The organism is Streptomyces sp. NPDC002463, from assembly GCF_042889835.1.
GTDB classification, from domain to species: Bacteria; Actinomycetota; Actinomycetes; order Streptomycetales; family Streptomycetaceae; genus Streptomyces; species Streptomyces nymphaeiformis.
Genome location: NZ_JBIARL010000029.1, coordinates 1 through 56,719 on the forward strand (window position 1 = coordinate 1; position 56,719 = coordinate 56,719).

At 69.8% G+C, this 56,719-nt stretch carries 44 protein-coding genes and 12 pseudogenes (1 of these 56 cut by a window edge); 19 read left to right on the forward strand and 37 right to left on the reverse strand.

What is annotated here, in order from left to right:
• The first annotated feature begins 134 nt into the window (after window positions 1–134).
• Together ACFYX3_RS37440 and ACFYX3_RS37445 are read left to right on the forward strand one after the other, a co-directional pair.
• Window positions 135–926, forward strand: a complete 792-nt coding sequence (locus ACFYX3_RS37440; protein ID WP_389023714.1) for an ATP-binding protein — start codon at window positions 135–137, stop codon at window positions 924–926.
• A gap of 21 nt (window positions 927–947) precedes the next feature.
• Window positions 948–1,301, forward strand: a pseudogene (locus tag ACFYX3_RS37445) (DNA gyrase subunit B); the annotation flags it as partial.
• Between the two features lie 113 nt (window positions 1,302–1,414).
• Here the strand turns inward: ACFYX3_RS37445 and ACFYX3_RS37450 are convergent.
• Both ACFYX3_RS37450 and ACFYX3_RS37455 read right to left on the reverse strand, forming a co-directional pair.
• Entirely contained in the window at window positions 1,415–2,332 is a 918-nt protein-coding gene (locus ACFYX3_RS37450) for a hypothetical protein (protein ID WP_389023717.1), read from the reverse strand.
• Window positions 2,333–2,388: 56 nt separating this feature from the next.
• Window positions 2,389–2,811 (reverse strand): hypothetical protein, encoded by a 423-nt coding sequence (locus ACFYX3_RS37455; protein ID WP_389023720.1) that lies wholly within the window; start codon window positions 2,809–2,811, stop codon window positions 2,389–2,391.
• Between the two features lie 102 nt (window positions 2,812–2,913).
• On the opposite strand from ACFYX3_RS37455, the gene ACFYX3_RS37460 reads away from it, so the two are divergent.
• Window positions 2,914–7,056, forward strand: coding sequence for a CHAT domain-containing protein (locus ACFYX3_RS37460; RefSeq protein ID WP_389023723.1), 4,143 nt, complete (start codon window positions 2,914–2,916; stop codon window positions 7,054–7,056).
• A gap of 489 nt (window positions 7,057–7,545) precedes the next feature.
• Here ACFYX3_RS37460 and ACFYX3_RS37465 read toward each other — a convergent pair.
• Window positions 7,546–8,297, reverse strand: a pseudogene (locus ACFYX3_RS37465) (transposase family protein).
• Window positions 8,298–8,372: 75 nt separating this feature from the next.
• Here ACFYX3_RS37465 and ACFYX3_RS37470 point away from each other — a divergent pair.
• Window positions 8,373–9,430 (forward strand): annotated as a pseudogene (locus tag ACFYX3_RS37470) (IS630 family transposase); the annotation flags it as partial.
• Here the strand turns inward: ACFYX3_RS37470 and ACFYX3_RS37475 are convergent.
• From ACFYX3_RS37475 to ACFYX3_RS37485, 3 genes are all read right to left on the reverse strand, one after another.
• Window positions 9,400–9,816, reverse strand: coding sequence for a hypothetical protein (locus ACFYX3_RS37475; protein ID WP_389023726.1), 417 nt, complete (start codon window positions 9,814–9,816; stop codon window positions 9,400–9,402). The pseudogene ACFYX3_RS37470 and the gene ACFYX3_RS37475 sit on opposite strands and share 31 nt — an antisense overlap.
• A 466-nt stretch (window positions 9,817–10,282) precedes the next feature.
• On the reverse strand, window positions 10,283–11,617 hold the full coding sequence (locus ACFYX3_RS37480) for a geranylgeranyl reductase family protein (protein WP_389023729.1): 1,335 nt from the start codon (window positions 11,615–11,617) through the stop codon (window positions 10,283–10,285).
• A gap of 279 nt (window positions 11,618–11,896) precedes the next feature.
• A complete protein-coding gene (locus ACFYX3_RS37485; protein ID WP_389023731.1) occupies window positions 11,897–12,286 on the reverse strand; it encodes a hypothetical protein in 390 nt (129 codons plus the stop codon).
• Window positions 12,287–12,406: 120 nt separating this feature from the next.
• Here ACFYX3_RS37485 and ACFYX3_RS37490 point away from each other — a divergent pair, with 120 nt between their 5' ends.
• Window positions 12,407–14,746, forward strand: coding sequence for an ATP-binding protein (locus tag ACFYX3_RS37490; RefSeq protein WP_389023732.1), 2,340 nt, complete (start codon window positions 12,407–12,409; stop codon window positions 14,744–14,746).
• A gap of 83 nt (window positions 14,747–14,829) precedes the next feature.
• Here ACFYX3_RS37490 and ACFYX3_RS37495 read toward each other — a convergent pair whose 3' ends face one another.
• On the reverse strand, window positions 14,830–15,789 hold the full coding sequence (locus ACFYX3_RS37495; RefSeq protein WP_389023734.1) for a peptidoglycan-binding protein: 960 nt from the start codon (window positions 15,787–15,789) through the stop codon (window positions 14,830–14,832).
• Between the two features lie 270 nt (window positions 15,790–16,059).
• Here ACFYX3_RS37495 and ACFYX3_RS37500 point away from each other — a divergent pair, with 270 nt between their 5' ends.
• Both ACFYX3_RS37500 and ACFYX3_RS37505 read left to right on the forward strand, forming a co-directional pair.
• Window positions 16,060–16,557: a hypothetical protein gene (locus ACFYX3_RS37500; protein ID WP_389023736.1), complete on the forward strand. Its 498-nt coding sequence runs from the start codon at window positions 16,060–16,062 to the stop codon at window positions 16,555–16,557.
• Window positions 16,558–17,869: 1,312 nt separating this feature from the next.
• A complete protein-coding gene (locus ACFYX3_RS37505) occupies window positions 17,870–18,298 on the forward strand; it encodes a hypothetical protein (RefSeq protein ID WP_389023738.1) in 429 nt (142 codons plus the stop codon).
• Window positions 18,299–18,495: 197 nt separating this feature from the next.
• Here ACFYX3_RS37505 and ACFYX3_RS37510 read toward each other — a convergent pair.
• Window positions 18,496–19,003: pseudogene (locus ACFYX3_RS37510) on the reverse strand (response regulator transcription factor).
• A complete protein-coding gene (locus ACFYX3_RS37515) occupies window positions 18,991–20,238 on the reverse strand; it encodes a histidine kinase (RefSeq protein ID WP_389023741.1) in 1,248 nt (415 codons plus the stop codon). The pseudogene ACFYX3_RS37510 and the gene ACFYX3_RS37515 overlap by 13 nt, the downstream one beginning before the upstream one ends.
• A 186-nt stretch (window positions 20,239–20,424) precedes the next feature.
• Between ACFYX3_RS37515 and ACFYX3_RS37520 the strand changes: the two genes are divergently transcribed.
• From ACFYX3_RS37520 to ACFYX3_RS37535, 4 genes and pseudogenes are all read left to right on the forward strand, one after another.
• A complete protein-coding gene (locus ACFYX3_RS37520; RefSeq protein ID WP_389023743.1) occupies window positions 20,425–20,865 on the forward strand; it encodes a hypothetical protein in 441 nt (146 codons plus the stop codon).
• Between the two features lie 57 nt (window positions 20,866–20,922).
• Window positions 20,923–22,224, forward strand: a pseudogene (locus ACFYX3_RS37525) (IS701 family transposase).
• 109 nt (window positions 22,225–22,333) lie between these two features.
• Window positions 22,334–22,474, forward strand: a pseudogene (locus ACFYX3_RS37530) (IS110 family transposase); the annotation flags it as partial.
• A gap of 69 nt (window positions 22,475–22,543) precedes the next feature.
• Window positions 22,544–23,818, forward strand: a pseudogene (locus ACFYX3_RS37535) (IS630 family transposase).
• Window positions 23,819–23,888: 70 nt separating this feature from the next.
• Here the strand turns inward: ACFYX3_RS37535 and ACFYX3_RS37540 are convergent.
• The 3 genes from ACFYX3_RS37540 to ACFYX3_RS37550 all read right to left on the reverse strand — a co-directional run bounded on the left by ACFYX3_RS37540 (window position 23,889) and on the right by ACFYX3_RS37550 (window position 26,019).
• Window positions 23,889–24,320 carry a hypothetical protein gene (locus ACFYX3_RS37540; RefSeq protein WP_389023747.1) on the reverse strand — a complete coding sequence of 144 codons (432 nt, stop codon included), beginning with the start codon at window positions 24,318–24,320 and terminating at the stop codon, window positions 23,889–23,891.
• 407 nt (window positions 24,321–24,727) lie between these two features.
• Complete coding sequence (locus tag ACFYX3_RS37545; protein ID WP_389023750.1) at window positions 24,728–25,339, reverse strand: hypothetical protein; 612 nt, start codon at window positions 25,337–25,339, stop codon at window positions 24,728–24,730.
• Window positions 25,340–25,722: 383 nt separating this feature from the next.
• Window positions 25,723–26,019 carry a hypothetical protein gene (locus tag ACFYX3_RS37550; protein WP_376593310.1) on the reverse strand — a complete coding sequence of 99 codons (297 nt, stop codon included), beginning with the start codon at window positions 26,017–26,019 and terminating at the stop codon, window positions 25,723–25,725.
• 184 nt (window positions 26,020–26,203) lie between these two features.
• On the opposite strand from ACFYX3_RS37550, the pseudogene ACFYX3_RS37555 reads away from it, so the two are divergent.
• Window positions 26,204–26,389 (forward strand): annotated as a pseudogene (locus ACFYX3_RS37555) (diadenosine tetraphosphate hydrolase); the annotation flags it as partial.
• Here the strand turns inward: ACFYX3_RS37555 and ACFYX3_RS37560 are convergent.
• From ACFYX3_RS37560 to ACFYX3_RS37630, 15 genes and pseudogenes are all read right to left on the reverse strand, one after another.
• Window positions 26,384–27,367, reverse strand: a complete 984-nt coding sequence (locus tag ACFYX3_RS37560) for an ROK family protein (protein WP_389023753.1) — start codon at window positions 27,365–27,367, stop codon at window positions 26,384–26,386. The pseudogene ACFYX3_RS37555 and the gene ACFYX3_RS37560 sit on opposite strands and share 6 nt — an antisense overlap.
• Window positions 27,368–27,469: 102 nt before the next feature.
• Window positions 27,470–28,321 (reverse strand): heparin lyase I family protein, encoded by an 852-nt coding sequence (locus ACFYX3_RS37565; RefSeq protein ID WP_389023756.1) that lies wholly within the window; start codon window positions 28,319–28,321, stop codon window positions 27,470–27,472.
• Between the two features lie 2 nt (window positions 28,322–28,323).
• Window positions 28,324–30,345 (reverse strand): PQQ-binding-like beta-propeller repeat protein, encoded by a 2,022-nt coding sequence (locus ACFYX3_RS37570; protein ID WP_389023759.1) that lies wholly within the window; start codon window positions 30,343–30,345, stop codon window positions 28,324–28,326.
• A gap of 128 nt (window positions 30,346–30,473) precedes the next feature.
• Window positions 30,474–31,487 (reverse strand): hydroxyacid dehydrogenase, encoded by a 1,014-nt coding sequence (locus tag ACFYX3_RS37575; RefSeq protein ID WP_389023762.1) that lies wholly within the window; start codon window positions 31,485–31,487, stop codon window positions 30,474–30,476.
• A 24-nt stretch (window positions 31,488–31,511) separates the two neighbouring features.
• Complete coding sequence (locus ACFYX3_RS37580) at window positions 31,512–32,366, reverse strand: carbohydrate ABC transporter permease (RefSeq protein ID WP_382663362.1); 855 nt, start codon at window positions 32,364–32,366, stop codon at window positions 31,512–31,514.
• A gap of 92 nt (window positions 32,367–32,458) precedes the next feature.
• Window positions 32,459–33,355 carry a carbohydrate ABC transporter permease gene (locus tag ACFYX3_RS37585; RefSeq protein WP_389023766.1) on the reverse strand — a complete coding sequence of 299 codons (897 nt, stop codon included), beginning with the start codon at window positions 33,353–33,355 and terminating at the stop codon, window positions 32,459–32,461.
• 100 nt (window positions 33,356–33,455) lie between these two features.
• The gene (locus ACFYX3_RS37590) at window positions 33,456–34,763 is read right to left on the reverse strand and encodes an ABC transporter substrate-binding protein (protein WP_389023769.1); all 1,308 of its coding nucleotides are present in this window, start codon (window positions 34,761–34,763) and stop codon (window positions 33,456–33,458) included.
• 131 nt (window positions 34,764–34,894) lie between these two features.
• Complete coding sequence (locus ACFYX3_RS37595; protein ID WP_389023772.1) at window positions 34,895–35,986, reverse strand: LacI family DNA-binding transcriptional regulator; 1,092 nt, start codon at window positions 35,984–35,986, stop codon at window positions 34,895–34,897.
• Between the two features lie 245 nt (window positions 35,987–36,231).
• The gene (locus tag ACFYX3_RS37600; protein ID WP_389023775.1) at window positions 36,232–36,936 is read right to left on the reverse strand and encodes a maleylpyruvate isomerase N-terminal domain-containing protein; all 705 of its coding nucleotides are present in this window, start codon (window positions 36,934–36,936) and stop codon (window positions 36,232–36,234) included.
• A gap of 147 nt (window positions 36,937–37,083) precedes the next feature.
• Window positions 37,084–37,518 (reverse strand): GNAT family N-acetyltransferase, encoded by a 435-nt coding sequence (locus tag ACFYX3_RS37605; RefSeq protein ID WP_389023778.1) that lies wholly within the window; start codon window positions 37,516–37,518, stop codon window positions 37,084–37,086.
• Window positions 37,519–37,672: 154 nt separating this feature from the next.
• A pseudogene (locus ACFYX3_RS37610) lies at window positions 37,673–37,866 on the reverse strand (dipeptidase); the annotation flags it as partial.
• 123 nt (window positions 37,867–37,989) lie between these two features.
• A complete protein-coding gene (locus ACFYX3_RS37615; protein WP_389023781.1) occupies window positions 37,990–38,520 on the reverse strand; it encodes a hypothetical protein in 531 nt (176 codons plus the stop codon).
• A gap of 506 nt (window positions 38,521–39,026) precedes the next feature.
• A complete protein-coding gene (locus ACFYX3_RS37620) occupies window positions 39,027–40,277 on the reverse strand; it encodes a cytochrome P450 (RefSeq protein WP_389023784.1) in 1,251 nt (416 codons plus the stop codon).
• A 497-nt stretch (window positions 40,278–40,774) separates the two neighbouring features.
• Window positions 40,775–41,416 carry a hypothetical protein gene (locus ACFYX3_RS37625; protein ID WP_389023787.1) on the reverse strand — a complete coding sequence of 214 codons (642 nt, stop codon included), beginning with the start codon at window positions 41,414–41,416 and terminating at the stop codon, window positions 40,775–40,777.
• Window positions 41,413–43,898 (reverse strand): annotated as a pseudogene (locus ACFYX3_RS37630) (molybdopterin oxidoreductase family protein). The gene ACFYX3_RS37625 and the pseudogene ACFYX3_RS37630 overlap by 4 nt, the downstream one beginning before the upstream one ends.
• Window positions 43,899–44,456: 558 nt before the next feature.
• On the opposite strand from ACFYX3_RS37630, the pseudogene ACFYX3_RS37635 reads away from it, so the two are divergent.
• The 3 genes and pseudogenes from ACFYX3_RS37635 (at window position 44,457) to ACFYX3_RS37645 (ending at window position 45,785) form a co-directional block, all read left to right on the forward strand.
• Window positions 44,457–44,917, forward strand: a pseudogene (locus ACFYX3_RS37635) (hypothetical protein).
• A gap of 360 nt (window positions 44,918–45,277) precedes the next feature.
• On the forward strand, window positions 45,278–45,448 hold the full coding sequence (locus ACFYX3_RS37640; RefSeq protein ID WP_382663375.1) for a hypothetical protein: 171 nt from the start codon (window positions 45,278–45,280) through the stop codon (window positions 45,446–45,448).
• Between the two features lie 76 nt (window positions 45,449–45,524).
• Entirely contained in the window at window positions 45,525–45,785 is a 261-nt protein-coding gene (locus tag ACFYX3_RS37645; RefSeq protein ID WP_389023791.1) for a GlsB/YeaQ/YmgE family stress response membrane protein, read from the forward strand.
• Between the two features lie 158 nt (window positions 45,786–45,943).
• Here the strand turns inward: ACFYX3_RS37645 and ACFYX3_RS37650 are convergent, their stop codons facing one another.
• The 8 genes from ACFYX3_RS37650 to ACFYX3_RS37685 all read right to left on the reverse strand — a co-directional run bounded on the left by ACFYX3_RS37650 (window position 45,944) and on the right by ACFYX3_RS37685 (window position 49,858).
• Window positions 45,944–46,342: a gas vesicle protein K gene (locus ACFYX3_RS37650; RefSeq protein ID WP_389023794.1), complete on the reverse strand. Its 399-nt coding sequence runs from the start codon at window positions 46,340–46,342 to the stop codon at window positions 45,944–45,946.
• Window positions 46,339–46,548: a gas vesicle protein gene (locus ACFYX3_RS37655; protein WP_389023797.1), complete on the reverse strand. Its 210-nt coding sequence runs from the start codon at window positions 46,546–46,548 to the stop codon at window positions 46,339–46,341. Before ACFYX3_RS37655 ends, ACFYX3_RS37650 begins: the two co-directional genes overlap by 4 nt.
• Entirely contained in the window at window positions 46,545–47,501 is a 957-nt protein-coding gene (locus tag ACFYX3_RS37660; protein ID WP_389023800.1) for a GvpL/GvpF family gas vesicle protein, read from the reverse strand. Before ACFYX3_RS37660 ends, ACFYX3_RS37655 begins: the two co-directional genes overlap by 4 nt.
• The gene (locus ACFYX3_RS37665; protein ID WP_389023804.1) at window positions 47,498–47,929 is read right to left on the reverse strand and encodes a gas vesicle protein; all 432 of its coding nucleotides are present in this window, start codon (window positions 47,927–47,929) and stop codon (window positions 47,498–47,500) included. Before ACFYX3_RS37665 ends, ACFYX3_RS37660 begins: the two co-directional genes overlap by 4 nt.
• Before the next feature lie 18 nt (window positions 47,930–47,947).
• Entirely contained in the window at window positions 47,948–48,196 is a 249-nt protein-coding gene (locus ACFYX3_RS37670; RefSeq protein WP_389023807.1) for a gas vesicle protein GvpG, read from the reverse strand.
• A 61-nt stretch (window positions 48,197–48,257) separates the two neighbouring features.
• Complete coding sequence (locus ACFYX3_RS37675) at window positions 48,258–48,968, reverse strand: GvpL/GvpF family gas vesicle protein (protein WP_389023810.1); 711 nt, start codon at window positions 48,966–48,968, stop codon at window positions 48,258–48,260.
• Window positions 48,969–48,971: 3 nt separating this feature from the next.
• Entirely contained in the window at window positions 48,972–49,442 is a 471-nt protein-coding gene (locus ACFYX3_RS37680; protein ID WP_389023813.1) for a gas vesicle structural protein GvpA, read from the reverse strand.
• Between the two features lie 29 nt (window positions 49,443–49,471).
• Window positions 49,472–49,858 carry a gas vesicle protein gene (locus ACFYX3_RS37685; protein WP_389023817.1) on the reverse strand — a complete coding sequence of 129 codons (387 nt, stop codon included), beginning with the start codon at window positions 49,856–49,858 and terminating at the stop codon, window positions 49,472–49,474.
• Window positions 49,859–50,097: 239 nt separating this feature from the next.
• Here ACFYX3_RS37685 and ACFYX3_RS37690 point away from each other — a divergent pair, with 239 nt between their 5' ends.
• Together ACFYX3_RS37690 and ACFYX3_RS37695 are read left to right on the forward strand one after the other, a co-directional pair.
• Window positions 50,098–51,090, forward strand: coding sequence for a histone protein (locus ACFYX3_RS37690; RefSeq protein WP_389023820.1), 993 nt, complete (start codon window positions 50,098–50,100; stop codon window positions 51,088–51,090).
• 3 nt (window positions 51,091–51,093) lie between these two features.
• Window positions 51,094–52,101: an SRPBCC family protein gene (locus ACFYX3_RS37695; RefSeq protein ID WP_389023823.1), complete on the forward strand. Its 1,008-nt coding sequence runs from the start codon at window positions 51,094–51,096 to the stop codon at window positions 52,099–52,101.
• Window positions 52,102–52,239: 138 nt separating this feature from the next.
• Here the strand turns inward: ACFYX3_RS37695 and ACFYX3_RS37700 are convergent, their stop codons facing one another.
• Complete coding sequence (locus tag ACFYX3_RS37700) at window positions 52,240–52,413, reverse strand: CsbD family protein (RefSeq protein ID WP_389023826.1); 174 nt, start codon at window positions 52,411–52,413, stop codon at window positions 52,240–52,242.
• 338 nt (window positions 52,414–52,751) lie between these two features.
• Here ACFYX3_RS37700 and ACFYX3_RS37705 point away from each other — a divergent pair, with 338 nt between their 5' ends.
• Both ACFYX3_RS37705 and ACFYX3_RS37710 read left to right on the forward strand, forming a co-directional pair.
• Window positions 52,752–53,894 (forward strand): hypothetical protein, encoded by a 1,143-nt coding sequence (locus tag ACFYX3_RS37705; RefSeq protein ID WP_389023829.1) that lies wholly within the window; start codon window positions 52,752–52,754, stop codon window positions 53,892–53,894.
• A 127-nt stretch (window positions 53,895–54,021) separates the two neighbouring features.
• Window positions 54,022–54,159, forward strand: a pseudogene (locus tag ACFYX3_RS37710) (VOC family protein); the annotation flags it as partial.
• A gap of 446 nt (window positions 54,160–54,605) precedes the next feature.
• On the opposite strand, the gene ACFYX3_RS37715 reads toward ACFYX3_RS37710, so the two are convergent.
• On the reverse strand, window positions 54,606–56,719 hold the 3' portion of the coding sequence (locus ACFYX3_RS37715; protein WP_389023832.1) for a SpoIIE family protein phosphatase. It continues 298 nt past the right edge of the window; 2,114 of the gene's 2,412 nt are visible here — the last part of the coding sequence; its start codon lies off the right edge, out of view; its stop codon occupies window positions 54,606–54,608.

The following is a 56,719-nucleotide window of genomic DNA, read 5'->3' on the forward strand; positions in this document are numbered from 1 at the left end:
AGCGTGTGCAGCAACAACCTGATCCAGCGGGTTAACAGGCTAGCCCGATTGGCCGGGTAGTCGCGGACCACGGCAACTGCGGCTGCAGTACTAGGCTGGGGGCTCCGCTGGAGAGACATCATCGGGGAAACCTTATGAGTGACGCCGCCAACCCGTACGACACCGGCCACTCCCAGGTGCTGGAGGGGTGGGAAGCCGTTCGGAAGCGGCCCGGGATGTACATCGGCTCGACCAGCCAGCGCGGACTGCACCAGATGGTGTTCGACATCGTCGGCCGGGCGGTCAACGAAGTCCTGGCCGGCCGTGCCAGTACCGTCGATGTCACCCTCACACCCGACGGCGGCGTACGCGTCGCCGACGACGGACCGGGAGTACCCCTCGAGGCCACCAAAGACACCGGCGGTCCCACCCTCGAAACCCTACTGACCCACATGCACCCGGGAGCAGAACCAGGCGGCCGCCATGCTGTGGCCACGAGCCTCTTCGGCGTCGGGCCCCGCGTCACCAACGCCCTGTCGAGCCGCCTGACAGCCGAGGTGCGGCGCAAGGGGGTCCACCGGGTTCAGAAGTACGCCCGCGGCATCACGCTCACCCCACCCACCAGCGCAGGACCGGCGACCAGAAGCGGCACCACCATCACCTTCTGGCCCGACACCGACATCTTCGAGACAGCGGAGTTCTCCTTCGCGGTGCTGGCAGAACGCCTCCAGGAACTGGCCTTCCTCAACCGGCGCCTGGACATCTCACTCACCGACGAACGCCCCCGACCGGGTCCCGGTCGGCACGGTACCGGTTCCCGGACGGGGGCCCGTGACTTCGTCGCCTTCCTCGACACGCAAGCAGGAGCGCCCGTCCACCCTGACATCATCGGCTTCCAGCAGGAGGACCCGCGGATCGCAGGGACGTTGGAGGTTGCCCTGCGGTGACGCCGCTCCCACGAGGAGAGGCTCCACAGTTACGCCAACAGCGAGCCCACACCCCACGGCGGCACGCACGTGACAGGGTTCCGCGACGGGGTGGCGGCCGCGGTCAACGCGTACCTGCGGGAGTGCCGGCTCCTCGCGGAGGCAGCGCCCGATCTCAGCGCCGCCCAGATCGGCGACGGTCTGACGGCGGTCGTGCCGGTGAAACCGGACCGGCCCGAGTTCTCCGGCTCCACGCGCGGCATGCTGGCCGGCACCGCAGTACGCGTCAGCGTCGCCGAGGCCGTACAGGACCGCCTCCGCACATGGCTGGACAAACACCCAGAACACGCCACGGCCATCACCGACCGCATCATCCACGGCACCCGTCAGGACTGAACAACACGAACCGCCTTGCCGAAGCCATCCCCGCAGGAGCGGGGAGCAGGAGGCAGCGCTGTCGGGCGCGTACGAGATGACGCCGTAGCCCCCTGACGGACCATGGTGCTCCTTCAGGGGCCACCCGGCCCGGGGGCCGGGGTTCCGGAGGGAGCACCGTTGTCCGGCTCCTCGTATGCGACGTGCGGGTGCAGGCCTCCCTGCCGCCAGTGCCGGGAGAGCTCGCTGTTGAACGTCCGCTCGGTGGCGGGGTTCTCGGGGAGCGGGAGCCTCAACGTCCTGTACAGCTCGAACCGGTGGGTGTCGATGGCCGCGTTCAGTGCGATCCCGTAGGCGATCGCCGAGGACACCGCGCCCCGGTAGGCGAGGCGGGAGAGCAGCAGCAGGGCTCCGGGCAGGAGCATCCACGCGTCGTGCGCTTTCCACACCAGGACGGTGGTGGCCACGGCCGTCGCGGCGACGGTGACGGAGAGCCGGCATCCCATGTCCATGATGTTGCGGTGATCGTCCACCACGCTCTTGGTCCCGGCGGCGAGTCGGGGGTAGATCCTGGGCCACACCGCGACGGCGTCGAGACCGTGGGCCGTTCCAGCGGACTCCCGCAGGGCGACGAGGACGTTGCCCAGCGCCGTGGGCATTGGGGGGAGTTCCAGGGGCGGGAAGCGCAGCTCCAGTTCGGTCCTCGCCGCGCCGATCTGGTTGCCCTCGTGCCGGGTGGGTCGGTCACCGGTGTGCACGGCGCGACGGCTCACCTGCTTGCGTTTCCGTTCCTGTCGTCGCACACACGCGTCGGTGACGGGCCCGAGCCATCGGGGCCACTGTCCTTCCAACAGTCGCACCAGCCACAGTTGCAGAGGGTGGAGGACCACCGATACCAGGGTGATCGCCAGCCACAGCAGGACCAGTTCCCCGACGCCCAGGTGCGCGGCGGTGTCCCAGGCGCGGTCGAGCCTCAGGTCCGCCGAGGGGGCGCCCGCCCACACCAGCACCAGGAGGAGCACCGAGCAACCGAGCGTGGGAAGGTACGACACCAGAAGGAATCGTGTGCCCAGTCCCCCTCCGGCCGGGGTCAGGACTCTAGAGAGCGTCATGTGGCGGACACCTCGCAGTCGGGGCAGACCGGGGCCGTCGGGGCCGTGGTGTAGATCGCCGTCCCGCAGCCGGGACACGTGTAGCCGCGGACCTCGTACCGCAGGGACGCGCCGGTCAGCGTCGCGCCGTCGCCCTCACCGCTGCGCTGGTCCTCGGTGTCGTCTCGCGACGGTTCGTCGAGGGCAACCGGGTAGTCCTCCCTTACGGCCACACCGATCGGCTCGTGCTCGACGTACACGAGGACGGAGGCCACGTGAGGGAACCGGTCAAAGACCGCCTGCACCTGGCCGGCCGCCACGAGTACGCGCTCGGAACGGGCGGGGCTCGGATCCTCGACCAGGACGGCGAAGGCGCTCGCGGTGCCGAAGTCCCTTCCCTCGACGACGATGTGCCGGTACACGTGCTGCCTGTCGGTCATGCCTCCCATGCTTCACCAGCCTCCTCCGCTTCGGTAGACGCTCTCCCTTTTTCCGTCTCCGCATTGCAGTGTGGAACCTGTCGAACGTGTGAAGGGGGTTGCATGAGCGGCTACTTCAACGGGGCCGGCTGGCTGCGCGAGCGTGAGCGGAGGCTCAGTCTGTCCTTGGAGGCGCTGGAGTCTGCGGTGTCGGCCCTGCGGAGCGAGGAGGCGGACGCGGACGCGGACGAACCGCAGGCCGCGGCCCTCACCGCCGCCTGCTGGTTCCACAGCTTCACCGTAACGTTCATCGCGCCGTCGACCGCGATGGTCCGGGTGGAGCTCGACACGGATCTCCTCCTCACCCGGTCGCTCCATGAGCGCGGCCTTCCCTCCTGGGAGCCGTTGCCGGCGCTCCCGCCACAGGTCGCCGACGCCCTTCGGCTGTTCGCCCTCATGAACAACCCTCGCACTCGGGATTTCGAGCTGGCGCTGGGCGCGCTCTCCACCGTCCTCGGGGAAGCGGTGGACCCGTGGACCCACCGTGACGCGTTGTCGGCGATCGGCACGCTGTGGCTTTTCCACCACCAGCAGACCGCCAGTGCCCATTCCTTGCGGGAGGCGATCGAATCGCTGCGCGGAGCGGCGCTCCTCTCGTCTCTCGGCCCCCGCGACCCCGGTCCGTCGGTGCGCGACCTCGACGACCTGGGATCGGCCCTCCACCGCCTGTACCTCGCCGATCTCGACGAGGAGACGCTCAGGGAATCGGTGCGGTATCACGGGCTGGCGGTGGAGGCATCCGCGGGGACCCGTCGGATCCAGCCACTCGAGAACTTCGGCACGGCGCTGTTCGAACTGGCAGCGGCATGTCGTACGCCGGAAACCCTGTGCCAGGCGACCGCCGCGTTCCGTGAGGCCATGTCCCTGCTCCCTCGGGGGGGCCTGCAGTGGTGGGAGCTCGCCGAAAAATTCTCCCACGCCCTGAATCTCACACCCACCGTCCACGGCCCGGGTCCTGAACTGGACGCGGCCCTGCGCGAGCAGGGCGAACTGATCGACGGCTGCGAGGAACACTCCTCCCCTCTTCTGCTCCAGGTCATGGCGAGCCTGCTGGGGGTCCGGTACTTGCTGGCGAGGGACCCCGGCGACCTGGATTCACAGATGATTTTCCTGCGTCGAGCGCTCGACCTCTGCGAACCTCCTGATCCCACGTGGGTCGCCCTGACCGCAGACCTCGGGGCGGTCCTTGCCACGCGATTCTTCCACAGCCGGTCGCCGGAAGACCTCAGGAAGGCCGTCGACCTTCTTTCCACGGCCTCCGAGCATGCCACGGGAGAAATACTTCCACTGATCAAGAGCAACCTCAGAAAAGCCCTTGCGGAATTCGATCTCGCCACAGCCGGGGATCCGGAAAAACATTCCACGGAAAAGGCCCCTGGACCAGGGGAACACTCTCTCCGAAAAGTGATCTCACTTCGAGAGCAATACGCCACGAGAAGCAATCCGACTTTCCTTGATCAAGGAATCCAGTGCGCGGAGGCGGCGCTGGAAGAACCGATGGAGAAACGGATCGAGTTCCCTCTGCGCACCGTGCTCGCAGCCCTGTACAAGGAGCGCTCCCTACGCAACGGGAGCGGCGACGATCTGGACAGGGGAATCCTGCACCTGGCACAGACGATGACCTCCGGTCCCCCGGACCTCCCCCGGTCCCCCTACACATCGGCGAGACGTCGGTCGGACATGGGCGAGATGTTGCGGGTCAGGTTCGAGCAGCGGGGCGACCTGGACGATCTTGACAGGGGGATCGAGGTCCTCCGTCTCGCGCTACGGGACGAGGAGGACGACGAGGAGTCCGGCGCGGTCGATCGCAACCGACTGGGCCTGACACTCATCCGGCGATACGAGCACAACCACGATCTCTCCGACCTGCGCCTTGCGGCCCGCATCCTCACCGAGGCGACCGGAGCCGAAGCCTCCGCCCCCCTCCGGGCCTCGATCCTCAACAACCTGGGCTCCGCCCACGGTGCCCTTCACCTCCGGACCTCCGACCCCGAAGATCTGGACAAGGCGGTCGCATGCCACCGGTCCTCGGTCGATCTCAGCATCCGCGGATCCCTGCACCACGCCACCCGTCTCTCCAACCTCTCCATGGCCCTTCGCCGCCGGTACGGGATCCGGAAGGCCCCGGAGGACCTTCAGGACGCACTCACGGCCGCGGAGAGAGCGGTTCGTGACACACCCCCGCAGGACGTGGAACGCGTCCGACGCATCGATGCGTACGCCGCGCTGGTACGCGCGCGTCATGAGGCGCAACACGACCCAGCCGACCTGAGACTCATGATCGACCTGGGGGAATCGGCGCTGAGGACAGTGGCGGAGGGGCAGGTACACCGGGCAGAATGGCTCACTTCATGCGCCCGGAACCTCCTGTACGCGGTGACGGCCCGGCCCTCCCCGGCCCCCTCTTCCTTCCCCTCCCCCTCTGATCTGGTCGTCCGGGCCCTCTCCCTGCTCGACCATGCCTGGCGGGACGGCACCTCCCTGGTCCACGACCGGGCCGAGGCTGCCCGGCTGTGGGCCCTCGTCGCCTCCGCCGGGGATCCGGCCGCAGCGGTCGAAAGGAGTCAGGCGGCGTTCGGGCTGTTCGCCGCGATCGACTGGCACGGGATGCGAATCCCTGACCGGGTGTCCCTCCTCCGTTCCTGGGCGGGGTTCTCCTGCCAGGCAGCCGGATGGGCCATCGGACTGGGCCGGTACGCCGAGGCCGTACGGTTCCTGGAGGATGGGCGCGGCCGTCTGTGGGCGCAGATCGCGGACTCCCGCACCCTCCTCGTCCCGGAGGAGTCCGCCGGGACGACGCTGGTGGAGCAGTTAAATGCCGTCCGCTCCCGTCTCGATCAGCTCACCGGCCCGACAGGCGTCGGACCCGCATGCGCCGGTTCCTCGGGCACCGGTTCCGTACCGCCGGAGGACAACGGCTCCGGACCGTTCACCGAGGCCGCGCGGGGACGTCTGCTGCGCCGCCTCAACGCCGAACGCCGGCGTCTGCTCGCCGAGCTCACGGCCGCGGACGGGCGTGCGGAACCCGGTGCGTCCGGCGCGGACTTGTCCCTGATCGGAGCCGACGGGCCTGCGGTCCTGCTCAACGTGTCCGGGGACCGGTGCGACGCCCTGGTCCTCCACGCCACGGAATCCGGGACGGGCATCCATCCCGTCCCGCTGCCGGGCGTGTCCGCCAAGGAGATCGAGGAAAAGGTACGGGCCTTCACCGGGGCCCTCGCCGTGGCCCGTAAGACCCACGGGCGGCTCCTGGCAGACAGGCACGCCGGGCGTGGGAGCGGCCGGATGGTCCAGGCCGCGTTCCACAGCGCGGTGGAGGAGCTGGACGAACTGCTGGTCTGGGTCTGGGAAACCCTCACCGGACCGGTGATCGCGTCCGTTCCGGAGGGCACGGGTACGGAAAGGGCCGGGGTCCGGCGGATCCTATGGGGCGCGACAGGGCCGCTGACCCTGTTTCCGCTCCATGCGACGGGCCATCACGACGGCTCCGGAAGATCCGTCATCGACCGGGTCGTCTCCTCGGACCTGCTCACCCTCGGCGCCCTCGCCCGGGCCGCCCGGCTGCCGGAATCCGCCGGCCCGGCCCGGCTCCTCTCCGCCGGGGTGCCGCTGCCCCGGGGGAGGACCAGGCCGCTCGGCGCGGTCGCCGAGGAGATCGCGGCGGTGGCGGCGCACGCCCCGGTCCCCCTGACCTCGCTGGACGGCGAACGGGCCACCCGCGACCGGCTCCTCTCGCAGCTCTCCCAGCACACGTGGTTCCATTTCGCCGGACACGGCACCCAGGGGATCAACGACCCCGGGGAGACGGCGCTGTCCGCCTTCGACGAGCCGCTCACCCTGGCCGACCTGGCCGCCGCACTCCGCGCCGACGCCGAACTGGCCTTTCTGTCCAGCTGCCACGGCGCCACGCCGAGTCCCGACCACCCGGACGAGGCGCTCCACCTGGCGGCGGCCTTCCACTCCGCCGGTTTCCGTCATGTCATCGCCGCCAGGCACCCCGTCGACGACCTGACGGCCGGACGCATCGCGACCGGTTTCTACCGGCAGCTGCGGTACGACCTGGATCCCGGCCTGGCCCTTCACCGCACGCTTCTCACCCTGCGCACCGAACTGGCCCGGGAGCGGGAGGAGGACGACCTCGTGCACCCCTTCGCGTGGATCGGTCACACCCACCTGGGACCGGCGGGCCCCGTACAGGGGGTGTGACCGGCCAGAGGCCGCGACAGGTCCCCACGGCTCCCGGACGCCCGGGACCACGGGGATCCCCGGGGCAGCGGAGCGGGCGGACGCGGACGCGGGTGGTTTCGACGCCGCTCTCGACGAGGCGGCCGGACTCGTCGAACGCCTTCGGGCCGTCGATCGTGCCGAAGTCGTTGCCGTTGAGCAGGACGAGGGTTGAGGAGCCCTCGACGGCAATGCCCTCACCCGGCCCGACGAGGATGCCCGGAAGACATCCGGGCCCGGACCAGGCCGTACGGACCATGACCTGCCCGGCGGAAAGGACGGCTGACCACGGCCGGAAGCCACGACCGACGGACCATGATCCTTCTCACCGATAACGCTGTACCGATGTTCCTACCGACGCCAATTGCATTGGATGCGAATGGGCGACACCTGTCCTGAAGGCAGGCCCAGTGCCGCAGAGAAGCGGCCAACCAGGGTCGTTGACCTCGGTAGAACGGTACTGAACCTCTTTCATCTTGAATAGCTGCAGGTCAGCAACGTGTGGATGGATTGGATGATGGCGCTGATGCGGCTGGTGGAGCATCGGGCCCGCCGGAGCAGTCGCCAGGACTTCAACTGCGCGAAGGCGCGTTCGCCCGGAGCCCTCAAGCCGGGTGTGGTCGCGGTTGAACTGCTGGTAATGCTCGGGCTGTTCGCGGTGACGGTAGTACGGGGTGCGGAAGGTGGCGCCGGCGCCCTGGTAGGCGCGGGCCGCGGTCAGATCATGAGTGCGGCCCGGCGTCGCGCGGGAGAACCACAGCGGTGTACCGTCGGGCCGCGCGATGACCTGCACGTTCATGCCGTGCTGCCTGTGCTTTTGGGAGTAGTACTGCTCGTCCGCGGCGATGCGGTCGGTGGGGATCAGGGCGGCTGTCGACGATGACGAAGTCGCCCTCGCCCAGCCCGGTCAGCGCCTCGCTCAGGCCCGGCGCCCGCGCCGCGAGGATGTCGAGAGTCTCGTCGACGTACCACCAGGCCGTCGCGGTCGAGACGCCGAACCCGTTCGCGAGCTGGGCAAACGTCTCGTTCTTCCGAAGACGGGCCAGGACGAGCAGGGCCTGCTTGAAACAACCGAGCCGTCTCCACGGCGAGTTCAGTTCACGCCTTCGGACGTAGATCAGCCAGGAGACATGCTCGACGAGCTCGTACGGGACGTCGGGCATGGAAGGAAACGGAACCAACAGAGCCCCCGGGCTGTCGGCAGTGTCGAGTGGAATCAACACCGCCGACGACCGGGGGCTCTGCCACGTCACCACCCAAGCCGACCAGGCCTTATAGCCCCTCAGAAACAGGATGAAACAGGTTCGGTGCGGTATCGGCGCGCGATGATGCTGCTGGCCTCGGCGACGGGAACCGGGTGCCGGTGATCGCCCAGCTGGTGCAGGCCGACAAGGACACCGTGCGCAACGTGATCCACCGGTTCAACGAGATCGGCCTGGCCTGCCTGGACCCTCAGCGGGCGGGAGGCCGTCCCCGCCTGCTCAATCGTGACGACGAGGACTTCGTCATCCAGACGGCCACCGCCCGCCCCACCAAGCTCGGCCAGCCCTTCACCCGCTGGTCACTGCGTAAAATCGTCGCCTACCTGCGGAAAGTCCACGGCCAGATGATCCGCATCGGTCGCGAGACGTTACGCAGCCTGCTCGCCCGCCGCGATGTCACCTTCCAGCGCACCAAGACATGGAAGGAATCCCCCGACCCGGACCGCGAGGCGAAGCTGGACCGGATTGAGGAGGTCCTGAACCACTTCCCCGACCGGGTTTTCGCCTTCGACGAGTTCGGACCGCTCGGAATCCGGCCCACCACAGGCTCGGGCTGAGCCGCACGGAAGCAACCCGACCGGGTGCCAGCCACCTACCACCGCACTCACGGTGTTCGCTACTTCCACGGCTGCTACTCGGTCGGCGACGACCGCCTGTGGGGTGTCAACCGCCGCAAGAAAGATGCCGGAAACGCGCTCACCGCGCTGAAATCGATCCGTGCCGTCCGCCCGGACGGTGGCCCGATCTACGTGATCATGGACAACCTGTCCGCCCGCAAGGGCGCCGGCATCCGCCGCTGGGCGAAGAAGAACAAGGTCAAGTTGTGCTTCACCCCGACCTACGCCTCATGGGCGAACCCGGTCGAGGCCCACTTCGGATCTCTGCGGCAGTTCACCATCGCCAACTCCCAGCACCCCAACCACACCGTGCGGACCCGGGCCCTGTACGCCTACCTGCGCTGGCGCAACGCCAACGCCCGCCACCACGACGTCCTGGCCGCCGAACGACGTGAACGCGCCCGTATCCGCAGCGAGAAAGGCATCCGCTGGGGCGGCCGGCCCTATCAGCGGCGGCCTGAATCGGCCGGAAGGTGAGTCACCGAGATCGTTTGACGACGTTTGCCCGATAGCGTTCCAGCACGCCGACGGACAGTGCCGATCTCGCGGTGGGCGCCGTCGACGACGGTGAGCACGTCGTCCGGAACCCGCATCTGTGCCTCGGAGTAGCGCGCCCGGTGCTCGCGCCTTGCATCGTCCAGACGAGATCTCACGTCGTCCGTGACACGGCCGGCCCGAAGCGCATGCCAGAAGTGGTTGAGCTCGGACTGGTAGTCGAGCGACGCCGTGTTCAGCCTGCCGTAGCAGGTCCGAACAGCCTCAGCCAACGCGCGTTTGGTTTCGTACTGCCGCTCCTCGGCGCGCTGCCGTGCTGATTGATCCAGTTCCCGGGCCTTGGCCCTCTCGGCGAGCCACTGTGTCATAAGTGCTGATGCGAGAGTGCCGACGATCCCCCGGAAACGCGATCGCCAGTGGCACCACTGTGCTACTCATCCGCTACCGTCTCTCTGGGCTGCTCCACTCCGAGTGTGACGGTGTGACGCCGCAATGCCTTGGAGCCACTGCACCCGTTCCTACTTCTCACCTGCATTCCCGGCGCCGTCCGTCCGCCCGCCGTTCTCAGAAGGTGTCGACAACCGCTTCTCGTTGTGAGCTGCACAGCCGAATCGTCAGACCATGACGAGCATCACGTCGGAAGGGGGACCATCCCCGCACGCTCGATCCCCGGCGGTTCTTCCCCACCATGGGCCGCCCACCGCCGGAGCATGGGGATGGAGTGGACGCCTGGGGCCGACGAGGACCGGTGAGACGGCTTCCCTACTGGGTGGCGTGCGGATACCCGCCTCGCGTCGCGGACCGGCGCGACCGGTGCCGGCCACCGGGCATGGGCTATCGCCGCGGTACGGGGACGAGGCGCAGGAGTGCGTGGAGGACGGCGTCGATGGTGTCCTGCGCGGGCTCGTCGCCGACATGGGTCAGCAGGCGTGCCAGGACCCGCAAGAGATGCGGCGACGCCATCACCCGGGGGTGGAGGATCGGCCGGTAGCCGAACCGGGAGAAGAGCAGATCGCCCGCGAGGTTCCCCAACCGGTAGTAGCGCGCCCATCGGCGCTGGATCTCGGCCGGGTACTGATGCAGCGCGTGTTCCCGGCGCGGCCCGGCCGGCCGGGCCAGCGCCAGGGCGATGGTCTCCGCCGCCACCTCGGCGGCCTCCATCGCCTGGGCGATGCCCTCGCCGCTCCACGGGCTGACCATGCCGGCGCTGTCACCCACGAGCAGCAGGCCCCTGCGGTACTGCGGTCGCCGGTTCAGCCCCATCGGCAGCGGCGCGCTGCGCAAGGGGGAATCGGCGTTCCCTTCGTGCAGGCCCCACTCCTCGGGCAGGCGGGGCAGCCAGTGTTCCAGCGCCGCCCGCAGGTCCACGGGCCGGCGCCGCCGCTGCTGCGGCAGAGCTCCTAGGCCCACGTTGACACGGCCGTCCCCCATGGGGAACACCCATCCGTATCCCGGCAGGTCGAGTCCGGTGCGTGGACAGCGCAGGTCGGCCCACAGCTCCAGGTAGGGGTCGTGGGTGCGGGCCTCGCTGCGGTAGTACCGGCGGGCGGCCGCCGCGACGGGGCGCTTCACGTCCCGTTCGAACCCGAGGCCGAGAGCCGTACGCGCCGAGGCGCCGTCGGCCGCGACCACCAACGGGGCCAGGTAGCGCACCGGCTCCGCGTCCGGCCCGCGGGAGGCCGTCACGCCGATGACGTGCCCCGCCCGGTCGGTCAGGGTGCCCGTCACCTTCACGTGGGTGCGGAGGCGCGCTCCGGTGGCGCTCGCGCGGGTGGCGAGCAGGTCGTCGAAGTCGTGTCGGCTGCGGGTGAGGCCGAAGTCGGGAAGGGCGCCCAGGCGGGGCCAGTCCAGCTCCACCTGGTGTCCGTCGCAGACCCAGCGCATTCCTTTGTTGCGCATCCAGCCCGGCGCGTCGATGTCGATGCCCAGCCGCACCAACTGGTGCACGCCGCGCGGGGTCAGCCCGTCACCGCACACCTTCTCCCGAGGGAAACCGCTCTTCTCCAGGAGCAGCACGTCCACACCGGCTCGCGCCAGGTGTACCGCGGCAGCGGAACCAGCTGGTCCCGCCCCCACCACGATGACCTGCGCCTCCTCGTCCCCGGCGCCTTCAGCTCCCCCACGGCCGCCGTCACGACCGCCGTCGATCCCGTCACTTTTGGTGATCACTCCCCTACTATGCCCGCCTCCGGGCACCGGCAGTCCGTTCGGCGCGGCGGAGGCGGCCGCCTGTCCGGGAAGGGCTTCGCGCGAGAGGTCTCGCCGGTGGTGGTGGGGTACGTCGAGTGATACCGGACAACCTCCGGCGAAACGCCTGGAGCATGAGGAGCGGGTAGGAATCCGCGGGGGCCACGGTCCCCGGGCGGAGGACCAGGGCCTGTCCGGCGGAGCAGGACCGGGCAGACCCCATGCCGTGTCCCCTGGTTCAGGCCCGGCCCGCCCTCCGGCTCACGGGCCGAAGACGCAGGCCGGCATCCCGGGCGAGTAGCCGTCCTCGGCGACGGCCGGGGTGCCGATCCACCAGTCGTAGACGTAGCTGCCGTCGCTGAGCCTGTCCCAGGTGGTGAACGGCCTGCCGTACTGGGTGTGGACCCCGTCCCAGCCGCCATTGTTCACCTGGCAGACCACGTACACCATCGATCCGTAGTTCGCAGATCCGGTGACGCGGGCACCGTAGTCCGCCCATTCACGCTTGAACACCCCGTCAGTGGCGTTCACCCGGTACCAGCCTTCGCCGTTCGCCGTGTTCTCGGTCGCCTGGGCGGCCGGAGCCCCGGACCAAGCCAGGGACGCCGCCACCACAGCCACGGCTCCGGCCGCTCGTGCACGCCAGCTCATCAGCGTTCTCCTCTCCGTACTCATGTCCTCGTCCCCGCCTGCCGGGGAATGCCTTGAAGTGAATCCGGCCGGACCGGTCGGCCACTAGCGGATCGGCCACTCCCCGACCAGACTCCGACCATGCCCACGCCCCTGGCCGACGCCCTCCCGCAGCGCCAGCGCCTCGCCCTCACCCTGCGCCGCGTCCGGCAGGAGCGCGGACTGTCGCAGCGCGCCTTGGCACGGCTTCTGCATCTCAGTTCGCACACGTCAGTCGGAGACTGGGAGCACGCCCGACGCGTACCCTCCGACGACATCCTGGGCCTCTATGAGCGCCGCCTGGGATTACCGGAAGGGGAGTTACGGGTCGCCCGGCGCGAGCTGCTGGCCGCCGAGGCCGCGCGGAGCGTCGCCACCACCGTCGCTTCGGCAGCCGTAGAGACAGCCGCTGTCGCTCGGGCATCCGTTCAGCCGGCAGCATCGGCAGCGCCTCGCCCCGCGCCGGTCCGCCCGACGACCGCCGGCCTGCCGCCCGCGCCGAGCGACTTCAGCGGACGCGCCGACGACGTGGCCGAACTCCGCACCCTGCTGACAGGCCCGGCATCTGCGCCCGTCCTGGTATCCGGGCCACCCGGCGTCGGCAAGACCACCCTGGCTTTGCGGGTGGGGCACGCGGCGGCCGACCGGTTCCCCGACGGTCATCTCTTCGCCGATCTGCGTGGCACCCAGGCCGACGCCGACCCCGCCGCCCCGCTCCACACCCTGCTGTCCGGACTCGGCGTCCCGGACCAGCTGATCCCGGCCGACATCGGGGCGCGCTCCGGACTCCTGCGCACCCTCCTCGCCGAACGGCACGTGCTCCTCGTCCTCGACGACGCCGCGAGCGAGGCCCAGGTCAGACCGCTCCTGCCGGGCAGCGGCGGCTCCCGGGCGCTGGTCACCAGCCGCTCGCGCCTCTCGGGGCTCGCCGGGGCCCACCGCCTCACCCTTGACCCTCTGCCCGAGCAGGACGCACGAACCCTGCTCGCCGCCATCGCCGGTCCCGGCCGGATCGCGCGCGAACCCGACGCGGCCGCTGACATCGTCGCCACCTGCGGCGGGCTGCCGCTGGCCGTACGCATCGCGGCCAGCCGGCTGGCCATCTCCCCGACCTGGAGCCTGGCGCACCTGTCGGCGCAGCTGCGGGACGAGCGCACCCGGCTGTCCCTGCTCAAGGCCGGGGACAACGACGTCCGGCAGGCCTTCGCCTGCACCTACCGGCATCTGACGCCCCTGCAGGCGCGGCTCTTCCGCCTCCTCCCGCTCGTACCGGCCCGGCACACCGGGACGGAGGCCGCCGCGGCCCTCCTCGGCCGCGACGGGCGGCATGCCGCCACGGTGCTCGACGACCTGGCCGAGGCCGGGCTGCTCACCCCCGCCTCCGTGCCCGGCCGCTGGCAGACCCACGATCTGCTGCGGCTGTACGCCACCGAGCAGTCCGCCGCGCAGGACCGGCCCGCCGCTCGGGCCGCGGCGGCCCAGCGGCTGCACCACTGGCTCGTGGACACCGCGCACCGGGCCGCCGGTGCGCTGTCACCCGCCCGTACCCCGTTTCCCGGAGGTGAACCGGCCGCGCTGGCCTGGCTCGACAGCGAACACACCAGCGTCCTCGGCCTGGTGGCGGCCGCCGCCAGCACCCGGGGATGGCCCGTCGCGCTCGACACGCTCGTGACCTCGCTCAGCTGGTACTTCGATCGGCGCTGCAGCTGGGAGGCCATGGCCGCGATGGACCGGGCCGCGGCTTCCCGTGCCGAGCGCGACGTGGAGCGGGCCGCCGGACTCAACGCACTCGGCCTGGCGCGCCTGGAACAAGGGCGGTACGCGCGGGCTGTCGAGCACCATCAGGAGGCACTGTCCGCCGCGCGGCGGGCTGGTGACTGGTACCAGGAGGCCGACGCCCTGGCGAAGACCGGGCTCGCGTACTGGGGCCTGGGCCGGCACTCCGATGCCGTCCACTGCCACCGAGCCGACGTGGACCTGGCCAGGGCCAACGACGACCGGGGGCGGGAGGCGAGCGCGCTCAGCCATCTCGGCACGGCCCTGCGACTCGAGGGGCGGCCCGAGGAGGCGATAGCTGCGCTGGACCGGGCACGGGAGATCTGGACCGATCTCAGCAGTCCGCGTGGGATCGCCATGGCCGACTATCGCACCGCCGTCGCCTACGCCGACCAGGGTCGCCACGCGGAGGCGCTGACCACCGCGCGGGCGGCGCTCGGCGTGTTCCACTCACTCGAGGACGCCTGGGGACCGGCCGGCGCCCACCAGGTCATCGGCCGCGCCCTGGAGGGGCTCGGCCGGCAGGCCGAGGCAGCCGCGGCGTACCGGCACGCCATCGAACTGTTCACCGCCGTCGCCGACGCCCGCCGCGCCGAGCGGACCGCGTTGGCTCTGCGGGCGATGGAGGAAGGGGCCGGCCCATACACCGCCGCCCCGTTCCTCTGACCGAACCTGCCTGTGGCACCGAGGGATCCGGAAGGGCCCGTGTCAGCTGTCGAGACGGTCCGGCCCCTGGGCGCTCGGTTGTCTCAGCCGTGCAGGCGCGGGCCCTGGTGGCTCACCAGGGACAGCCAGTCGCGGTTGGTCGCCCTGCCGGTGACGGGGAGTCCCCGTTCGGCCTGGTAGATGCGCAGCACGTCCTCCGTCTCGGCGGTGAAGGTGCCGCTCACCACGGTCGGATGGCCGGCACCGGTGAGGAGCGACTGGAGTGCCTCGACCGCCGGACCGTAGTCGCCTCCGCCGAGCGGGACGACGAGCCTCGGCCAGGTCTGGGGGCCGACGCGGCCGTCCCGGACGAGGCCGAGGGACTTCTGGAACTCGGTGATCGCGGTGACGGTGGTGTGGTCGACGGTGCCGGTCACCTCTACCTCGTGGCCCTTCGCCTGAAGCAGGTACTGCACCGTACGCGCCTCCCACAGCACGTCGCCGAGGCGCACGACCGGCCAGTCGTCGCGCAAGGCCACCATGTCGGCTCCGCCGGTGCCTGGGCCGGTACCGGGCGGGGCGATCAACGGCCGCAGCCAGAGGCCCGCCGCGAAAGCCCCGCAGGCGAACAGGAACCACAGGATCCGGGACACCGACACCGGGACAGCTACTGGTACGGCGACGGCGGCCGGACTCTCGACCACAACCGCGCCCGGGGCACCGGAGCTCATCGCCTCGCCCGGCGCCTGCGGCACGCGTGCGCGTGGAACGCGTCGCGCCTCCTGGGCCGCGCGCGCGAGCATCAGCGCCTCCCCCAACTCGCCGTCCGGTGCTTCGAGGGCCTCGTGCAGGGCCTCGACGACCGGCGGCGGGGCGGCCGTCGGCCGTCCCGGGTTCAGATAGCGGGACATGGTCGCCTGATCGACCCCGGCCCGACGGGCCAGGGCCTTCTGCGTGGGACGCACCCCGGGGCACGCCTCCCACCACGCCCGGAGTACGGCGGTGAGCGCCGCGGCCGGATCGATCAGGGCGGGTTCCTCCGCGCCGGCCCGTGTGCGGTCCATGTCGCATCCCCTATGCATGTGCATCGTCGCAGGCCAGCCGGGTGCATCCATGCGTGCATGGATGCGTGAGCGCTGGCGGGTGCCGAGGCTAGCGGCGCGGGGCCTCCGGGCGGCACGGTGTGCGGGCCGGGAGGGTGTCACCGCTTCCGGCGTCCCGACCGCTCCCGCCGCGGTACGTCCGCGTGCCGCCGTTCCGGTGCGGGGGACGACTTCATCTCCGCACCTCACCCGAACGGGTGAGGTGGCGTGTTGACGAAAGGACACACAGTCATGCGCAAGTGGACCGGCCCCACCCTCCTCGCCGCCGCGGTCGCCGCCCCACTCCTCGTGGTCGCGCCATCCGCCGACGCGGCCCCCGCCAAGTACACCCACTCGGCCGCCTCCCAGCAGTTCCGCGCGGCGGGTGTCTCCTGGACGTCGAGCAAGAACTGTTCGGACTGGAACCGGAAGGGCTGTACGTCCTTCACGAACATCAACCGGGCGACCGTCGCCGGGGCCATCGCCTTCAAGAAGGCCAGCCGCTGCACAGTGGTCATCACCGGCGGCACCGAGGTCGGTCACAGCACCCGGGGCACGTACACCCACCGCAGCGGCTACAAGGTCGACATGTCGGTACGGACGTCCTGCCTCGACACGTACATCACGAAGCACTACAAGAAGGCCGGCACGCGCGGCGACGGGGCCCGGCTCTACAAGTCCCCGAACGGCAACGTGTACGCCCGCGAGAAGCACCACTGGGACATCACGTACTACAACGGCAAGGTCTGACCAGCCGCTACCGGGGCTGGGACCGGACCGGTCCCAGCCCCGGCCGTAGGACGACGCCCATCCGGTGCGCGTAGTTGACCGCTCGTGCACAACAAAACCGAACCTCGACCGGCCGAACCTGCCGAGTCCGCCCCGATCGTCCCTGGTGTGGCAGGAACGGATCGAGAGGTTCGGATCGAGAGGTCCGGATCGAGCGAGGACCGCTCATCGGACCGAAGTCCATCGCCGCCACCTCCGAGCGGACCCAGGCCATCAAGAAGGGCAAGGGCGCAACCTTCTACGCACCACAGACCGGCGGTGCCCAGGTCTCTGAGCCGGGTTGGTACACCGACACGGTGACCGGCCAGATCACCGCCCCGGTCCCGGGGAGCATCGAGGATCCCGAACCCGACGGGCCCGTGAGGGCAGAACGCGCGGGGACCGGCCGGGCGGCCTGCGGATCACCGACGACTCCGCAGGAGTCGCCTTCCTGCCCGGCTGCTGCGATGGACTGGAAGACTGGCGCAACTGGTACCAGCTCGTCGACGGCGGCAGCCTGCTCGGATTCGGCCACGCTGCCTCGTCACCGGTTGCGGAGCGCTTCGGCGACACAGTCCAGCTCACTCTCAATGCCGACCAGAGCGACAATCCGGTGGTCGAACTGTCCATCACCGAGCTCCGCAACCTGCTCACCAGTGCCGAACAGGACCTGGCCGCCTTCCTGGCGCGGGCAGCCGACTGGGCCTCCAGACACCTGCATGCCCCTGCACTCCCATCACCGCCGCCCTCACCCGCGTCCTCGCCCCCCACGCCCATCACACCAACACAGCCATAGGACGGCAGCCCTGACTTCGCCAGCCAAGAAAGCAGAACCTTGGACCGCAAGGGGCACGCGAAGTGACGAGCACGTTCACGTGTATCTGGCTGAGCACTCCGACGCGCACGCCGACGAGGCCGCCCCCGCAGGAGCGGGGAGCAGAGACTCGCGGCGAGGAGCCGCGTCTGCGGGGAGCAGACAGTAGAGGCGGGGGTGGCTCTGTGGTGCACGAAGTGTGTGTAGAAGTTCGTGCAGCTCAGCGTAGTCCGTGCAACTTCTGTGGCGCCCTCGCCGGGTCGAGGGGCGCCGAGGGTGGTGTGGACTCTGGCCGGGGTCCGGATGCGTCCTGGGATGTCGCGGGGAGCAAGGCCCCCATGGGTTCGGCTGGGCGACCCGCGTAAGGTGCGTCAGACGAGGATGGAAGATCTTGAACTTCAGTGTGCCTGGTCCAGAAGCGGACTGGCTGGACGCACCTGTCTCTCGAGCGCGAATCCGAACCCTGCGTGGCAGACAAGCATGTGGTGGTACGTCTCGGGCCTGTTTCGCGTGGTGGCAGGCCTTGCGCCGTCGCTGGACTCCGTGGCGGGTCGGCTGAAGCTGACGACCGAGCGGAGCTGGGAGGAACCGTGCTCCGTGGATGTTGCGATGGTCCAGATCCGTGACGCGCACTTTGCCCTCCACCGCATGGAGGACAGTCCGATGACGGACACCATCGTGTCCGTCATCAACGAAACGGAGGACGACGAGGCAGCAATCGCCATCCTGCTCGCCGCCTTGGGCGTAGGACGTGAGGTGATGACGTTCAGGGGAGATCCGCGAAGCGGCGAGGTCGAGTGGCTGCCCGCAGCACGTCCCCTGAAGTGGCCTGCACAGAGCCAGGCCTCACAAGGTGATCTCCCTCCCCACAGCCTGGAGCGCAGTACACGGATATTTTCATCGGCATAGTTCGAATCTCAGCCCTGCTGTTTGAGAGCGCGGATCAGATCACGGTTGGCGACTCGGGCAGCGTCGAGTTCGACCTGCCGGAAAACGCAAACACCGAAGGTCATCCCCCTGGATGCGGGACCGCATACGAGGAACCACCCCGCAGGAACGGGGAGCAGTTAGTACTCCAGCCGTAGATCGTGATCCGGATGGGAAGGTCAGGCCCGGGACGCTCCGAGGAACCGCAGCACGGCCAGGACGCGGCGGTGGTCCGCGTCGACCACTGGCAGGTCAAGCTTGGCGAAGATGTTGTTACTGGGCGACGACCTGCGGGTCCAGGGCCGTGCCCCCGTCCGCCATTCGCCGGACCGCCTCCACGAAGTCGGCGACATCGGCAACCCGCTGCTTGAGCAGGTAGCCCACACCGCTGGTGTTCGCAGACAGCAGGTCAGCCGCGTACCGCTCCTCCACGTACTGCGAAAGCAGCACCACCGGCGTCCCCGGCCAGCGCCGACGGATCTCCATCGCCGCCCGCACTCCCTCGTCGGTGAAGCCGGGCGGCATCCGGACGTCGGTCAAGGCAAGTTCGAGCCGGTGCTCCGCCACTGCCGCCAACAGCCCCTCCGCGTCGCCGGCTTCTGCGGCGACCTGGAACCCGCCCATCTCCAGCACCTTGATCAGGCCGACCCGCAACAACACCGAATCCTCGGCGATCACCGCGCGCACGGCAGCTCCGCGGTGATGGTGGTGGGCCCGCCAACGGGGCTGCTGACGTGGAAGGCCCCGTCGAGGGAGCCGACCCGCTTGGCCAGCCCGGTCAGCCCCGTGCCGGCGGCAGCGTCGGCACCGCCCAGCCCGTCGTCGGTGACGCGTACTCGCAGCACCTCGCCGACCTGACGGACTATCACCTCTGCACGCATCGCGTTGGCGTGCTTCGTCACATTGGTCAGCGCCTCAGAGATCACGAAGTACGCGACCGACTCCACGTTGGGCGCCACCCGCGCCTCCAGATCGACCCGCAGCCGCACCGGCAGGGGCGTGCGGGCAGCCAGCCCGGACAACGCCGCGTCCAGACCTCGGTCTTCGAGCACGGCCGGGTGCAGCCCCCGCACCAGGTCATTGAGTTCGGAGATCGCCTCCTTCGCCTCCAGGTGCGCTCTCGCGATCACCTCGCGGGCATCACTCGGCAGGTCCGGGCGGGTGGCAATGGCCAGACCCAGGTTGACCGCGAGAGACACCAACCGCTGCTGGGTGCCGTCGTGCAGGTCGCGCTCGATCCGGCGGCGCTCCGCGTCGACGGCCTCGATCAAGTCGGTCCGGCTCACGGCCAGCTGATCGACCCGCTCCTGGAGCCGCTGCGCCCGGCTGGGCCCGAGCAGGCCCAACGCCAGTCGCGCCTCGGTCCGGGCCACTGCCCGCACGGTCCAGGGCAGGGCGCACAGGAGGAGGAGTCCAGCCGCTGTGTAAGCCGGCAGCTGGGTCAGGTAGCCGAACCAGTCCTGGCGGATTCCGGTTGGCAGCGCCCATGACCAGGCGTAGGCGATGACGCCCGCCAGGCACGCCGCTGCCACCGCGAGCACCAGCAGCTCCAGCAGCGCGAGCAGCGGGCCCAGCAGGAGGTGGTAGCCGATCTTGCGCCAAGGCCGCGTCGCCGCGAGCCACCGGGCGGTCGAGGCCCACGTCCGTTGTTCCGGCGCGGTGGGGGTGAACCGGGGGACGTCCACACCGATGAGCACCCGGTAGCGAGCCCGCTGAACGGCCGTCAGCACCGGGGTGCCGAGCAGGACCAGGGCGGCCGACATGGAAACCGTAAGGAGCCAGTTCCCCGTCCTGGCGGTAGTCGCCGCCGCCCAGGCCCACACGGGCACCAGCGCCAGGTGCGGCAGCACACCAGCGGCAAGAAAGCCGGTGTCCCGCTGCGCCCGGAGGACCGTGCGTCTCAGTCCGGCTGGAATCGTCATGGCACGACGCTAGGGCACCGCAGGAGGACGGTGCCATGAAATCTGTACCCGATCTCATGGTGAACCTAGTACCAGCCGCAGATCTTGATCTTGGCCTGTGGGCGGACAGCATCTCGGGTCGGCAGGTCGGCTTCTGCTGGCCGCCGGCAGGTAGACCGGGCCCGGTGGAACAGGCACTATGCCCCGGTGCGCATCGTCATCAAGTTCTTCGTGACACCGGACGCCGAAGCTGCCGCTGCTGTCGCGGAGGGTGGTCCCGACGGGGTCTTCGAGTCCCTGACCTTCGGCGACTTCGATGTCGAGGAGGCTCTGATCGAGTGGGAGGGCATCTTCACCGGTCGGAGCTTTGAGGAAGTCCTTGACGACGATGTTCCCGAGACCGTTGTCGACCCGGACGACGGCGAGGGTCCACTCGTCCTCGCCGTCTCCGGCACCCTTCGAGATGCCCTGTGCACTGCCGTCGAGCACCGGCTCGCTGAAGTCAGCCGGCTGTGGGTGGCCGAGCGGGCGGCAGACGGCGAGGTCTTCGACCCCGAGATCGCCGTGTGGGTCCTGAGCGGCTTGGCCGACCTGGCCCGTGCCGTCGTCCGCGAGGGAGACGAGAACCTGTACTGCTGGGTGGCGTAGAAAGGGCACGGCCACCGTTGATCATCGTCGGTTGTGTGGACGGACGAAGATCAGCCGATGGTCGTGGGCCACAGCGTAGACCCTGCCCGGTGGCAGCCGGTGTCCGACGGCTTGACGGCGAGGGTAGCGAGGCGGTTCGCCCGGGTCGAGCCGCGTCGCAGGGCACGGGCCTTCGTGCTGGGCCTGCTGGCAGAGTTGCTACGGAAGAACTGTTGGACGATCGCGGAGCATGCCGGTGACAGCAGTCCGGCCGGTATGCAGCACCTGCTCAGCCGCACGTCCTGGGACGCCGGCTGAGTCCGCGACGACATACGGGACTTCGTGGTCGAGGACCTCGGCAACCAGGACGCCGTCCTGGTGGTGGACGAGACCGGTGACCTGAAGAAGGGCACCGCGAGCGTCGGGGTGCAACGTCAGTACACCGGGACCGCGGTGCGAATCGAAAACGCCCAGGTCGCCGTCTACCTCGTCTCCTCCACCCCGGTCGGGCACGCTGCCATCGACCGGCGCCTCTACATCCCACACTCCTGGACTCAGGACCCCGACCGGTGCCGGGCCGCAGGCATCCCGGACCACACGGGGTTCGCCACCAAGCCCGCTCTGGCCACCGAGATGATCACCCAGGCCCTGGACGCCGGCGTCACGGCCTCATGGGTCACCGGCGACGAGGTCTACGGCGGCGACCCCCACCCGAGCGCCGAACTGGAGCGCCGTCAGGTCGGCCACGTCCTCGCCGTCTCACGCAAGCGACCGATCCCGACCCGCGCGGGCGTCTTCACGGCCGGCATGCTGGCCCACTGCCTCCCGAAGACTGCATGGCAGCGACTCTCAGCCGGAGACGGCGCCAAAGGTCACCGCTTCTACGACTGGGCCCGAGTAGAGATCGACAGCCCGGCGAGCAGCACGGGTCACCGGTCGTTGCTCATTCGACACAACCGGCGCACCGGCGAACTCGGCTTCTACCGTTGCTACTCGGCTGGACCCGTTCCTTTGAGCGCCCTGGTCAGGGTGGCCGGGCACCACTGGACGGTGGAGGAGACCTTCCAGTCCGCGAAGAGCCTGACCGGCCTGGACGAGCACCAGGTCCGCCGCTGGACCTCCTGGCATCGCTGGACCACGCTGGCCATGCTCGCGCACGCATTCCTCGTGGTCACGGCCGCCATCGAACGGACCACCGTGACCACGCCGCCAGGGGTCGCCCCGCTGACCTGCGGCGAGGTCCAACGTCTCTTCACCGCCTTCGCCGCACCGTAACCACGCGGCCTGGCGCACTGGCTCAGTTGGTCATGCTGGCGCCGACGACACCAGGCCCGTGCACGGAGCAGCCACTACCAACGCCAGGCCCTCCAACAGTCGTGATCAAGATCTACAGCTGGAGTATTAGGGAATGGATGTATGGGAAGCCCCACACACACTCACCACAGCCGCCGGCAATCATGCGCCACACCCGCCCAGGCAGACAGAGGCCAGGAAGATCGCCCAGAGCAAGCACCACACCCAGGCCCTGCTCTGCCTCGCCAGACGCCGGGCCGACGTCCTCTTCGCCATGCTCCGCGACGGAACCTTCCACGAACCGCAGCCCGTTCGGGCTGTCGCTCAGCAGACCTAGTGTGATGCGCCAGAAATTCTGATGGTTAGTAAGTACCCTGTTGTCATGTCGCATTCCGGGCCTTCTGCTGTGGCGATCACGTTGTCCGAGGCCGAGCGCGCCGAGTTGGTGCGCCGGACGAAAATGCCGCACCGACGCTCGGCCGAGAAGGCCTGCATCATCCTGGCGTGTGCTGACGGCATGCCAAATGCGGGTGTCGCACGGCCCGTCGGGGTACAGGCCGAGACGGTTGGCAAGTGGCGTCGGGCATTCGCCGCAGAGCGGATGGCCGGGCTTGAGGACGCCGGCTGGATTGGCCGGCCGAAGGCCGACCTGATCCTCGACGATGCTGAGCGCAGGCAGCTGCAGCAGTGGGCGCGGCAGGCCAAGACCGCTCAGTTCCTCGCGTTGCGGGCCAAGATCGTGCTGCGCTGCGCGGAGGGCGGGACGAACCAGCAGGCCGCGGCTGGCCTTGGCATCGACAGGTCGACCGTGGACCGCTGGCGGGCCCGGTTCATCGCAAAACGCCTTGACGGTCTGCATGACGAGCCGCGCTCGGGCCGGCCTCCTTCGATCCTCCTCGACCAGGTCGAGGAGGTCGTCGTGGCAACCCTGGAGTCGGTCCCGGGCCAGGACACGCACTGGTCACGGGCCTCGATGGCCCAACGCACTGGCCTGTCGAAGTCGGCGATCGGGCGAATCTGAAAGCGGTTCGACCTCAAGCCCCACCTGCAGGACTCCTTCAAGCTGTCCACGGATCCGCAGTTCGTCGCCAAGGTCGTCGACGTTGTCGGCCTGTAGCACCACCCGCCCGAGAAGGCGGTCGTGCTCTGCGTGGACGAGAAGAGCCAGATCCAGGCGCTGGACCGGTCCCAGCCGGTGCTGCCGATGATGCCGGGCATGCCCGAACGCCGCATCCACGACTATCTGAGGCACGGCATCACCAGCCTGTTTGCCGCCTTCAACATCGCCGACGGCACCGTCATATCGGCACTGCACCGCCGCCACCGGGCGATCGAGTTCAAGAAGTTCCTGATCCAGATCGACAAGGCGGTGCCCGCCGGGCTCGACGTTCACCTCGTCTGTGACAACTACGCCACCCACAACACCGCCGAGATCAGGACGTGGCTCGGCAAACACCCCCGATTCCGCGTCCATTTCACTCCCACCGGCTCCTCTTGGATGAACCAGGTGGAGCGGTGGTTCGGCCTGCTGACCGACAAGCTCATCCGCCGAGGCGTCCACACCTCCGTGAAGGCACTGGAGGACGACATCACTGCGTGGATCGACACCTGGAACGAGAACCCGCGACCCTTCACCTGGACCAAGACGGCCGACGAGATCCTCAACTCCCTCGCCGACTAACTCACCAAGGTCGGAACCACCGGTCAGAAAACAGAGCAGAACTAACCATCAGAATTTCTGGCGCATCACACTAGACCATGGTCAGGAGGTGATTCGTCGGTGCGTAGTCGATCTTCCAGTCGGCATAGACCCCGCAGAACCCATCCTTGATACACCGCAGCCCCACGGTCACCCAGCGGACGGATCCGTCGGTGCCGAGCGAGAACGCGACCGCGGCCTCGAACTCCTCGCTCCCGCACGGGCAGCCGGCCGCACCGGGCTCGTCGTCCTCCCAGGACTCCTCGTTCCAGTACTCCTCGCTGTCCGCGATGAACGCACGGCTGCCGCAGCCAGAACACTCCCGTTCCGCGCCGGACGCGTTGACCAACACGAAGAACACACGCCCGCCGCACCCCTCACAGGCGGAAGGAGCGATCTTCACCACGCGGCCGTCGACCGCTTCCCGCAGGAACACCGCGAGCTCCGCGGGGACGCCCTCGCCAACCTGATCATCAGCATGCACCTACACATCGTTCCAGACGCCCCGAACCCACACCCGACCAGCTTGACCAAAGACATGGACGGCTCGGGCGTATCAAGAGGCCACCGCGGAGCGGGCTCGTACCACCACTCCAACGAGTGAACAAGGCGATCGGTGGTGACAGCCACAGGAGACCGGGCGCTGCCGCCCTATGTGCAGACATCCGCTGCCTGGGGCACCCATCCGGCACTCACGAGCCGTCACCACCAGGCCAGGGCCGGAGCAGGAGTAACGGACCTCGCCACTCGAACACCACCGTGAAGCCACTCTGCACCACTGCGGTCCTCAAGAAGGAATTAGGGGTCCCCGCTGGCCGAGCCCCGGCGCCGTACGCTACGGCCGCGGCATCGCCAGCAGCACTGGCGCGCCCTCGTCCAAGACGGTTTCTCCTACGTGGTGAGGCGGACGCGTCGTTTGTAGCAGCACAGGTAAACGGCGATGCCGAGAAAGGCGATGCAGTTGCGGGTCCGCCATCTCCTCGTCGTTGACCTCGTAGGTGCTGGTTGCGCTCTGGTCTCCCCCGCGTGCGACCGGATCGTCAGATCTCTGGGCCCCGAGGCATCCTGTTCCTGGGAGCGATACTCCGCCAGGGCGTTGTGGCATTTGGCTACGTCCTCCGTCAGGTGTGCCGGCTGCTGTGTCTGCCACTTGCCCGGCAGGTCGGTGAGCCCCGGCAGCATCCGCTCCGCCTCAGCAGCGCTCAGCGCCCGTACCCGATTGCCCTTCCCCTCATCGCTTCCTGGAGCATTGCCGACCAGCCGGGCCATGCCGTAGACGAGGAGGGCGGCCACCACGATGAGCGAGACCGCCAGGCCCAGCACCCCGGCGGTCGTGCCCGGCCTGTGGATCGTGATCGGTCCGAGCGAGATATGGCTCCCGCGCATCCTCGTGCCGTTGACCATCACGACGTTCACCATCTGGGCGTGATTCGTCGACACGTTCAGGTGCGCCGCCAGGACCTGCCGGAAAGCGGGACCCGCCCCCCAACTCCTCTCGGACACGCGTTCGGCTTCCTGCCGGCGTCTTCGTCACTGGGCGCGGCCTCCACTCCGGCCGGCGCCGCCCACCGCCGGCGTACTGCCGTGAGCGGAAACGGCGCCGGCTGGGCGGCGGCTTCGGCGACGGGTACAGCGCCGGGGCAGTCGTCCAAGGTGGGACGATGAGCGTGCTCCGACCCGGTGACACCACTGACGAAGTGATCCAGGTCATGGACACGGCCAAGCGGCAGGACTGCAGAAGGGCTTGCGTGCCCCGCGAGCATCCGTGCCGATGCCGAAGGCCGGTACTACGGTGCGGAGCCCGGGTGGCGGGCCGGTGTCGAGTGGATGCTGCTGTGGATCGAGAACACGGTCACCCAGATGAGGGAGGACGGCCGCGGCGGCCGTCAGGGTGTGTCGCCGGAGTAGTAGAAGCGGCAGCTGACGCCCGGCCCGGGTGTGCGGGGTTCGTCGGGGCGCGGGTCGTACAGCGCGCGCCCGCCGGGCCACCGCGACAGCTCAGTGGTCAGGGCGACGCCGTCGTCGACTTCCTCGGTCCGCCACCCGTGGATGTCCAGCAACAGGCCGTCCAGCGGACCGCCGACCAGTTCGGCGTAGGTCCGGTGCGCCAGAGGGCCGGGGTCGGGGTCGTCGTGGTCCGCGCCGTAGACGCGTCCGTTCAGCAACTGCTCATCGCCGTTCATCTGATCAGCGTTGCACCCGCCACTGACAACGACGCGCGCCGCAGACCCACGCATCCGCCCGTCGGCCCCTGGTGCGCCCGCGCCCGGTGCTGCGCCCCGGTCCTGGTGCGCCCCTTCTCTCCGGGCCTGCCGAGCTCAGGGAAGCGCGGCCGGTCGGTCCCCGCCGGCGTCGTGGATTCGGCTCATGACCGACGAATGGCGGAAGGACCGAATCAGGGCTGCCCTGAAAGGCGAGAACCCGACCGTACTGCGACGGCTGACAGCAGGGTTCGCGGTGATCGGGGACGTACAGTTCCTGCCGGGACACTCGGTTCTCCTCGCCGACGAACCGGAGGTGCAGCGGCTTTCCGACCTGCCGCGGCACTCACGCCGGCGGGAATGGTCGTCGTCCACGTTCTGTGACCCCGCGGCGGCTGTCGGACGGGGCCGCCGTGGCGAGCAGGTCCCGGGCGAGCAGCCCCGCACCCAGGCAGCCGGCGGCGTCCCCGAGGGCCGCCGGCACGATCGCGGGCACCTTCTGAAACGTGGCACGTTCTGCCACCGCCGCACGGAGGGGGGTGAACAGGGTGTCGCCGGCCTCGGCAAGGCCGCCTCCGATGATCAGCGTGTGGGGATCCAGGACCGTCAGCGCGGTGAGCAGGCCGTCGGCGAGGGCCTCGACCGCCGCCTGCCACACCCGGGACGCGGTCTCGTCGCCGGCCTCGACGGCCCGGGCGCAGCCGGCAGCGTCAGCAGTCGGGGCACCGCTCGCCAGGGCCCAGGCGCGACCGATCGCGGCAGCGGAGGCCAGAGCCTCCAGGCAGCCGCGCCCGCCGCACCCGCAGAGGGGGCCGCCGGGGCGTACGACGATGTGGCCGATCTCGCCGGCGCAGCCGTGGGCGCCGGCCTCGATGCCGTGGTCGAGGCCGATGGCTCCGGCGATGCCGGTGCCGAGCGACACGTACAGGAACCGGCCGGTGCCCCGGCCCGCCCCGACGCGGCCCTCGGCAAGACCACCGGTGCGCACGTCGTGCCCGAGTGCGACGGGGATTCCCCCGAGCCTGCCGCTCAGCAAGTCCCGCAAGGGGACGTCTCGCCAGCCGAGGTTGGCGGCATACGTGGCGATGCCGCGTTCGGAGTCCACGATGCCGGGCACGACGACGCCTGCGGCCTCCGTCGCCGTGCCGAAGTGCCTCTGTCCGTAAGCCTGCAGCTCCTGCGCGAAGCCGAGAATCGTCTCCACGACTGCATCGGGCCCGCGCTCGCGCCGGGTGGCACGCCGCGCCTCGTGCAACAGCACCCCGTCCATGCCGACAAGCGCTGCCTTCATTCCGGTGCCGCCCACGTCGAGGGCGATGACATGTCTCACGGGAACACTCTCGCTGGGGGTACTTCCTGCCGTGTCGTACCGCGGCTCTGCGTTTGCGGAGGCGAGGCTCCGGCCTGTGGAGGAGCCTCGCCCCACGGGCTGTCATCTCTGGGAGACGTCCAGGACGCGGATGTCGTCGTGGTGGACGATGCGGGTCGGTACGTCTCCCTTCTCCAGTGTCTGGCCGGGGCGGTAGAGACCCCACTTGAGATAGCCGAAGTCCGCCGGATTCACGGGGTGGAAGGTCTTCACGTTCTCGTACGTCTGCCGCAGCGTGAACTGCGATTCACCGGGCATCCGGGTGGACACCTTGTAGTAGCCGGTGCTGTCGTCCGTCCAGTGCACGTCCACGCGGAAGTGCATCCACCCGTTGATGTACGGGCGGAAGTCGGCGACCACGGTGGACTGGAGGTCGAGGATCGGCGACCGGAAGGCGATGCTGTTCCGCTTGGTCATCAGGTAGAAGGAGGGCTGGTTCCCGCCGGCGTGCTTCCCCTGGAAGATGATGTCGCCGCTCTCCGAGTCCCCGGACCGGAAGGGCTTCCAGTCCTTCAGCAGCACGCTGAACTCGTACCTCTGCTCGTCGCCCACGACGAACTTCCCCTCGTGGACGTCGTTCGTGGCGCTCTCGCTGCGGGGGGCTCCGTCGGAGACGTACGCGGGATCGCCCAGGGTGACCTTGTGGGCGACGGCGTGGTCCGCCCCGGATGCGACGACGTACGACGCGTCGTCGGCCGTGGCGTGCGTCGTGGTCAGTTCCGGGATACCGGAATTCAGCTCGCCGTTCTTGTAGTCGATGGTCAGCAGGGCCGAAGGGCCGCTGTCATCGTCGCACGAACCCAAGACGGACCGGTTCTCGCCGTTCTGCCCCGCCTGTGCGGTGGTCAGGCCCGCCGCGGTGAGCGTGCCCGCGAGCGCCGCGGCCATGAGGGACCGCCTCGTCGACTTCTCCATGATCAGATCACCGGCCTGTCTTCGATGCGGACGAGGTTGTGGCCGCGCATCGTGTACAGACGGCCGCGGTGGTCGGCGTTGACGTGCGGACCGCTGTACCAGGCGCCGTTGATCTCGGCCACCACGGTGCTGACGGCGAAGGTCCTGGGGTCGAAGCGGAAGAGGGTGGTGTCGGAGACGCCGTAGACGACGCCCCGGCTGGTGACCATGGCTGCGAAGCCGGGGCAGACGGCGCGGTGGTCGGCGGTGTGGACCACCCGGCGGATCGTGAGGTCGACGACGAAGAAGCCGCCCTTTCTCGTGAGTCCGTACAGGTGTCGGCCGTGCACCGCCAGCGCGGCCGTTCCCGTGGTCAGGGAGGCGGGAAGATCGAGACGCCACAGCTCCCGTCCCGCGACCGGGTCGAAGGCGACGAGGGTGCCGCGCGGCCCCGTGGCGGTGGGGTTGTCGCCGCCGAGGTACGCGACGCCGTCCCGGGTGGCGACGGCACGCACCAGCTGGGTCCCGTCGACCGGGTTGATGTAGGCGGCCTTCTTGCCGGTCTTCGTGGAGTAGGTCCACAGGGAACCGCCACCCTCGGTGTCGGACTGCGCGCCGACCAGCAGAAGCTCGTTGACCGCGTCGTAGCAGACGTCGAGCGGGCGGTTCTGTTCGCTCGGGAAGGCCGCGAGCTGGTGGGGCTGCCCGTCCTTCAGGGGGTCGTACGTCCACATGCCCTGCGAGCTGTACTGGCCGGTGTAGAGCACCCCGTTCAGCACGTGGGCGTCCTTCGCCTCGCCCGGCGCCCGGAGGTTGACCACCTTGCCGGTGCGCAGATCGTGGCGGGCGATGCCGTTGTTGCCGCCGACGTAGACGTACCGGTGGTCGGCGGCGATCCCCATGGTGGCCTGGGGGCTGACGGGCGCGCCCGCCGGACCGAGTTCGGTGACGACGGACTTGCCGGCGACCAGGTCGATCTCGGCGACGAAGGCGTAACCCGAGACGGCGGTCAGGGTGCCGCCGGCGTAGTCCAGGCCCCAGATCTCGCCGAGGTCGCCGTCGAACGCGACGGGGGTGATGGCCTTGTCGGCCGTCGAGTAGGAGTGCAGACCGGCATCGGTGGCGAAGTAGATCGTGTCGCCGTTCGCGGTCAGGTTCTTGACGACCTTGCCGGTGGTCGGCGTCACGGTGTACGAGGAGAGGTCGGCGAGGTCCATCACGGCCAGCTTGGCGGGCTCGGTCGAGCCGGCTGTGCTGACGACGAGGCGGTCGCCGACGACGAGGAGTTCACGCAGGCTGGGGTCCTTCTCCATCTCCGGCGGGGTGACGTCGGTGAAGGTGGCCGACGCCCGGTCGTACGCGTACAGCGAGGCCTTGCTCGCCCCGTCCCCACCGGCCAGGGTGCTGCCGGCGCCGAAGAAGACGGTGGTGTCCGTGGCGGCGACGGTCCTGGCGAGGGTGGCCTTCGGGTCGGGGATGCCGAGCTTGGTCACCTTGCCGGTGGCGGGGTCGTACATCCACAGCGCGGGTGCCTTCCCCGGGATCCCGCCCACCGCGTACACGGTGCCGTCGGGGGCGACGGCGAGATCGCGGATGTCGCGGTCCTCGGTCCGGCCGACGGGCACGGCGGGCTCGTCCGGGGTGGACAGGTCCCAGCGGAAGAGGTTCGGCTTGCCCTCGTCGGCCTTGGTCAGGATGCCCGCGTACAGGTACCGGCCGGTGGGATCCGCGGCGAGCGCCTGGATCGAGTGTCCCGTGCCGAGGACGGTCTGGGACACCACCTTGCGGGTCGGCAGGTGGAAGGCGATCACCCGGGTCGGTTCGAGGTTGCGGGAGCCGATGCAGACGATGTCACCGACCTGGAGCGCGCTCATGAGCGCGAACTGCTCGATGCCGGGGCCGAGATCCGTGATGCGGGTGCAGGCCGGTCCGTTGGATGTGGCCTGCGCTGGTGCCGTGAGCAGCGGGGCAGCGGCGGCGGTGAGCCCGAGGGCACCACCTGCCATGAGCAGCTGACGCCTGCCCACCGGTCGAGAGTGCTGCATGGGGGGAGACTCCTTTGTTCGTCGTGCGGGGACACGGAGCGGGGAGGAGCAGATGCCGTAAGGGGGAAAGCACGGCGGAGGGGCCGGCCGGTTCCCCGATCGGCGTCGTCCGGGACCGGCCGGAGCGGTCAGGCCGACGTCGCGAGGGCGGCCTGCTGCACGGCGTGTGCGAACGGTTCTCCGGCGCAGTAGCGCTCGATCTCGTCGAGGGCGCTGCCGGTGATCCGGTGCAGTTCGCCGCCGAGCGAGCCGGCGATGTGGGGGGTGAGGAGGACGTTGGGCAGGGAGTAGAGCGGTGAGCCCGCGGGAAGCACCTCCGGTTCGGTGACGTCGACGACCGCGTGGATGCGGCCTCTGACGGCTTCGGCGGTGAGGGCCTCGGTGTCGACGAGGGAGCCACGGGCCGTGTTGATCAGCGTGGCGCCGTCACGCATCAGCGAGAGCCTGCGCGCGTCCATCAGGTGATGGGTCTCGGGCAGCGCGGGGGCGTGCAGGGAGACGACGTCCGAGGCGCCGACGAGCTCGTCCAGCTCCACCGGCCGGACGCCCATCGCCGCTGCCCGCAGCGTGCTGACGTGCGGGTCGGCGAGGAGGACGTCGAGGTCGTACGGCCGCAGCAGTTCGATCACCTTGCGCCCGACGAGTGACGCTCCGACCACCCCGACGGTCCGGCGGTAGTTGCCGAACCCGGGGAAGTGCCGGGACCAGTCGAGGGGAGAGCGGTGGTCGCGGTAGAGGCCGCCGATCTCCAGGACCCGCTTGTTGGCGAAGAGGATCGCTGCGACCGTGTACTCGGCGACGGGGACAGCGTTGGCCGCGGCGGCCGAGGAGACCGCGAGACCGCGGTCCCAGCAGGCCTGTGTCACGTGGTGCTTGACGCTGCCTGCGGCATGCACGATCGCCTTCAGAGCAGGTGCCCGTGCCAGGACCTCCTCGTCGAGGACGGGACAGCCCCAGGAGGTGATCAGGATCTCCACGTCCTCCAGGGCGGGTTCCTCGACGAGGTCCTCGGCGACGTGGTCCGGGTCGATGTCGACGTACGCCGTCAGCCGCTGGATCTCGGCGGGTGCGAACAACGTGTCCCGGTGATGGCGGCCCATGGCGAACAGTGCGCGAGGGCGGGTGGCCGAGGTCGGGCGCATGGATGGATTCCTCACGGTGGCGTCCTACTTGACGGCGCCGGCGGTCATGCCGGACTTCCAGAACCGCTGCAGCATCAGGAAGACGGCGATCAGCGGGGCCACGGCCACGAGCGAGCCGACGACGGCCAGCAGGTAGTCCTCGGGGTGGCCCTGGGTGAGCGCGGAGGAGTACCACACGTAGAGGCCGAGGTTGACCGGGTACAGGTCCTGGTCGGAGAGCATCACCAGGGGCAGGAAGAAGCTGTTCCAGATCTGGGTGAACTGGAAGAGGAAGATGGTGACGAAACCGGGCGCGATCATCGGGAAGGCGATGCGGCAGAAGGTCCGGAACTCGCCGGCACCGTCCATCCGTGCCGCTTCCAGGACCTCGTCCGGCACGTAGGACGCGCTGAAGACCCGGGCCAGGTACACACCGAACGGGAAGACGAGGCCGGGGACGAAGACGCCCCAGAACGTGTTCACCAGGCCGGCCTTGGCGGCGAGCAGGTACAGCGGGATCGCCATCGCCGTGCCGGGCACCATCACGCCCAGCAGCACGAGCGAGAACAGGCGCTCCTTGCCGGGGAACGCGAGCTTGTCGAACGCGTAGCCGGCGGCGACGCTGAACATCGCTGCCAGGAGGGCGCCCACACCGGCGTACAGCACCGTATTGATCAGCCAGCGCAGGTAGACGCCGCCGTCGGCCTGGAACAGGTGTCCGAGGTTGTCGGCGAGGTGGGTCTCGTCCCCGAGCGCGAAGCCGTTCGTGCCGAACAGGTCCGCGCGACTCTTGGTGGAGGACAGCAGCAGCCAGGTCAGCGGCAGCAGCGTGTAGAGGGTGGCGAGGCCCAGCATCGCCGTGACACCGGCTTTGGACAGCAGGACGGAGGGTGACTTCACGCGGCCCTCGCGTCCGTGAGGCGTCGGCCGGCGACCGGGTGGCGGCGGTGTCACGGGTGCGGGGGCCGGAGCGTGGAGTGCGGAGGTCTTGGTCACGACTTGCTCCCCCGGCGCGAGATGCGGGTGACGACGAACGACAGCACGGCGGCGAACAGGGCGATCAGCAAGGACGCGGCTGCGGCCAGGCCGAAGTCGTTGTTCTGGAAGGCGGCCGTCTGGACGTACATGTTGGGGGTCCAGCTGCTGCCGATCGCGCTGGAGGCGTTGTAGATGACCTTCGGCTCGGTGAACAGCTGGATCGACCCGATGACGGTGAACAGGACGGCGAGGGCCACCGCCGGATAGATCATCGGGAGTTTGACGGACAGCGCCGTCCTCACGGCTCCCGCGCCGTCGACCTTCGCCGCGTCGAGCGTCTCGCGGGGCACGGCTTGGAGGGCGGCGTAGAAGATGACCATGTTGTAGCCGGTCCATTCCCAGACGGCGATGTTGGCCGCGGAGAACACGGCGTTGTCGACCGACAGGAAGTCGATGCCGATGCCGCCGGATTCCAGGAGGTCGATCACGGGGCTCAGGCCGGGGGTGTAGAGGTACACCCAGATCAGTGCGGCGATCAGTCCCGGCACCGCGTGTGGGAGGAACAGCGCCAGCTGGAAGAAGGACCGGGCCTTGGCCAGCCCGGAGTCGAGGAGCAGGGCCAGGACCAGCGCGCCCCCGATCATCACGGGGATGTAGATCGCGCAGTACGCGGCGATGACGAGGAAGCCCTCGCGGAACGCCTCGTCGGACAGGGCGCGGGCGTAGTTTCCGAGGCCGGAGAAGACGCTTACGGTTCCGCCGAACCCGAGGCCGGAGGTGCGGGTGGTGAACAGGCTCAGCCAGGCGGCGTACAGCAGCGGGGCGAGGGTGACGGCCGCGAACAGGCCGAAGAACGGTGTGAGGAGCAGTGCGGCGGTCCGGCGCTGTCCTCGGGCGGATGGGCTTGCCATACCGGCCTTCCTTGGGTGGGGCGGGGAGAGCGGGTGCTGAGGGTCCGGGGCCGGCCCGCCGTTCGGGCGGGGCCGGTCCCCCGGTCCGGGCTCCGGACTTCTACGGGGCGGTGACGGTCAGGCCGCGCTGCTTCATCTGTGCGACCGTGGCCTGCTCGGCGGTGGAGAGGGCACCAGGCAGGTCCACCGAGCCGTCGGCGACCTTCGGAAGCTGGTCCACGATGGCGGTGTTGGTGGCGCCCATGACCGGGCCCCACGTCCAGCCGGGCGGGATGGCGTCGTAGGACCGGGACATGAGGGCGTAGATGTCCTGTCCGCCGTAGTAGTCCGTCCTGAAGGCCGCCTTCGTCACCGGCACCAGCCCCGGATCGGCGGGGAACATGCTGCTGGTGCCGGAGGACACCCATGCCTTCATGCCTTCGGGGTCGGTGGTGATCCACCTGATGAACTCGGCGGCGGCGCCGCTGTTGTCGGACCCCTTCGGGATCACGAAGGACGAGCCTCCGTACATGCCCGAGGCCGGCTTTCCGTCCCACGTGGGGACGGGGGCCACGGCCCACTTGCCCTTCTGGTCGGGCACGGTCGCCTGGTGTGCTCCGGCGCACCAGCTGGCGCAGACGTAGGCGACGGTCTGGCCCTTCTGGACGCTCGTCCAGAACGGGTCCAGCTGGCTCAGCGAGCGGATGAGGTCCTTGTGGGCGAGGTCGCCCCAGTAGGCGGCGACCTTCTTCGACGGGCCGTCGTCGACGGTGACCTTCCAGGAGTCCTTCTCGGTCGAGAACCACCGGCCGCCGGCCTGCCAGGAGAGTGCCTCCAGGACCCCGGGATTGTCGGTGTACAGGACACCGCCGCGGGCGGCGGGGTCGGCCTTCTTCACCTGCTCGGTCATGTTCCGGTACGCGTCCCACGTCGTGGGGACTTCGATCTTGTGCCGGGTGAAGAAGTCCTTGCGGTACATCATCATCAGGGGCGCCGCGTCACGCGGGACGCCCCAGGTCCTGCCGCCGAGGTCGACCAGCTGCCGCGTCGCCTCGGGGAACCGCTCCTTCACCACCGGGCCGAGCGTGGAGCTCAGGTCCTCGACCTTTCCCTGGGCCGCGAACTCCGGCAGGTTCGGGTACTCGACCACCGCGACGTCGGGCGCGGTGCCGGCCTTCACGGCGTTGGTGAGCTTGGAGTAGTACTCCTGGCCCGACGGGACCGTCTCGAAGGTCACCTTGATGTCCGGGTGGCTGCGGTTGAAGGCCGCAGCCACCTTGTCGGACCCCTTGACGAAGGACCAGAAGGTGACCTCCCCGGTCTTCTTCACCGCGGGTGGAGCCCCCTGGCCCGTCTCTCCGCAGGCGGTGGCGAGCAGGGCGAGAGCTGTGACGGAGCAGGCCAGGACGGCCGTGGTTCTGCGAAGCATGATGTGCACCGATCGTTCGCGGGGGCGTTGACCGGAATCATTCGACAGGAGAATCGCTTCGTCAATGCTTTTGCTTCATATGAAAGAAAACGAAAGTTACCGATGTGACCTGACGTCGCTCCCCACCCCGTCTAAGCGCGGCCGCCGGGCGTGGACGGGGCACTGCTGGAGTCCCGCACGCGCAGCTCCGGGCGGAGCAGCAGCTCGGCCAGGGGCGCGGCCGGATCGGCGATCCGGCGCCTCATCAGGTCGACCGCCCACGCCCCCACGGCCCTCTTGGGCGGCGCCACGGCCGTGAGCGGCACATCACTCAGCTCGGCGACCTCGTCGTCGTACGTCACGATGGCCAGATCCTCCGGAACGCGCAGGTCACGTGCCCGAAGGAGGCCGATCAGCGCGACGGCGTCGAGATCGTTGTGGACCAGGGCGGCCCGGACATCACCCGCTTCGACCGCCCGCACGAACTCCTCGAACCACTCGGCCGGCGCCGCCCCGTCACTCGGATCGATGCCGTACTCCGGACCCACCGGCAGCCGCAGGGCCTGACAGGCCGCCACGTAACCCTCGCGGATCAAAGGCGTGTTGGGGCTCTCCACCCGCGCGACCAGGGCGATCCGGTCGTGCCCCCGCTCGGCGAGGTGCCGCACCGCCAGTCCCGCGCCGTGGGCGTGATCGGACGCGACCTGCTCCAGTCGCCCGGCCTGCCCGCCGACCCTGCGGTCCACGAGGACGACCGGCACGTCGAGACCCGTCAGCCACTCCTCGGCCAGGTCCACGGGCTCCAGCCCGGCGCGCGGCATCAGCAGCAGGCCGTCGACACCCGCCGCGACCAGCCGTCGCACCTGCTCCCGGTTGTCCTCCAATGTCTCGCCGGAAACCGCGAGCACGACGCGCACCCTGTGCGTGCGTGCCGCGTCCTGCACTCCTCGGATGATCTCGGGGTAGTAGTAGCTTCCAGGCGGAACGATCAGCCCGAAGACGTCCCCCTGCCCCGTCGCCGAACGAGGGGCGGCGGGCCCGGCCACGTCGGCTGCCTGCGCCGCGCTCGATGACATGGCACCTCCGTGCACACGCACCACCAGGCCCCGGCCCGCCAGGTCCCGGACGTCCTGGCGCACGGTGACGGCGGAGACCCCCATCTCCTCCGCCACGTCCTTCACCTTGACCGACCCCCTGCGCTCGATCAGGCGCAGGAGGGCCTCACGTCGCTCTTCAGCCAGCACGTCACGTGCCCCCTCTCTCATCGCAAGCGAAGCTTTTTGCTTTCACTCGACAAATGAAAGGTACCAACCAAGCCGTGCATGCGACTGGCGGTGCGACGCGGGCCGACTCGCCGAGGGGCGGATGCCTCACGGAGCGGCTGCGGAGAGCGGCGTCTTGCAGCAAAGGAAGCCCGGCGGTGGCAGCACGCCCTGCGCTCGCCTGCAGGGCGATTCCCGGTTTCCCGGGTTACGGGCGGGCGCCCAGGTCAGCCCAGGGCGAGCCAGCGGATGCCGAGCTGCTCGACCTGTACGGCCTCCGTGTCGTCCAGCGGCTCCCGCCCGGTGGCCTTGCGCAGGAAACGCGTCCGGCTCCACCCCAGCTCGCCGGTGGCCACGGCGTGTTCCCTGCCGAGGAGCAACTCCGCCACGACGTCGCCCGCGGCCGAGGTCAGCCAGGGCTTGCGTCCAAGTGCGTCGGCAAGGTCGAGACCGTGGACGGCGACCTCCACCACGCGGGTGAGGAGGAACTCCGACAGGAGCATGGCGTCGCCATGACGCGTTCGTACAGTCCGGCCATCCTGCTGGACCCGGCACAGCCGGTCGACCCGCTGCCAGGCGACGGCGAAGTCCTTGACGAAGGCGGCGCCGTCGGCCGACCGGGCCGCACGGTCCTGGGCCAGCGCGATCCGGCCGTCGTTGGTCCGGGGCGAGAAGCGCTCGTCCGGGCGGTAGTACTCCGCCGCCGAGATCTCCGGCTCACGGGGTGCCGGTGCGTCCAGCATGCCCGGTAGCCAGTCGATCACGATGCATACGTGCCCCAACAGGTCGAGCACTGTCCAGGGGGTACAGCGTGTCGGAAGGCTCCACTCGGCCGGGGAGAGCCCTGTCACGGCATCGGTCAGGGCCCCGGCTTCCTGACGGAAGGCTTCGAGCACTCGGCCTTGATTCACGCTGGTGATGTTCCTGATCATCGTCGGACAGGCTCCTGTCGGTCATGCGATCGCGGCTCGGCGCACGTGTTCGTCACGGCGGGCACCCGTGAGCTCGCATCGGTCGTTCCCCCAGGGCCGGCGACTCCGTCCTTGAGGGCGGAGTCAGCCCCGTCAGGCATTCGGCTCTCAGATCTCCACGTTGCCGGGCCGCTCCACGCGGAGCATGGAGTGGACAGCCGAGTCGTTCCACCGTCCGCCACGGTCGGCTCTGGTGTGCTCGAAGAGGTAGTCCGCAAGGAGCCGCTGGGCCCGGGTGCCGATGCCCCGGCCGCGGACGGAGGGCACCAGACCGACGGCCGGGCTCCAGTCGGTCAGGTCCGCAGGCCCCCAGGTGCCGGGGAACCACTTGACCCGGCCGACCGTCACGTCGCCCTCGACGACCGAGAACAGCCCGCCGTCGGGGCCGAGGAGGCCGTTCTCCGCGAAGCGGTGGCGCAGGTCGGCCGTCGACTGGTGGCCGAACCACTGGTGGACGCCCCGGCCCTCCGGCCCGTCGAACTCCCGCTCCCACACGTCGAGGTCACCGGCGGTGACGGGACGCAGTGTGATCTTGTCCGACATGCAACGGCTCCTGATCTCCCGGACCGCACGGCCACGACGGGCAACGTCTTTGTGAACTTCTCCTCCAGCCGACACGCGCTCCGGCGGGGTGCCGGTTGCGTCCGCCCAGAGGAAGATCGCCAAGACAGCCCTCGGGACAGCTGCACAAGCCGGCCTCCCTCGGACCGTAGAGGGCAGCAACTGCTCCTGTTTTCAGGGCCCAGTAGCGGTCCCCGTAGGACCGGTGCCGCCATTCCGTGGGGTGGTTCACCAGCCCCGTCACCGTGAGCACCGAGCCCAGGAGCCCGCGGTCGGCTCGGGCCTCCTCGCCGATGCCGGGGCATCGGCGTGGCAAGCACCCGTGCTCTGCGTACCGTCGCCCGCGGTCACGTCACGGCGGTGATCACGATCGACGCCGTGACGAACACTGCGACGGTCCTGGCCGTTGCCTACGCAGGAGAGTGACACGCGGGCCACGTCGTTCCCGTCCGATCAGCGGCCGTACACGCTACGGCAGAGGTCAGCGGCGCCCATGGGCGCGCCGATCTCCTTGGCCTGGGCACAGAGTCGGCGCATCTCGGGTGCCTGCCCGTTGGCTGCCTGCCGCCGCCGTGGCGCGGCCTGGTGCTTCTGCGGGGACCGGGGCTTCCGATTCTTCCCGGCTGCGGACGTCACCCCCTTCGGGGTCCTCTTCTCCGCCATCGTCTCGGGGGACTTCCGCAGCCTCGTACGACGGCCCGCCTTGTCGGTGTGGAAGGGCTCGGCTGCCGCAGCGGCGGGCGTGGGGGCGGTCGTCACCGGCGCGGGTTCGGGGCGGGGACCGGTGGTGGAGAGCTCTTCGCGGGGTGCGGCCTGGGTGGGCTCGGACCACGTGGGGATCGGCGCCGGCGGCCGGTCGGCCGCCGCGGCAAGTTCCCCGGGCCGGGCGGCCGGCGGGCGAGGGCCGGGAGCCGAAGGAACGGCCACACAGCCGCTCGTGACGAGCACGGCCAAAGCGAGGATCACGGTACGGCGGAGGTTCATGGTGATCACGCTGCCGGAGCGGTCATGGGACGGGCGGGTGACACGGCCCGGGTCCACCGTGACGAGTGAACGGCTCCCACCGGCGGACCGGGTAGCAGGGCGCGGCCGTCAACACCCCCGCCCAGCCGCACGGTCTCGTGCTCCCACCGTCTGGACACCCCGTCACTCGCAACGACGCTCCACAACCCCGTTCAGAGACCACCCCGGGTATGGGGAGGAGCCGTGGTAAGCATGGTGGCGAGCAAGCCGCAGGCTTTGCCCCTACAGCAGCAGCACTCACCACACCCCACTCCGAACGGGCGCGCGTCAGCCACTGAGCCAGACCCACAGCCGCTCACGGTCGACGCGGTCGCGGGGTGATGCCGAAACCCGCCGACGAGTGCTCTCGCTCGAAGCTTGAACCTACGCAACCATCCGCACCCTCCACGAAGTTCGGGAACTCCTCGAACCGGGTCCGCTGGTTGCCGCGCCCCCATGGAAATGAGGAGCAGTCAGGCGAAAGTTCGTCACGCGAGGCCGAGGACGAAGCCACTGCGCGGCAGCGTCGGTACCCGCGACAGCGGAATGGTCAGATCCTGGGCGGGGACGCTGTACTCGAGCCCGGCCAGCTCGGTCACGAGTGTCGAGAGCACCGTGACCGTGACGTCCTCGCCGGGGCAGCGATGCCCGCGGGCCGGATCCCCGCCTCCTTGGGGGACGAGTCCGTCAGGGAGGCGACGCGCGCGACTGAAGCGGTGCGGTTCGAAGCGGTACGGATGGTCCCACAGGTCCAGGTCGTGGTTCTGCCCGTAGAGGTCGAGGAGGAGCATCGTGCCCTTTTCGATCCGCTCGCCTCGCCACGTCAGGTCCCGGGCGGCGAGGCCACCGACGAAGGGTGCGAACGGATAGAAGCGCCGCACTTCGTGGGCGAAGGCCAAGGCGTGCTCGCCGGTGGGGTCCGCGCGCAACAGCTTTCGGTGGTGCGGCCAGCGGTGCAGGGCGTGCGCCGCGAAGGTCGCGAACCAGGCGATCGCGATCGTGGGGCGGACGATGTTCAGCAGCTCCACCGCGGCAGTGTGCGTATCGAGAAGTTCGCCATCCGGGGTCCGGTGCTGGGCCACAGCCTCCAGCACCGTCGGCCTGTCGCCGTCCGTCGGACTCTCGCGCACGGCACCGACGAGACCGCCCATCGCGTTCTCCTGCCTCGTCCGGGCCCTGCGGGCTCGCAGATGGCGCAGTCCGGGAGCGGCGAAGCCGTCAACCATGGCCACGCAGTCATGGGCCAGACCTGCGGCCTCCGCGTCGGGCAGGGGGATGCCCGCCCAATCACGGACGGCGAGGGCCAGGGCCTCGGCCGTCGTGTCGAACAGCACGATGGGCTCTCCCGCCCGGGACGCCTCTTCCACCGCGTCGTGCCAGCGACGCCTGACGAGGGTGCACAAGTGCGCGACGCTCTCGTCGTCCTTGAGCAGGGCCATGAACAGCGCCTTTCGGGCGCGGTGCGCATCCCCGTCCAGTGTGTGTACGGCCCCCCGTCCGAAGAGGGTGTCCAGAACCGGCCCGGGCAGCGCCTGCTTCCGTACGACGTGCTCCTCGTCGTAGAAGAACAGCACCGCCTCAGGACCTCGTACGGCGACCGCGGGCCTGCCCAGCAGGCGGGTCCGGTACACCGCGCCGCCGGCCGACCGCATCCGGTCGGGGAGCCACGCGTATCCGCGCGCCAGCGCGCCCAGGGTGCTGTCGTGCAGGGGAGCCGCGAAAGGCTTGGAAGGAATCATGCAGTGCGGCTACCCGAAGATGCACGGCGTAACGGTGGAACCGCGGGCCAACCGGGTCGCGGGTGTTCGTGCGACGGCCCCCTTATGCCGCGTCGGCAGAAGGGCGGCTCACCGCTGTGCGCGGTGCCGGCCCCCCGGTGATGCTGGACCCGGCCCGGGTCCGTGACCGCCACGACAGTTTCGACTTCCACCATCTCCCCTTCGGGGCCGACGCCCAGAGCCCACGTCAGCCGTCAGGGCTCGTCGACGAACTTCGACGGCACGGCAAGCCCCTGGTGCAGACCGTGCACGACCTGCGCAACCCCCACCGGCCCGAGCGAAGCGCCCACGACGCGGCCCTCGACGCGCTCTGGGCCTACCCTGATCCCCCTGGACCTCTCGGCGCTCACGTACGCCTTCGGGGCGCATCCGGGCCGGCTCGAAGTCTGCTACGACCTCGGCACCGCGGTGGCCGTCCCGGGCTGCGGCTGATACGCCGAGCAGCGCCCTTGCCACGTCTACGGCACGGCCCCGAAGGCCTGGACGTACGGTGGCCGGCCGCCGCCGTGCGCCGAGCTCACGGCCACCGGCTGACGCCATGTGGCCACCCGGAGGCCCGGGCGGGTGGACGCACAGCTCTCACCAGCGGTGGATGCGTACTCGCGAACCTGCCGAAGCCGGCCGGCCCGCATTCTTTCCGGAGCCGTGAGCCCGGGGAGAACGGCCCGGGGAGAACGGAGCGTCACAGGGCGGCGAGGACCTGCGGCGAGGGACAGGAGTGCGGTGTCCTTGGACGTCTGCGCGACCTGGGCGAGCATCTCCCAGTGCAGTGAGTTGCAGGTCGCGGCCAGGTGCACCTCGCGCAGGTCACGCAGCAGCAGGAGCAGGAGGCCGGGGTCGGGCAGGGTGGCGAGGGTGGCCGGACGACTGGTGCCGAACGCCGCGAAGCGCGCGTCCTGTGCCGTGTCGAGGTCCAGGCCATGGCGGGCCGCCGCCTCACGGAGACGCTCGACGTGCTCCCCGGACCACGTGGCGAGGTCGGCGGCCACGTGGTGGATCTCGTGCTCGGCACGATGGCGCTCCGCAAGATCCGTGAGTTCGCCGATCAGGTGTCCCTCGCCCTGGTTCAGGGTCCGCGGTGCCGGTTCGATGCCGTTCACCGGCGGTCCTCCTCCCGGTCCCATGCGGGGTCGGGGAGCTGGGTCACCCGTGCCATCGGTCCGCCCGTGGTGGCCGGCAGGCGCCGGCCGGCCGGGGCGGAGGCCGTGGTGGTGGGGGGCGGGTGAGGGTTGTCCGTGGCCGCGGGCGACGCGTGTGACCGCTGCGGCGGCGGTCTTGAACAGCGGCTGTTCGGAGGCGGGTTCCCAGTCGGTGATGGTCGTTTCGTTCGCCGCCCGGCCCGGAGTGGAGGCGTCGGGACCGGCGCCTGACGGCGTGTCCCAGTATCCGTGGTGGAAGGGCACGAAGATCACGCCCGGCCTCAGTCCGGTGATGCGCAGCTGTCCTCGCAGGGCGCCGCGTGGGGTGGTGACCTCCACGACGTCACCCTCCGCGAGATCGAGGCGGGTCGCGTCGTCGGCCGACATCTCCACCCACACGTCGGGCGCCGCCGCGTTCGGTCGGGGAGAGCGGCCCGTCCTGGTGCGGGTGTGGAAGTGGTAGAGGGTGCGGCCGGTGGTGAGCTGGAAGGGATAGGTGTCGCTGGGAGTCTCGTGCGCGGGCGTGTAGGCGGCGGGCTTGAACATGGCCTTGCCCTCGGGGTTACGGGCCCGGTAGTCGTCTTCGCCGTCGGCAGCCCCGGTGACGAGGTCCTTGCCGTAGGTCTCGCACATGTCCGGATGGGCCCAACTGATGCCCCCGGTGTAGAGGCGCGGCGTTCCCCGGGGCGCCCGTTGGCCGACCGGCCATTGGATGCCGGTGCCCTCGCGCAGCATCTCGTAGGTCAGGCCGGTGTAGTCGCAGGGACGGCCTGCACTGCAGCGCTTCCACGCCTCGAAGGCCGACACCGGATCCCGCCACGTGACGAGTGGCCCTCCGTCTTGATGCCGGAAGTCCATGCGGCGGGCGTAGTCGAGAAAGATGTCGAGGTCCGGCCTCGCCTCTCCCGGCGGTTCTACGGCTTTGTCCGAGAGATGGACGGTGCGGTCGGCATTGGTGAAGGTGCCGGTCTTCTCTCCCCAGGTCGCAGCGGGCAGTACGACGTCGGCGTACTGGGCGGTTTCGGTGAGAAACAGGTCCTGGACGACGAGGACAGGCGCTCCTGGGCGAGGATCGTCCGGACGCGGGACAGTTCCGGCAGGGATACGGCGGGATTGGTCCCGCTGACCCACAGCATGCGGATCGAACCCTGTTCGGCGTACCGGAACATCTGCAGGGCGTGCGTGGGCGGTGCGTAGTGCGGAATCACCGCGGGTTCGACGTTCCAGACCTGGGCCAGGTCCTCGACGTGTGCGTCGTTCTGCCAGTTCCGGAAGCCCGGGAGGTCTCCGTCGGCGCCGCATTCGCGGGTGTTCTGGGCGGTGGGCTGCCCGTTCATCTGCAGCACTCCCGCTCCGGGCCTTCCCAGCATTCCCCTGAGCAGATGCAGATTGTTGACCTGAACGGCCGCCGCGGTGGCCTGATGGGACTGGTATACGCCCTGGAGCACGGTGGACAGCAGCCGCTCGGCACTTCCGAGCAGCTCGGCCGCCTCGACGATCCGGGAGACCGGGACATCGCAGATCCGGGCGGCCCATTCCGGCGTGCAGTCCTGGACCTGGGCGGCGAGCTCCTCGTGGCCGACCGTGTGCGTCCGGACGTAACCGTGGTCGACCCGTCCGGTGCGGATGATCACGTGCAGGAGCTCGCGTTGAGCAGTGCCACGTTCGTGCCGATCCGGGGCGCGAGGTGCACGGTCGCCTTCCGGGCGACCGGGGTGGGCCGGGGATCGACGCACAGCAGACGGGGCGGGTCGCTGCCTTCGAGGCGGTCCAGGACGCGCATCCACTGCACGGGCTGGGTCTCGGCGATGTTGCGACCGAAGAGGGCGATGACGTCGGCGTGGTCGATGTCTTCGTAGCAGCCGGGCCGGCCGTCGGAGCCGAACGTCTCCTTGAGCGCCTCTGCGGCGGTGGCTGTGCACAGACGGGTGTTGCCGTCGAGATGGTTCGTCCCGATGCCGGCCCGGGCGAGGACCGCGAGCGTGTAGTGCTCCTCCAGGAACAGCTGCCCGCTGGTGTAGAAGCCGATGGCCCCGGGGCCGCGTTCGTCGAGGAGTGAGCGGGAGCAGGAGACGACACGGCTCATCGCGGTCTCCCAGTCGGACTCCACGAGACGGCCGTTCTCGCGGACGAGGGGGCGTGTGAGCCGGTCGGGTGACGCGTTCGCCTGCCAGCCGAAGAGGTCCTTCGGCCCGAGTCGGCCGCGGTTGACCCGGTCGGTGGCACGTCCCCGTACACCGACCATCCGTCCGTCCACCACCGCGATTTCCATGGCGTCCCCGTCGGAGTGGAGGATGGAAGCCGCCTGCACCCGCTTCTGCACCTGGTCGGGGCGGAGCCCTTCAGTGAGACAGGTGTCCACCCGAGCCGGCCACGGCTGGTGGCGTCCGTGGGGAACCCGACCGCCCCAGGGATCGCGGATCCGGTCCACCGGCCCTTCCATGCCGACCTCCTCGACGCGGTCCGCCGACCGGTCTCCGGTTGCCCCGTGTCTCGCGGATGTCGACGTCGTCCGGGTCAGTACGAAGACGTCTTCAGGACGGTGACCCTCGGCAGTCGCCACAAGGTGTCTTCCGGACGCGGGACTGTTCTGCAGCCGACCAGCACCGCACGTTCGGCTCGCTCGCCGGCGCTCCTGTGCGCGTGGGTGCCTGCGAGCCGCCGTGGCAGACCTGGGCCGCGTCGTACATGAACGCCATCCCCCTCGCTGTCGTACCGGAGCCTTCGGCGGTATCGGTTACGAGCCGGTGCGCCGGCCGGCCGAGCGCCGATACGACCTCGGCATCAACGCCGAGAACGAAGTCCGGCTCCAGGAAGCGGCCCAGCGGATCCGACAACCGGGCGCCCGGGTGAAGGCGGTGCGCGCCCCCGAAACCGAGTGCGCACGGCGAGGCTCGCCCTCGGGGAGCGCGGCACGCCGTGGTGGGACCGACAGGAGAGGAGCGTCGTGCGCGCTGGAGCGAGGGGCCGGCTGCGCTCGACAGGGACGCCGGCGAGGAGGATGCCGACGGGCCATGGGCCGGCTTCCGGCCGTCCTGTGGACGACGCTCGAAGGCCGTTCGATCGGGCCCGTGGAGCCCTCCATCCGTCCACCAGCTGACGGGCACGGCAGACTTCGAACGGGACTGGGCGGTCAGGTCGTTGCGGGACGCCGGTCACGGAGACCGGGCCGATGGCGTGGAGACCGAGGTCCTCGGGCACGACGTCATTCCCGGCCGCTGGACGTTCCAGATCCGACGGGACGCATACCGAGCCGTTCAGGGCCCTCGAGCAACTCGCCGTCGCGATCTCGCCGAGGGCGAGGATCGTCCGTACGAGGCCCGGCTCAAGGCGGCGCGACGCGCTCCGGGCCACCCTGATCACACTTCAGGGCTCGATGGAGACCCCTTGACGCACGGGGTCGGCCTGCGTCCCGAACCTCTTCCACGACGGTTCCGATCTCTTGGCATCGCCCGGCCCTGAATGTTTAAAGTCGAACTTATGGTGCACTCGCAGATCTAGAAGACGAAAGCGAAAGCAATCACGATCACTTCGGTCACCTGCGTCTTCGAGGGACAGCTGCCTGGCTGAGCTGAGCGTCAGGAGGATCGGGTGAAATACGGAGTGGGCCACCACCGTCACGGCAGACACCGGGCGCTCTCCCGCTGGAAACCACGGGCCGTGGTACGCCGGAGCCTGGTGCGCATCACGAAGTGGGAGCTCCACCTGATGGCCTGGGGTGTGCGGATGACGGTGCGGCGGGCCCTGCACGCCGTGTCGCCGGCGACGGTTCGGCACAAGTGGTAGCCCGAGGTGTGGAAAGAGCCTGCGGAAGGGCGAGAGATGAGCACCTGGGAGAAGACGAAGGGGCAGATGGAAGAGGTGGCCGGCAGCGCCATCAGGAAGTCCGCCCACGCGATGGGGAACGAGAAGCTCGCGGCCAAGGGCGGCGCGCTGCAGATGCGCGGCAAGGCCCGGCGCCTCAAGGAGAAGGGGAAGGACAGGCTTCCCTGATCGGATCGGGGGTACGCGCAGCTGAGCCGGCCAGTCCCAGCACATCGGAACGCCACATCGGGAGACAGAAGGAATCATGGGAATACTTGCTTGGATCCTCCTCGGGCTTCTCGCAGGCATCATCGCCAAGATGCTGATGCCGGGAAAGGACCCGGGCGGCATCATCGTCACCACGCTCATCGGCATCGCGGGCGCCCTGCTCGGCGGCTGGCTGGGCAAGGTCATCTTCCACGTCGATTCCGTCGACGGCTTCTTCGAGATCTCCACCTGGATCGCCGCCATCGTCGGGTCGCTCGTCCTGCTCTCGGTGTTCCGCCTGTTCGCGCGGCGCAGATGACCTCGCACGGGACGGTCGTGACGCGTCTGCGATCCGGACCGCCCCGCCCGCACCACACGTGGCCGAGCGGCTTCCCTCTCCTGTCGAGGGTGAAGTCGCTCGGCCGCTCTCGGCCGCGGTAGGCGCGGCCCCTCCCCCACCGCCACCGGATCTCCGTGTCACCCGGAGGGCGGAAGCAAGGTGCCCAGGGGGCCGAGGTCCAAGTTGAGGTCCTCGAGCGTGTATCCGTGCTCGGAGCACAGCTCGGTCATGCGGTCGTGGAGGGCGAGGAGAGTGGCTCCGAGCTCCTCTTCCTGTGCGTCGGTGAGGTCGCCCGAGTCGACACGGCGAAGGGCTTGGCGTTCGATGAGCTGCCTCAGAAGCTCGACGACGGTGAGTACGAGCTTGAGGAGGTCCTCGCCGACGGCGTCGGGATCGGTGCGGATGCGGTGAGCCGGGGGCCGGGGCTCCCCGGGCGGTGCCGGAGGCTCTTGGAGCAGCCGGAAGGCGTGCGCCAGCGGGGCACCGAGCGCGTCCGGGTCCGGAGGCGGCGACGGCCCGGTGGGTTCCGCGTTCATGGCCGGCTCCTGGGGGCGAAGGGGTCGTCGGAGTTCGTGACGGAGGTGATGAGGGCGCGCAGGGAGACGCGTACGAGGTCGATGTCGGCGATCGACAGGACGATGTCGCCCGTGATGACGACGCCTCCGGCCAGGAGACGGTCGAGGAGGTCGACGAGGGCCACCTGCCGGCCGGGCAGCGAGTCGTCTCGCTCGGTGAGGGTCATGATCGGCTGTCGGTACGATCGGCCGTGTCGGCGGCCGGGGCCGGTGACACGGCGAAGGAATAGGGTGCCCAGGGGCCGGTGACTTCGATGCGGATGCCGGGCAGGCCCTGGCCCGCCTCGTCGAGTGCTGCGCGGAAGGCCTCTGCCTTCTCGTCGGGGACGAGGTAGGCGTCGTTGAGGACGTTCTCGCCGTTCTCGCCGCGTGTGAGCGGTCCGGTCTGCACGGGGTGGCGGACGGCGTGCGTGGCAAGGCGGGCTGCGATGGCCGCGATGCGATCCGCCGCTTGCCTGGCCTGCAGGTAGCGGTCCTCCCGGGCGTGGTGCTGGGCTCGGCGAGCCCGGAGATAGGCCCTGCCGGGGCTCGGGGCGTCCGTCGGCGCGGTGGAGTGGGCTCGGGCCTCGCCGTGGGGGTCGTCGGCTGCTGACGCCGTGGGCTGGGCAGGGGCCTCGGCCTGGATGCCGTCGACCGCAGGCGCAGTGGGCTGAGCGCGGGCCTCGGCGGGGATGTCGTCGGCCGTGGCGGCTCCGGCGGCGATGTAGACCTTGACTCCGTACTCGGCGTGGCGGGCCAGGAGGGCGAGTCGGGCGGAGAAGGAGTCCTGTTGCTCGCGCAGGGCTTCGCGTGCGCGGTCGTCGTTCTGGTAGAGGGTGGCCAGTCGGAGGGGCAGGACGATCGTGTGCTCGGTCAGGGCCTGGATGACGTCGTGGTGGGCTCTGGCGGTCTTCTCCAGCCAGCCCAGGTCTTCGAAGCGGGATCTGAGGGCTTCTTCCCGCCACTCACCGGCGGGGACCTCGCTGACGACGAACACCGGGGCGGGCGATCTCGGCCGGCCGGGATCCAGGAAGGTGACCGGAGCGTCTCCTACGCCGCGCAGTCCCGTCAGCGACTCGTCCAGTCGCGGGGTGCCTGCGGCCACGGCGTAGACGTAGGTGAGGCCGGGCTCGCCGTTCATGGTGCGCGCCTCTCTCTCGTGGCGTCCCCGGACCGAACCCCTTCGTGTCGCTCCGCGCCTTCCTCTGCCGGGCTCTGCGGGGCGGCGTCCAGTCGCTCACGGCGCAGGGCTTCCACCTCGGCGCGCAGACGACGGTTCTCCTCCGCGAGCGGGTCACCGCTGTGGCGCGAGGAGAGCGAGGGATCGTGCTCCCACCAGTCGATGCCCATCTCCTTGGCCTTGTCCACCGACGCGATGAGGATCCGCAGCTTGATGGTGAGCAGCTCGATGTCGAGGAGGTTGATCCGGATGTCCCCGGCGATCACGATGCCCTTGTCCAGGACGCGTTCGAGGATGTCGGCAAGGCTGGCCGACGAGGACGGCGGGTACGACGCCGACGTCGCCCGGGACGGCATCGGGGCGATCCTGTGGGCAAGCGGGTCAGTCACGACACCCGACCTCCTGGGTCACTGCGGGCTCTGCCGGAATTGTGCGATCTCGTCGAGTCGGTCGAGGAGTTCGTCCTCCTGGCTGTCGAACGTGGCCTGGTCGATCTCTCCGTCCACCAGGCTGCGCTCCAGTTCGGCGAGGGCCGCGTAGACGGGAGCCGGGTCGTAGTACTCCTCGTTCGCCTGGTCCAGGGCTCTCTGCGCCGCCCACGTCACGAGCCGCACGGGCAGCAGCGGCGCGGTCAGTAGCTTGGTCAGCATTCCCATGGCGTTCTTCCTCGGTGTTCCCTGGGCGGTTCCCGTACCGAGCGCACCGGCCCGCGCGTGGCTACACGAAGCTGTAGGGGGGCAGCGGCCCGTTGACCCGGAACCCCACGTCCTCCACCTGCTCGGCGAGGCGGGCCTCCGCCTCCAGGAAGGCGTTCTTGTCGTCGTCGTGGACCAGGAGGGAGATGTTGAGGATGTCTCCGTCCGCCGGGGTTCGGACGCTGTGATCCCGTGCGAGAGGGACGAGCGATCGGACCAGTCCGGCGGCCAGGCCCTCCCGCCGCTCCCCCACTTCGGCGGCGACGAGCTCACCCAGCTCCAGCGGCAGCCGAGGGTCGGGGTCGCCGCCCCGGATCCGGTCGTTGAGCTGCCGCGCCCGGTCCGACCCGTACAGGATCTCCCGCAGGAGGGCGTCCTCGTCCTGAGAGACCTTCACTTGGTACTCGGCGCAGCCCCGCAACCGCTCCAACGCCGCCAGATAGCCGTCGGCGTTTTCCAGGAGCACCTGGGTGACCGCCTGGTCGTCGGGGGCGGTGTAGCCGAACTGCAGCGGGAGGACCGTGCCGTCGGCCATGAGCCGGTCCTGCACCTCCTGGTGGACGGTGAGGTCGCGGCGTCTGGGCCGGATCTCCTCATCGACGTCCGAGACGACCGCTCGCAATCGCCCCGCGGTGACGGCGCGCACCGGAGCGGGTTCGGTTCCGACGCCCGTCAGCCCGTCCAGCCGGCACGGGTGCGCGGCGGCGATGACGGAGTACACGTAGAGGGGCATCGTCTACTCCCTCTCTCGGCGGGCGGTGCGCCGGGCGGGCCGACGGCGTCGGGGAGTCTCTTCCTCTTCCGCCGCTTCTTCCGGCTCTTCCTGTTCTTCTTCGTCGTCGTCGGACGAGCCGCCCAAGGACTGCGTCACCGCGTCCACGACGCCGCTGATGGCCCCTTTGGACTTGCCGCGCGCCCCGCTCTCGACCGCGTTGCCGACAACGTCGGTCAACTGGGTGGGGGCCTTGCGGCCGGCTTCCAGGTCCAGGCGGTTGCAGGCTTCGGCGAAGCGCAGGTAGGTGTCGACGCTGGCGACGACGATCCGTGCGTCGATCTTCAGGATTTCGATACCCACCAGAGAGACGCGCACGAACACGTCGATCACCAGGCCTCGGTCCAGGATCAGCTCCAGGACGTCGTAGAGACTGCTCGTGCCTCCGCCCGTGCTTCTGCTGACGTTGCTTCCACTCTGCGGCACCACGGTCATGGCCGCTTCCCTTCACGCGCCGGCCCCGGTCAGGTAGGCCGGTCGATCATGCCCCGGGTGTATCGCCGGGTGCGCTCGTACGAGATCAGCTCGCCCTCCGCGTCCACGGTGACCTTGTAACTGGCGAGGATGCTGGTGGTGTCCGGTATCCGTTCCAGCTCGAGGACCTCGACCTGGGCCTCCCAGCCGTCCTCGATCGGCCGGAGAGACGAAACCGACTCGGGGACGCGTCCCAGGAGCTCCGAGACCTGTTCCACCGCGGACCGCATCGCCGCGGCCGCACCGGAGGTCTTCCTGCGCGTCGGCGTCTTGCGCGCAGGCTTCGCGCGAGCGACGGCCTTCCGGGCGGGCACCTCTCGGTCCTGATCCTCCTCCGGCGGAGGACGTCGGCTGCGGCCCGGCTGTGCTGAGGCCATGAGCCTGCTCCCCTCGCGAACTGAATCGTGCGGCTGCCCGCCCATGTCCGTACCAAACACCACACCGTGATTCCTACAAGATTTCTTTACTCTCCATATTTCACGCATATCTCCCATCCGGTAGAGCAGTCCCCGTAGTGACAGCGCGAGCGGTGGCGTCTCGTCGCCCGCACCAGGGCATCCGCCGTGGCGCACGGAGTCGCGGTGACGACCGGGTCACCAGGTGAAGGGAAAAGCTCATGGAGGACACGACCAAGATCGCCTTGGCGGCCGCAGTCGCCGGGGGCTACCTACTGGGGCGGATGAAGAAGGGACGCCTGGCCTTCTCCCTGATCACGTACGCCGCGGGCCGGCGTTTCGGCCTCGACCCGCGCGAGCTCGCGACTCAAGGCCTGAAGAAGCTGGCCGAAATGCCCCAGGTGGCCGAGCTCGGCGACCAGATCAAGGGTGAGGCCCTCGACGCCGGACGCAAGGCGCTCGTGGCCACCGCGAACCGCCGGATGGCCGATTTTGCCGACTCCCTGCACGAACGCACTCTCGCCCTGGAACAGGGCAGCGGGGACGACGCGGAGGAGGAGTACGACGAGGCGGAAGGCGACTACGAGGAGGAGCCCTACGAGGACGAGTGGGCCGAGGAGGAAGAACCCGAAGAGGAGGAGACCGGGGCCGCGGAACCCTCGGCCGAGGAGGAACCGGAGGAGGAACCGGAGGAGGACCTCGGCGAGGACGAGGAGGAGGAGCAGGACGAGGCGGGGGAAGAGGAAGCACCGCCGACTCGCCGCCGCACCGCCCGCCGCTCTGCCTCCGCGTCGCCCTCCAAGACGACCCAGCGCCGGGCCCCGGCCCGCAAGACCGCCCCGGCGAAGAAGGCCGCCCCGGCGAAGCGTGCGGCCCCGGCGAAGCGTGCGGCCCCGGCCAAGAAGACCGCGCCCGCGAAGAAGACCGCCGGCAAGAGCGCGAGCAAGGCCCCGAGCAAGACCGCGGGCAAGAGCGCGAGCGCCGGGACGAAGGCTCCCACGCGGCGGACGGGGACCGGCACGACGGGCAAGCGCTCCCCGAGCGGGACGAAGCGCAGCACCCCTGCCAAGAAGGCCCCTGCCAAGAAGGCCGCGTCGAAACCGCCGGCCAAGAAGACGGCGGCCAAGAAGAGTGCGGGGCGTGCTCCCGCGTCCAAGACCGCGGCGAAGAAGACCGCCAAGACGACCAGCCGCAAGACCACTGCTCGGAGGTGAACCATGGCCACCAATCGCGCGAACAGCGACGACCGGTCCGGGTTCGACCGGCTGATGGAAGAGGCCTCCGCGTATCTGGCCACTCAGACGGGCCATCTCGCGGACAAGGCCGTGGACAAACTGGGCGATCTGACCGACGGCCTCCAGGACGTCGCGGAGAACGGCGGCAGTCTCGGGGACATCGGCGGCCGCCTGCTTCAGGGCGACTCACCTGTGAAGGCCATGCTCGGCCACACCGTCGACGGCCTCAAGGACAAGGTCAAGGACGTGGGCTCCGGACTGCTCGGCGGCAAGAAGCGGGGCCGCAAGGGCGGCGGCAAGGCCATGAACATCGTCGAGACCATCGACGTCGGCGTGCCCCTGCGCACCGCTTACGACCACTGGACGCAGTACGAGGACTTCAGCGGTTTCGCCAAGGGTGTGCGCAACGTCTCTCAAGGTGACGACACGACCAGCGACTGGAAGGTCAAGGTCGGCCCCTCCACCCGCAGCTGGAAAGCCACCGTGCAGGAGCAGATACCGGACGAGAGGATCGTCTGGACCTCAGAAGGAGCCAAGGGGACCACACGCGGTTGCGTGAGCTTCCACGAGCTCGGCCCCTCCCTCACCCGGATCCTCCTGGTCGTGGAGTACTACCCCGCCGGGCTCTTCGAGAAGACCGGAAACCTCTGGCGGGCACAAGGCCGGCGCATGCGTCTGGACCTGAAGAACTTCGATCGCTTCGTGTCTCTCTCCAACGAGGAGCCAGAAGGCTGGCGCGGGCAGATCGAGGACGGCGAGGTCGTCCTCACTCACGAGGAAGCCCTGGAGGAGGAGGGCGAGGAGGAGGGCGAGGAGGAACCGGAGGAGGACGCGCCGGAAGACGAGGACGAGGAGGGCGGAAGGGACGAGGAGGCCGAAGAGGAAGAAGGCGAGGAGGAACCGGAGGAAGACCTCGGCGAGGAGGGCGAGGAGTACGAGGAAGACGCCTACGAGGACGAGGAGCCCAGTCCCTCGCGGCGTCGACGCTGAACCCCACCGGACCGTCCCGTCGTGGCCGTGCTCACGCACGGCCACCGGCTTGGGTCCCGCCACGACGGCGCGCCACGACGGCAGGTGAGGAGGCCGACGGCCCCCGCCGTCGGCCTCCTCACCTGCCGTTGCCGAAGATCAGTGCTTGAGCGCGTCCTTCGCCTTCTGGGCAGCCTGCTTCGCATCGGCGGCGGCCTGCTCGGCACGCCCCTTCATCTCCAGGCTCTCGTTGCCGACGGCCTTGCCCGTGACCTCCTTCGTCTTGCCCTTGGCGGTCTTGCCCATGTTCTTGGCCTTCTTGCCAGCGGCCATGCCCGTCACCTCCAGAACTATTGGTCCGCTACCCGGATAAGACGAAACAAAGCATGCTGATTCGTCCAGGGTCGACCTGCGTCCTGCTGACCGCGCGAAGGCCGCGGTGGCATGCCGTGCGGAGGGGGTCGCCGGCCAGGCCCGTTCGCCGAGGACTCACGGGGCACCCGGCGCCGCTTCGGCGCCCGTACCCTCCGTCTCCTCCCTGCAGCACTCCCCGGGCGCAGCACGCCTCGACAGCGTCGATCCGTCAGCCGGTGAAAGCGGGGTGCAGCCTGGTGGACCCGGCTCCCACGGACCATACTGGTCGCGACGTGATCACCCCATTGAACGGTTTCATGGCCAGGAACAGCACTTCATCGACCATCGCCCCCGCCACCGCGTGGCTCGGGCGTGGGCGCCACCTCGGGTCCGAGGCGGAGCAGGACGTCCGGCGTAACCTGATCGCCCTCAAGGCGGCTCGGGTGATCGACGATTTCCTGGAGCTCGACCCCGTCGAGGCGGCCCGCTCCACCGACCTGTTCCCGAGGGACGGGTCCGCCGATCCCGGACCGCTGGCCCGCCGCGTCTTCGAGGCCCGATGGCGCGTCGCCGACGAGGTCACCGTGCGCGCCCATCTGACCACGTACGACCCCGAGTCCCGCCGTATCGAGCGCGACGGGGTCACCTGGGTCCTCGCCGCGGAGGCGGAGCGGGCGTGGGAGGCGGACTGGCCCTCGCCCGCCACCATGTTCTGGCCCGACAGCGGTCAGGTCGCCTGGGACCACGAGATGGTGCCGGGCGTGCGCCTGCGGACGACGAACCACCTGCCCAAGGACGACGGCGAGTTGCGCCGCGTGCTGCGGGACTGCACCCAGCAGAGCTGGAACATCCACGTCGTGGTGCACGAGGCGATGACGCCGGACGCGCCGGGGCGGCGACCGGTCACGGCGTTCCTGCCGAAGAGCCTCAGGCACCGGGTGGTCGAGCACCGTGCCACGCCGGACCAGGCACTGATCGCCGACTTCGCGATGAAGCGTGAGCTGGGCGTGGGGCTTCCGCGCGGTGGCGCCGTCATCCTGCCCCCCGTGCCGGAGTACGAAGCGGAGCGGTTCACGGTACGTGATGTCTTCCTGGACGGTACGGAGCCGACCGAGCTCCTCGCGAAGATCCTGGATTTCGCCTCGCTCCCGCGGCCGCTCGCGGTCGACGCCGAGCGGGCTCTGACGCGACTGCGCCAAGGCTGGCACCTCCTCACCCCGGACGAGGAGCTGGTGCACGCACGGGCGATGGTCACCAAGTACGCCAAGGCGCTCGAAGCCATGACGGTGTCGTGCAACCTGTACCAGGAGGCCGCCGAGTCGGCCCTGGCGGCACTGGCCGAAACGGCCGGCGGCGACGTGCCGCCCCGGACGCCCACGTCGACGCCGGCCGAGCAGGACGTCTCCCCCTTCAGGTCCCTCACGAAGACGCTCAACGTCTTCAAGCGCCCCAACCGATGAGCCGGGCTTCCGGCCGGGTCCAGATGTCAGGAGCGACGGTCAGGTCATCCCCTCATCCGAGCGCCGGCCGACGGCGGCTTCCAGGCTCTGCGCAGCGCGGCACGACTCGTACAGATCAAGCGGCGCCGGGCCGATCGCCGGGGTGGTGGTCGACTGCACCGACCCGCGAGCGATGGCCCGGTTCTGGGGAGAGGCCATGGACTGGACGGTGCACGAGGTCACTGACGACCACGTAACCACCCGTTCCGCCAAAGGCGTCGACCCCTAACGGCAGACGCCCGTCAAGCCGGCGCCGACGACACCGCCCTTGCCCGGCTCCGCAGGCTCGACGCCCCGCGTCACGTACCCGGCGGGGAAGCAGCCCTCGTCACCCAGCGGTGGCGGTGGTGGAGCCACGAGCCGATGCGGGTCGACTGGCTGAGCGCCTTCGTCCTGTTCGTCGGCACGCTGGTGTTCGCCGAGATCTGCCACCAGCCGAGGCCGTGCCCTGCGGCGCAGCCTCGGCTGGTGGATCGTCGCGGTGAACCGGCTGGGCTCCGTCCTCTTCTTGGTCTCGGCGCTCTCTGCTTCTCCGCGGACGGGATCCTCCAGCAGTGCGAACGCCTCTGACCTGGTCTCCGGATATCCCCGGCTGTGGCGCACCCTGCGCCGGCGGGCCGGTGGGGGGTGCCGGTGCGTAGCCGGGTCGTCACGGAGGAAACGGCTCCGGATTCATCCGGTCCTCATCGGCCGGGAATTCGGGACGGGCAGGTGGATGTCGAGGACGCAGATGTCGTCGCGGTGGCGTGGGCGCCCGGCGGCCAGGGTGCGGGCGAGGGTTCGGGCGTTCCCCTCCCGCACGAGGCGGGCCGCCGTGTCCGCCAGTTGCCTGAGCCCCTCGTCGATGTCCTCGTGGGGGACTTCGACGAGGCCGTCGGTGTAGAGAACGAGGTGGTCGCCCGGCACGAGGGTGAGCAAGGCCTGTCCGTACGGCGCCTCGAACGAGGCACCGAGCAGGCATCCTTCGGGCTGGGCCAGGTACCGTGCCGCGCCGTCGCGGATCAGCAGGGGTGGCAGGTGCCCGGCTCTGACCCAGGTCAGCTGGTGGTCCTCGGGCCGGTACCGCGCCATGACCATGGTCGCGGTGGCGGAGTACGACTCGGTGGCGGTGTGGAGCAGCAGCGCGTTGAGGCGGCTCAGGACGACGGGGAGCTTGGATCCGGTGATGCCCATCCCCTTCGCGGTGAAGCGGAGTTGAGCCATGGTGCCGACGGCTGTCAGGCCGTGACCGGCGACGTCGCCGACGACGAAGAGGGCGCCGCCGTCGGGGAGCGTGATGGCGCTGTACCAGTCTCCTCCGACGTTCACGCCCGTTTCGGCGGGCAGGTAGGCGACGTCGACGCGCAGGTCGGTGAGGTCCAGCGACTGTTCGGGGATGGGCAGCAGAGTCTCCTGCAGCCGGGCGGCGAGGGCACGTTCGGCCTTGAGCATGCCCCGCTGGACCAGGTTGTCCCGTTCGCTCTCGCGGAGGGCGATCTCGGTGCCGCGCTGTGCGGTGAGGTCCTGGAAGAAGCCGTGGACCTCGACGGGGGTGCCGGCCGAGTCCGCGTGGGCCTCGGCGACGATCCGGAGGTGCCGTACGCCGTGCGCGGTGGCGATGCGGAAGGGCTCGTCGATCGCCGTGCCGTCGCCCAGCAGGCGCTGAACGGCCGCGCCGAGCCGCGCGAGATCGTCCGGGACGAGGTGGGCGGGGAGTTCCTCCAGGGACACCGGCCCCAGTCGCGGGTCGCGGACGAAAATGGTGTAGACCTGATCGGACCAGGTGATGGTGTCGGTCGTCAGGTTCCAGCTCGCCCAGCCGAGGTTGCCCAGGCGTTGCAGGTCGTCCAGGCGGCGTGTCTCGCGCTCGCTGGTGTCGTGGCGGATCCAGCAGACCACCAGTCGGCCGCCCAGCGGTGAGACCCGCACCGAGTAGACGGACTCGTAGGGCACCCCCGGGGCCGTCTCCTCGTACGTGAACGGCAGCCCTTCGTAGACCGTTCCCGTCGTCAGGGCGTCGAGGTACCCCTCCCACAGGTCGCTTCCGGCCACCGTCGGATACGTCTCCAGGATCCTGCGGCCGACCAGCTCCCTGCCTCGCCGCCCGGCGACGTCGACCGATTCGGCGGCCGCCGCGTCGATCCGGAAGTCCTCGACGCGGCCGTCGGCCGAACGCATCGGGGTCAGCAGGACCGCGGGGCCGGAGAGGGCGTCGAAGATCTCCTGGACGGCCACCACGCTGTCGTCCTCGTCCGTCGACGCAGGAGCGCCCGGCCTCCCGGAGTCGCGCAGGCGTCCTTCGCACAGCCGGACCGCGCGGCGGAGCAGGCTCCGGGTGCCGTGGGAGAAGGGCCCCGCCACGGTCCGGAAGAAGCCGACGGCGAGGGTCGCCGGTCGCTCCCCCGGCAGCGGGATCCAGGCACGCGAGGGCCACGGGCCGCCGATGAGCAGGTACCGGTCGGCGTCCAGCCGGGCGTTCTCCAGCCACACCGCACGGGCCTCGGTCAGGGCCTCCCGCGCCGCCACGCCCGCCATGGGCGGGACGTGACTCCACTGTTCGGTCAGAGACGGGTCGAACCCGGCGTGGCCCGTCAGCTCCAGACTTCCAGAGCCCCCCAAGGCGTAGATCATGACCGCGTCCACCTGCTCGGCATCGCCCAGGACGAGCAGGAGCAGCTGGGCCACCTCGCTCGCGGTGCTCGCGGCGGCCAGGCCATCGGCCAAGCGGGCGAGGAGCACATGCTGGGCCTTGTCGGCCGGACGTACCGCGTACCGGGCGGCGTCGAACGGAGACGGCGCGGCGCCGA

Excerpts from the sequence above, each read along its gene's own strand:
- ACFYX3_RS37620 (WP_389023784.1), bottom strand. The coding sequence starts at position 40,277 with ATGATTCCTTCCAAGCCTTTCGCGGCTCCCCTGCACGACAGCACCCTG.
- ACFYX3_RS37640 (WP_382663375.1), top strand. The coding sequence starts at position 45,278 with ATGAGCACCTGGGAGAAGACGAAGGGGCAGATGGAAGAGGTGGCCGGC.
- ACFYX3_RS37550 (WP_376593310.1), bottom strand. The coding sequence starts at position 26,019 with ATGAACGGCGATGAGCAGTTGCTGAACGGACGCGTCTACGGCGCGGAC.
- ACFYX3_RS37615 (WP_389023781.1), bottom strand. The coding sequence starts at position 38,520 with ATGAACCTCCGCCGTACCGTGATCCTCGCTTTGGCCGTGCTCGTCACG.
- ACFYX3_RS37700 (WP_389023826.1), bottom strand. The coding sequence starts at position 52,413 with ATGGCCGCTGGCAAGAAGGCCAAGAACATGGGCAAGACCGCCAAGGGC.
- ACFYX3_RS37575 (WP_389023762.1), bottom strand. The coding sequence starts at position 31,487 with ATGCGCCCGACCTCGGCCACCCGCCCTCGCGCACTGTTCGCCATGGGC.
- ACFYX3_RS37515 (WP_389023741.1), bottom strand. The coding sequence starts at position 20,238 with ATGACGATTCCAGCCGGACTGAGACGCACGGTCCTCCGGGCGCAGCGG.
- ACFYX3_RS37600 (WP_389023775.1), bottom strand. The coding sequence starts at position 36,936 with ATGATCAGGAACATCACCAGCGTGAATCAAGGCCGAGTGCTCGAAGCC.
- ACFYX3_RS37685 (WP_389023817.1), bottom strand. The coding sequence starts at position 49,858 with ATGGCCTCAGCACAGCCGGGCCGCAGCCGACGTCCTCCGCCGGAGGAG.
- ACFYX3_RS37490 (WP_389023732.1), top strand. The coding sequence starts at position 12,407 with ATGCCCACGCCCCTGGCCGACGCCCTCCCGCAGCGCCAGCGCCTCGCC.
- ACFYX3_RS37675 (WP_389023810.1), bottom strand. The coding sequence starts at position 48,968 with ATGCCCCTCTACGTGTACTCCGTCATCGCCGCCGCGCACCCGTGCCGG.
- ACFYX3_RS37690 (WP_389023820.1), top strand. The coding sequence starts at position 50,098 with ATGGAGGACACGACCAAGATCGCCTTGGCGGCCGCAGTCGCCGGGGGC.
- ACFYX3_RS37500 (WP_389023736.1), top strand. The coding sequence starts at position 16,060 with ATGCGCAAGTGGACCGGCCCCACCCTCCTCGCCGCCGCGGTCGCCGCC.
- ACFYX3_RS37565 (WP_389023756.1), bottom strand. The coding sequence starts at position 28,321 with ATGGAGAAGTCGACGAGGCGGTCCCTCATGGCCGCGGCGCTCGCGGGC.
- ACFYX3_RS37455 (WP_389023720.1), bottom strand. The coding sequence starts at position 2,811 with ATGACCGACAGGCAGCACGTGTACCGGCACATCGTCGTCGAGGGAAGG.
- ACFYX3_RS37505 (WP_389023738.1), top strand. The coding sequence starts at position 17,870 with ATGTGGTGGTACGTCTCGGGCCTGTTTCGCGTGGTGGCAGGCCTTGCG.
- ACFYX3_RS37680 (WP_389023813.1), bottom strand. The coding sequence starts at position 49,442 with ATGACCGTGGTGCCGCAGAGTGGAAGCAACGTCAGCAGAAGCACGGGC.
- ACFYX3_RS37670 (WP_389023807.1), bottom strand. The coding sequence starts at position 48,196 with ATGGGAATGCTGACCAAGCTACTGACCGCGCCGCTGCTGCCCGTGCGG.
- ACFYX3_RS37460 (WP_389023723.1), top strand. The coding sequence starts at position 2,914 with ATGAGCGGCTACTTCAACGGGGCCGGCTGGCTGCGCGAGCGTGAGCGG.
- ACFYX3_RS37660 (WP_389023800.1), bottom strand. The coding sequence starts at position 47,501 with ATGAACGGCGAGCCCGGCCTCACCTACGTCTACGCCGTGGCCGCAGGC.
- ACFYX3_RS37570 (WP_389023759.1), bottom strand. The coding sequence starts at position 30,345 with ATGCAGCACTCTCGACCGGTGGGCAGGCGTCAGCTGCTCATGGCAGGT.
- ACFYX3_RS37605 (WP_389023778.1), bottom strand. The coding sequence starts at position 37,518 with ATGTCGGACAAGATCACACTGCGTCCCGTCACCGCCGGTGACCTCGAC.
- ACFYX3_RS37440 (WP_389023714.1), top strand. The coding sequence starts at position 135 with ATGAGTGACGCCGCCAACCCGTACGACACCGGCCACTCCCAGGTGCTG.
- ACFYX3_RS37495 (WP_389023734.1), bottom strand. The coding sequence starts at position 15,789 with ATGGACCGCACACGGGCCGGCGCGGAGGAACCCGCCCTGATCGATCCG.
- ACFYX3_RS37695 (WP_389023823.1), top strand. The coding sequence starts at position 51,094 with ATGGCCACCAATCGCGCGAACAGCGACGACCGGTCCGGGTTCGACCGG.
- ACFYX3_RS37590 (WP_389023769.1), bottom strand. The coding sequence starts at position 34,763 with ATGCTTCGCAGAACCACGGCCGTCCTGGCCTGCTCCGTCACAGCTCTC.
- ACFYX3_RS37705 (WP_389023829.1), top strand. The coding sequence starts at position 52,752 with ATGGCCAGGAACAGCACTTCATCGACCATCGCCCCCGCCACCGCGTGG.
- ACFYX3_RS37655 (WP_389023797.1), bottom strand. The coding sequence starts at position 46,548 with ATGACCCTCACCGAGCGAGACGACTCGCTGCCCGGCCGGCAGGTGGCC.
- ACFYX3_RS37485 (WP_389023731.1), bottom strand. The coding sequence starts at position 12,286 with ATGAGCTGGCGTGCACGAGCGGCCGGAGCCGTGGCTGTGGTGGCGGCG.
- ACFYX3_RS37585 (WP_389023766.1), bottom strand. The coding sequence starts at position 33,355 with ATGGCAAGCCCATCCGCCCGAGGACAGCGCCGGACCGCCGCACTGCTC.
- ACFYX3_RS37650 (WP_389023794.1), bottom strand. The coding sequence starts at position 46,342 with ATGAACGCGGAACCCACCGGGCCGTCGCCGCCTCCGGACCCGGACGCG.
- ACFYX3_RS37475 (WP_389023726.1), bottom strand. The coding sequence starts at position 9,816 with ATGACACAGTGGCTCGCCGAGAGGGCCAAGGCCCGGGAACTGGATCAA.
- ACFYX3_RS37645 (WP_389023791.1), top strand. The coding sequence starts at position 45,525 with ATGGGAATACTTGCTTGGATCCTCCTCGGGCTTCTCGCAGGCATCATC.